Here is a 40,445-nt window from a genome sequence, read left to right as displayed (position 1 = left end):
AGCCGAAGAGTTAGAAGAAGCCGAAGAGTTAGAAGAAGCCGAAGAGTTAGAATCAGATTGGCTATTCAAGGGTAGGATAAGGGGCGAATATATGCTGGAAGAACTGGATCCTGTGGAAGATGAAGGGGAAGAACTAGAGGCAGTGGGAGAGAGCGATCCAGAGATAGAAGCCATATCTATTCAAGAATTAAGAAATTTTATTAATCCGGTATTTATTGAACAAGACGGGGTTGTCCAGATTAATGAGCAGGTGTTCTCAAAGGCTATTAAAGAGGATGATGGTAGGGGTATTGAGCTTGAATCAAGTGAACCGAAGGAAGCAAAAAAAGGCTCCATTGATGAGCTGTTTGATTTACCCGAGATAGATTTAAGCTACAATGATGCGTCGGAAGGTCCCCAAGAGTACGCGAGTCACCAGTGGAATCCAAAAACTGTGACACGCGAGGACTTGGAGTTTAACAATCAGGGTTTAGACTATGACAAGTTTGCTACGTATTTTAAATCTGATACTCCTGGAATTGTAAAGTCATTGGTAACAGTCAGCAGACTGTTAAATAGCCGGTTTGCCTCTGTTCTTACCCTAGAAAATGGATTTCTAGAGTTCTTATACGGTGTAGGATACTCAGAGGGAGTACCACCGCTCTCGGGGGAACACTGGCTGGTTGAACAATACTTATCAAAGCAAAAAATTGTGTTGATACATAATATTGGGAGCTTGATGTTTTTCCTGCCCCCCCATGAACGGCAGTTGGGTTCATTAAATCAACTGTTATTTATACCCATACAGTTCGGCGGAAAGGCAATGTACCTGCTGTTATCGCCTAGGGAAACCACCACCATCATCGACTATATGAGTGAGATATTCTCTGATCGATTGTAAGGGGTCTCTTGTACGTAAAAAGCATGGAAAGAACGCCGCACATAGGGGCTGCATCCAAGGAGCACATTACGGTGAGGGCTACAATACTATCAGTATTATGAGCTGTAACCTTTTATGAACTAATAAAGGGACGGCTGGTTGCGGTTAGCTGGGTTCTGAATCCGTCAATCGTTCCTTGAGGTATTCGTTAAGTGTTTGGTTTTCCTGAAGGGTAATCTCTGGAATGTCTATGTATTCCCGCATCTCTGTGAGTAGCTGCTCAAAATTCGAGTATTGATCGGGGATTGAAAGCAGTTGATCGGTTGATTCTGCATAGACAAAGATAACGGGCTTTTTAATTCGTGTGCTGAAGAACCTGCCTGCGTGGGTAACCAGTGACCAGGGGATGGAGATGTTTTCTCCCATGGATGTTTTTGCGGAAACCCCATCGTCGTGAGTTATGATTGTGGAACGCATCTGGCCTTTGATAAAACCATACAATTTGACCGCCAGGTATCCGAGCAGAAATCCAAGAATTAGATTGAACGGGAAGTTTAAAGCCAAGAGCAGAAATACTCCTAGTAAACCTATTCCGAGGATTATTAGAAACAGAACTATTGAACGGGGGTTTTTTTTAAGCTCGAATCTGTATACCATGGGCTAATAGTATCGTAGGCAATTAGCTTTTGTCAAAAGGAGTCGGGGGTGATAGAGGTATTTTCTGATGGCGGTTGTATTGGGAATCCAGGTCCTGGTGGTTGGGCCTATATCGTTTCACTGAACAATGAAATCACTGAAAACTATGGTGCGGAGCCGCAAACCACAAACAATAAAATGGAATTAACTGCGGTGATCGAAGCATTGCGTTTTATTCGAGCTCAGGGAAAGGAAGATTCCGAGATTATTATTACAACGGATAGTCAATATGTTAAAAACGGTATTACGACCTGGATCCATTCATGGAAAAAAAATGGGTGGAGAACTGCCGCAAAACAACCGGTAAAAAACCGCGAACTCTGGGAAGCTTTGGACGCTCTGGCTGAGGGGATTACGATCTCGTGGCGATGGGTTAAGGGTCATAGTGGGAATCCAATGAATGAGCGGTGTGATGAATTGGTACATGTTGGGATAAACTCTTTGAAGTAATTTCACGAATAGCGACGGTATATGGGCAGGAGTTGTATATGCAAATATATGGTTTTTGTCCTGTGGGATACGAAGGTATTCTTGTTGCAATAGAGATTGAGGTCCGTAAGGGTATCCCGGGTATAGATCTTGTAGGGTTGCCGGATAGCTCGGTCCGGGAAGCGAGAGAACGGGTCCGGGCGGCGATTCGTAACTCGGGTTTTTCGATTCCCAGGGGAAGGATTCTTATCAATTTGCGCCCGGCGGGGATTCGTAAGGTGGGGGCTTCTTATGATATGGCCCTGGCGGTTGCGATTCTTTGTATAAGCAACCAAATCACCCTGGATTCCCATAAAAAATATCTCATACTCGGTGAACTGTCCCTCTCAGGGGAGGTTTGCGAGGTGAAGGGCTTGCCGGGTGCCCTGGATATGGCTGCCAAGCATAAGATTGATGCCTGTATAGGACCGGCGGATCAGTTGGGTGGCTATGCACCGGATGCCGGTTTGAGGGTGCATGGCCTACGACGGTTGACGGACCTTCTTGAGCCCTTACCCTCGTTGAAATCTGCCGAAGGTGAAGCCGGGCTTTCCTCTGACGCCCTGGGTATTGTTGAAGAGATAGGAAGCTTCTCGAATCTTTCCCGATTCAGCCGTTATGCCGGGACTGTCGCCTTGGCTGGTAGGCATCATGTGAATCTTCTTGGTCCCCCGGGGAGTGGGAAGACAAGTCTACTGGAGTACCTCCAGAGTTTCTCTTTGCCCTTACGGCCGGACTATGAGGGGGAGGTTCAACGAATTTCTGGACTGGTGGGTGATTTTGAGGGGGTAGAGAAGCACCGGAAGGCACGGGTTCGGACTCCTCACCATACTACAAGTTTTGAGGGAATGTTTGGGGGCGGCCGGATTCTCAGGCCAGGAGAGGTCTCCCTGGCGCATTGCGGTATGCTCATTCTTGATGAGCTTTCAGCGTTTCAGGCAAAAATTCTCTCGGGTCTTCGGCTTCCTATGGAACAATCTTGGATTTCTGTTGGGCGTGCTGATATGAGCACGTCCTTTCCCTGTGATTTCATGCTTGTTGCGGCAATGAATCTTTGTCCCTGTGGGGGGCTTGGCAGCGATGGGTACTGTTTATGCGATCCGAGACAACTCTCCCGATATTGGACGAAGATCGGTGCAGCCTTGATGGATAGATTTGACATTCGCATATTCACAAACCAGGATACCCAGGATGTGGATCTGCCTGGTTGGGTAGATCATGCTGATGAGCTATCCATGGTGCTGGTGGAAGCTGAGAACCGGCAATTTGATAGGAGAAATGCTACAGGATCTCGGTATAACGGACGGATTAGTGGATTGATTCTTAGGGATATGTACCCCGATTTATGGAGCAATAAGTCCAGCTACAGTGCTCGGGATAGGGCTGCCCTGATTCGTATAGCGGTAACCCTTGCTGATCTTGATGGGAGGGATTCTCCCAATGATGGTGATTTATCCATGGCTGGATGTTTACGGTTTCCGGCTCTGGGGCCCTTTGATATCTTCGGTATGATTGGCAAATAGGGATGTTGTCGGTATATTAACTACTATGGGACGTAGAAAGAAACCAATTACACACGTTATCTATGTGGTATCCGGCATAGGCATAGGCTTACTCTTGGCTATCGGGTTGGGGCTTATACCTCTTGGAGCTGCTGGGGGCTCTCGCGGGCCGGATTCTGCTGCGGTGGTATCCCAGGAGCCGGAAATAATCAAGGTTCTTCAAGAGCCCAAAGAGGATTCGGGAGGTACATCTGATTTCGGTTATAATCCGGTGAACCTTGCCACGGATCGGTTTACGGCTGATGAACGTAATAATATTCAGGTCTACGATGAGAGGAACCAGGGTGTGGTTAACATCACAACGGAAACGGTTTCCTATTACTGGTTTTTTGAAGCGGTTCCCCAGGAGGGCAGTTCCGGGAGCGGGGCGATTATCGATGATGAGGGGTATATCCTCACAAATAACCATGTGATTAAGAACGCAGTGAAGGTCTATGCTACCTTGGCAAGCGGAAAACGCTATGAGGCGGAGGTCGTGGGTATCGACCCGGAAAATGATCTTGCTGTTATAAAGATAGAAACAGATGAACCCCTTACCGTTATTCCTCTCGGCTCTTCGGAGGATCTGAGGGTTGGACAAAAGGTTCTCGCAATCGGTAATCCGTTTTCCTTTGAGCGTACTCTGACTACCGGTGTGATTTCCGGAATCGGCAGACCTATTCGTTCCCAAAGCGGAAGTATTATCCAGGATATGATCCAAACCGATGCGTCTATAAACCCGGGAAATTCCGGTGGACCGCTGTTGGATAGTTCCGGGCGTATCATTGGGGTAAACACAATGATTTATTCCCCGAGCGGCGGAAGTATTGGTGTGGGTTTTGCTGTTCCTATTGAGACGGCCAAGCGGGTTATTCCTGACCTGATCCGATATGGGCGTGTACAGCGAGGCTGGATCGACATTACTCCCATTCAACTATTCCCTCAATTAGTGAGTTTTGCCAATCTCCCCGTTACGCAAGGGATATTGATTTCCGAGGTAGAACCCGGTGGAAAGGCGGAGGCGGCGGGTCTTCGGGGTGGGAATCCCAGGAATGCCGTTCGGTCCGGAAATACCATCATTTACCTGGGCGGGGACATTATTGTCCGGATAGAGGATACACCTATCACTAATATGGCTTCAGTATTTGAGGCGCTGCAAAATACAAAACCTGGGGACCGGGTTGAGGTAGAGTACATACGGAATGGCCGAAGTAACACTACTGAGGTTGAGTTGGTTCTTCGCCCCGATCGATATTTGGAATAGTGTGCTGTGAATAAATTTACTGTAGCATCCGATTATAGCCCATCGGGCGATCAACCAAAGGCAATTGATTCAATCAGCGGCGGTATTTCCCAGGGACATCCCTTTCAAACGATTCGGGGGGTCACAGGTTCGGGCAAGACATTCACTATGGCGAAGATTATTGAACGTATTCAGTTGCCTACCTTGGTACTGAGCCACAATAAGACCTTGGCAGCCCAGTTGTACCGTGAGTTTAAAGAGTACTTTCCCAATAACGCGGTGGAGTATTTTGTATCCTATTATGATTACTACCAGCCTGAGGCATACGTTGCTTCCAAAGATCTCTATATCGAGAAGGATTCCTCCATCAATGATGAGATTGACCGCCTTAGGCTTTCAGCAACGGCCAACCTGCTGGAGCGACCGGACGTTATTGTAGTTGCCACCGTTTCGTGTATCTATGGACTTGGAAGCCCGAGAGATTACCGGGACATGAAAATCCGCATTGATCGAGGTAGTCACCTGCAGATCAGTGATTTGCGAGCGCGGCTGGTAAGCCTTCAGTATGAGCGCAACGATGCGGTGATGCAACGCGGGGTCTTCAGAATTCGGGGTGATGTAATTGAAATCTATCCTGCCTACACCCAGGAAGCATATCGGATAGAGTTAGCCTGGGATGAGGTGGAGCGGATATCTGAGATCCATCCAGTGACGGGGAATGTTCTCCATGAGCTGGAGACGCTTATTGTATACCCAGCAAAACACTTTGTTATGCCCGAGGATAGTGTTCATAAGGCGATTCATTTGATAGAGGAGGAGCTAGATGAACAGCTCCAAAGGCTAGAGTCCCAGAACAAGCTTGTGGAGGCGCAACGGCTACGGAGTCGTACTAAATATGATATCGAGATGCTCTATGAGATGGGCTATTGCTCGGGGATTGAAAATTACAGCCGCCATTTGAGTTTTAGGAATGCGGGGGAGAGACCTGCAGTCCTCCTTGATTATTTTCCGGATCAATTTTTAACCTTTGTTGATGAATCCCATGTTACCTTGCCCCAGGTGCGGGCGATGTATGCCGGAGACCGGTCACGTAAACAGAATTTAGTGGACTTCGGCTTTCGTCTACCCTCCGCCTTGGATAATAGGCCCTTGATGTATCCGGAGTTTGAGAATCTTCTCGATAAGACTGTTTTTGTTTCTGCTACTCCTGGGGATGAGGAGCTTGCTAAGTCTAAGCAGGTTAGTGAGTTGATTATCCGGCCCACAGGGCTTCTCGATCCGGTTATTGAGGTTCGTCCCACAGCGGGCCAGATTGAGGATCTGTACAGTGAAATTGTAAAGCGGACGGAGCAGGGCGACAGGACCCTGATAACAACCCTCACAAAGAAAATGGCGGAGGATCTTACCGATTACCTTCTGGGAATGGGGCTGAAGGTTCGGTATTTACATTCGGAGATTGAAACCATTGAACGCGTGGAGATTCTCACCGATTTGAGGAGCGGGGCGTTTGACGTGCTGGTTGGAATTAACCTTCTCAGGGAGGGGCTAGATCTTCCGGAGGTAAGTTTGATTGCTATCCTTGATGCGGACAAGATCGGTTTTCTCCGTTCAGCCACCAGTCTGATCCAGACCATAGGCAGAGCCGCACGGAATGAGAATGGTACAGTGATTATGTATGCGGACAGAATGTCCCCTGCGATGGAAGAAGCCATACAGGAAACCGACCGTCGGCGTGCAAAGCAGATAGAGTATAATACAGAACACGGAATAACCCCCCAGACTATCAGAAAGAACATTCGTAGTATCCTTCAGCGGGAAAAGGAAGATAAACGCAAGGATGAAGAGCAGAATCTTGAAATCATTAAGAAGGATCATAATCTCCTGGTACCGGCTCAACGGAAGAAGCTGATTAAGGCGCTGGAGGCTCAGATGTTGGAGCATGCAAAGAACCTCGAGTTTGAGCAGGCCGCGGTGTTACGGGATGAGATTGAGAAAATAAAAGAGATGAATTGACAACGGGGCTTAATTTTCTTGGATCAGGATGAGATCGTAGGGATTCCCCGTTCGGTGGGGTAAGAAGGCGTAGTCCGCCCCGGTTGTCGCTCCGTATTGGGAATTCCATGTATTCTGGATTGTATTAAAGGTATGAATGTAGATCTCATCGAGGGTTATTCGGTTGTCTCTGTTAACGTCTGCCCTTCCAGATTCAATGCCATCCACGAAGGCTGTGGTGAAAACTCCCCGGCTGGCAAACTCCCAACTTTCTTCGGACGGTCCTGCGGCGGTTATACCGTGGATTTCCGGGGGGGGCGGGTCATCCCGGGTTGGTGAATCAGCTTTAAAGAACTCTGCGACGGCAGAGAAGAAGGGGACCGAATATCCGCTTCCTTCCTGGATGTATGGCAGGGGGCTGTAGTTTCGGGGTAGGGTATTGATGACCTCGTTGGTCTGTTCAACGAATCCCCCGGTATTACATGCATCAAAGATGAGGACAATCTCCACCCCGGAGAGGCCGCTGAGAATTGTTTTAAGGTCCCGGGAGTTTATAACCTGATCCCGGATCTCTGAAAGTCCGGCGTTTTGTGTGAGGGCGGGAATGATGAACTCGTCGTATTCGTCGCCAATGGTTCCCTGTATTCCGTGACCGGCATAGTAGAGCAGGAGCATGTCTCCGGGTGAGAGTTGGGATTCGAGGGCTGATATCTCTTCCTCCATAGCCTGGCGGGTGGCGTTCTGGTTGGTGAATACCTGGGAATTAAATCCCCGTGATTCCAAAACACGATGGATGGACTCGGCGTCATTCACGGCTCCGGACAGATCATTGTAATCAGCCGGGTAATCGTTTACCCCGAACACTAGGGCATACCGTTCCGGCTCGGTGGTCGGCTGGAGCGTACAGGACGAAAGCAGCATTATAATCCCCAGAACTATGAACTGAGTAGATTGTGTTCTCATGACGTTTCTCATATTTGTTCTCTAGTATAGCGAAATGCCGCCGGTTAAACCAATGCGGAGGCCGGGACCGTTTGTTTTCTGCCATTGTAAACCGGTAAAAAGGCCTGAGCTGATGCGAAAGCTGCCCAAGGGGCTAGAAACCGTAGAATCACCCTGAATATACATACGGATTCCTGGGTAGAAAAAGAGGAGGTGGGTCTGACTAAATCGGGCCCAGTTGGCGGAGGGGCGTATTCCGAGACGGATGTTGTTGAAGGAATACCCGAGGTCCACGGTCCATGCGGTAATGGAGGTGCTTCGGGGCATTTGAAGGCCTTCGGAGCTCAGAGGGATGGTGCGTGCTAAACTCAGTCCTGAAGCGAGGCTGAGGCCTCGGACACCATCCCGGGGTGTTATGAGGGGAAGTTGGATGTGAACGGCCGTGAAATTTTGCAGGCCCGAGGAGTCGACTATGATGCCGGATTCTAGGTCTGATTGAATCAGGGGGGAGGCCGCCCTGATCTGGGACTCGGGTAGGGCGGATTCGGTGTAGGTCTGGAACGGTATGAAATGAAGCCAGACAATGACAAAGAGGACGAAAGGTCCTATACTTTTGACCATATGTCTAAGGTAGCTGATGGGGATAAAAAAGAAAAGTGATTGCTGCAAAGTCAGAACCAAAGTCGTATTCTCGAAGCGGAGCGATGCTCGGTGTTGCGTTGATGATGGCGGGGAGTTTGATTATGAGTGCCTGTTCCGACTCGGAGACCCGGGCACTGGATTTGCCGGTGGAAGAGCTCATTGTTACCCGGGGCCGGTTTGGGGTCATTCAGCCCCATTATGCTCGGATCCATGAGGAGGCTGACTCATCTTCCAGGGTTGTGGATCTGGTGCGCCGGGGAGGAGTGGTGGAACTGATTGAGGCGGCTCCCTTTGAGACCCTTGAACGGGGCTCAGTTGATTATTGGTATTCCGTTGCGTACTCTATTGTCTTGCCGAATGGCAGTCCTCAGAGCAGGGAGGGCTGGATTTTTGGCCAGGACCTTGTGTTATTCACAACCCGTGCCAGGGCGCAAAATGCTTCAGCACAACTGGGGGACGGGGTGTATGGACATGAGTAGCATAGTAGTTTGGCTCCAGGGGGTGCTACCCCAGGTACTACCCGTAGTGCTGGGGGCGGGTATTGGGTTTGTTACCAATGCTATTGCGATCCGGATGTTATTCCGTCCCTTGCGTGAGATCAGGGTGTTGGGTATCCGTCTGCCCTTTACCCCCGGAATCATTCCCCGGCAGAGGGGCCAGTTGGCGGAAAGTATCGGGCAGATGGTTTCGGGCCAACTGCTGTCGCGGGAGGCAGTGCTTAGTCATATCCATGGGGAGGGATTTCAGGAACGGATTCATCAGGGACTGGAGGAGTTGTTGCACTCGGATGCAGGGGGACAGTCGGATGGATCGAGCCTTTCCCTGTATCTGGCCGGAGTTATCCGGCGGATTGCTACCCGGCAGCGGTTGCAGGCCGGATTGCTTCGGAGTGTGGAAGCGGTTCAGGGGATTCAAATTGGGGAGGTTGTTGCCAGGTTACGGGTTCCCCACTGGGTTATGAATCTTATTAACCATCAGCTGAGCGAAGGGTTAGGGCCCGGGATCGTACAAGAGGTGCAGAGAATCGTAGACCGCTGGGTTCGGGATGGAGACCGGGTGGAGATGGTAGTAACCAAGGAGCTGCGTCAAGCCCTGGTACAGGCGGGAAGGGGATACTATGAACCTGGGGTTGATTATCTCATGGAGTGGCTGCGGAGACCTGAGTTCCGGCCTGAATTGATCCGCCGGGGCAAAACAATTCTCAGCGGAATTTTGGCCCAGCTTACGGCTGTTCAGCGCTTTCTTCTATCCGCAGGTCAATATGATAAAACCTTAAATGAGAGGATGCCCGGGATCATCGATTCCTTGTTAGAGACCTTGGATGAGTTTCTACACCATGAGGATAACCGCGAGCGGATTATCCGCTGGATGGAAGGCGGGCTCGATCGGGTTGCGGATAAGACCTTTGAGGAGACACAGAGGATCCTCGGGGTCGATCTGTCTTCGTTAGCCGGGCATGGGATTGAGCAGATTCTTGTGTTTCTACGGAAGGAACGGATCGGGGTTAGGGCAAGGGTCGGCCTCAACAGGTTTTTTGCACGTCACCAAAATCATAGTCTGGCGGCGATTGTGCTCTGGGCTAGCGGGTCCTACCCCTCGGTTTGGGCTGCCCGAGGTGCCGATGCGTTGTACAGCTGGCTTCAACGCCCCCTGGCTTTGGAGGGGCTGATTCGTACGGTCCTCAGCCTGATTCCCACAGCGCCAAAACCGGGAGCCGGTGTGCAGCCAGATCAGAGTGTAGATTCCCTGCAGTCAGGAATTACCCGGATTTTAGAGAAAACCGTTCCTCCCCTGGTTCAACGCTTTGATATCCGAAGTATGGTGGTCAACCGAATAAACGGACTTGATGTGAAGGATGTAGAAAATTTGCTCCTAGGAATTATGGCCCGTCAATTCAAGTGGATTAATGTATTTGGAGCTGTTCTTGGGGCGATTATCGGAGCGCTGCAACTCGTATTACCCTAGTCTGGCATGGAGCCCCGAGGGATTTTCAATGAAAACGTACTTCCCTGACCCATGGTACTTGTGACAGACGCCTCGCCATGGTGGCACAGGGCTATGTGTTTTACGATAGATAGCCCCAGGCCAGTACCGCCCTGTTGTCTGCTCCTTGTTTTGTCGATGCGATAGAATCGTTGAAAAACTCTATCCTTTTCACGCGCGGGAATGCCGGGACCGTTATCTTGGACTGAGAATATACAGTAGGTATCATCCAATCGGGCTTCAACCCGCACCCATCCCCCCTCGGTACCGTATTTGATCCCGTTTTCTATGAGATTAATGAGGGCTTGTTCAAGGAGGGCCTCATTGGCCATGATGGGAACGGAATCGGAGCTGGGAGAAAGGGTTAGTTTGATGCCCTTCTGAGCAGCTTGGTGTCCTGTGGTGTCTATGGCGGATCTCATAATTTGCTGGGGGTCGCAGGGCGCAAGACTGATGTGCTTCCCAGATTGCTCTAACCGGGAGAGGGATAGCAGATCCTCTACGATATTCTTCAAACGGTTTGATTGACGGTGGACAATCTGCAAGAAGTTCATCCGGGAATCGGAATCGATCCCAGGATCTGAGAGAAGAGTTTCCACAAATCCAAGAATTGAGGTGATGGGGGTTTTGAGTTCGTGGCTTACATTAGCAACAAAATCGCTTCTGACGGACTCCAGATACTGGAGTTTGGTAACCTCATGGAGAAGGATAATGATCCGTTTTGAAGAGATCTCATGACTATTGAGTTCCACAGCCTGCCCGGCAGCCTCGAAGGTATGCTCTGAATCCGAATGGTATGTGATGATTTGGGTTTTTATTAGTTCCTGGGCCCGTAATGATTCCTCAAAAAGGGTGATGAGACCCGTGCTTCCAAGGAGCTGAATAGTGGTGGGCTTGGTATCTGGTGTCCGGGAGAGAAGGCAGTCTCTTGCAGCCTGGTTCATGATGAGGATTTCACCCCGAGAATCAAGCACCAGTACCCCATCGGACATATGCTGGAGGATGTTCCAGAGTTCTTGGTTCCGGTACTCAAGCTGGGTCAGGCGTTGATGGATTTTACTGAACACCCGGGTGAATAGGGTATGGATGTCTTCCTGTTCCGTGGGAGGCTTGCGGGAGGTGGATGGATTGTCTTCCCGCTGTTCTATCCGCTTGAGGGATTCTGAGAGACGGCTGATGGGGAGGGTATAGGTCCGGAGGATCTGCTTCAGGAACAAGGCTAGGCAGATCATATGGCCGAGGGTAATAATCACACTGACTAGGATCCAGGAGGGGAGGGGGGCTGTCACCTTGTATTCACTAGTGAGTACATAGGCTCTTGGCTCTTGGAGGGTTTGAGGGATTGTGAGGACCGCAGTGTACCGATGGTGGGAAGAGGAAAAAATTTGCAGGTCCTCCGACTCCGGGACAGGTTTCGCTTCTGGGGATGGGATTAGGGTGAGGGTATAGTTCTTCAGAGCCTCATCCAGAATCCGGATAGCCTCCTGGGGATCCTGGATGTCCGGAGAAACCAGGAGTGAGGCTGCTAGGGTCCGTTGTGCCCGAAACTCGTTTATACCCGGTGCCGGGGGGGTAGAGAGAAGGATAGAAGCAATGCTGAGGGGTAGTAGCAGGAGAATCACCTCAAGAGTTATGACAGAAATCAGCTCCCGTCTAGGGAAGAGCCTAGGGATGGTCATGAAACCTATTCCTCCGGACGTAGCCTGTATCCAACGCCCCTTACCGTTTCAATGATATCACCCTGCTCGCCCAGTTTTTTTCTGAGGCCCAGGATCTGTACATCTACGGAGCGTTCAGTGACCGGATAGTCCTTTCCCTTAACAGCGTCAATTATCTTGTTCCGGCTAAAGACCCAGCCCGGATTCTGGGCAAGGAATTCAAGGATTGCAAACTCGGTGGCTGAGAGGGGGATGTTCCGGTTATGCAAGGTCACTTCGTGGCGGTTCGTGTCAATTACGACTCCGTGGATGGAGAGGGTCTGGGCGTGGTCGGTTGGTTCTGCGGTGGAGCGCCGCAGTTGATTGCGAATCCGGGCTATGAGCACCTTGGGGCTGAATGGTTTTGTTACATAATCGTCAGCACCCACTTCGAGTCCGGAGACTACGTCGATATCTTCGCCCTTTGCGGTGGCCATGATAATGGGAATGTGCTTAGTATCGTCCTCGGCCTTTAGTTTTCGGCATGCTGCTATCCCATCAATACCCGGTAGCATGAGATCCAGCACGATGAGATCCGGTTTTTGCTCCCGAGCCTGGGAGAGTCCTGCTTCCCCGGTAGCGGCGGTAAGGACCTGGTAGCCTTCCTTTAGGAGGTTGTATTCAATGAGGGTGAGAATATCTTCTTCATCATCCACGACAAGGATTTTTTCCCGGGACACGCGTACCTCCTAAAAGTTTAATTCGATGTGAGTTCCCCGTTTGGCATACACGATCCATTCGCAGATATTTGTAACATGGTCGCCCAGGCGCTCGAGGAATCGATTGAGGAACAGGAGGGTTGTCCCTTCTTCGATGTACCGGGGATCCTCCTGCATGATGGTGATGATTTGTTCGTAGAGCTGGGTATGTAATTCATCTATTTGATCATCCATGGCAGCTATGGTGGTGGCGAGGTCCGCATCATGGGTAGAGAGGGCGGTTAGGGCATCATGCACCATAGAAATCCCCTTTTCCGTCATGACTTTGATTTTAGGGAGCACCTGTTCGAGAATCGGCTCGCTGATACTGGAGATGGATTTGGCAAGATGTCTTGCGTGATCACCGATGCGTTCGAGATCAGAGACTACCTTTATGAGCGTGACTAGTTCTCGAAGATCGCTGGCAACCGGTTGTTCCGTTGCAATTATCTTGGTGCACATATCCTCTATGGCATTCTGATAACTATCAATGTGAATATCATGTTCGATAACCTGTTGTGCCAGGTTCATATTCCGATTTGATACTGCATTGAGGGCCTTTCTCAGGGCTTCCTCGACGAAGGTGCCCATTTTTAAAACGGTCTGATACACCTCCGCCATCTGTTCGTTCAGTCGAATTCGTGTTTCCACAAGCATCCCCTTCTATGATCGGTACCGTTCAAAACAACTGGTACAGGTCTGTGTTTTTCTGCAGGTTCCCGTGGACCATTTGCTGTTCCTGGGAATCTCCTGTATTACAGACTATTGTAGGTGCGCCCCGGAGCAATCCTGGGGTCATCCACACCGTGTTCCCCATCTAGTCCTCAACAGGTTGTAACCCGGCTCGCCGGCAGAACCGGATTGGTTCCTTCGGCCTCTAATACAATTTCAAGTTGTACCCCGGCATGCCGGCGGCACCGTCCCGGGGTTGTCTCCCGGTCCGGACCCGTCGGGTGTATAGTGCAACCTTATACCCACCAGGTATCCCTCACAATACCCCGGGGGTACTACAGAATTGTATGAGGATACGGTTAATTTTCGGTTAAAAGCCCTGTATACCAATTATATAACGCGATAAGACGGTTGAAAAAGCTGTCTTCTGCCCGATCTCGGATTCCGAAAATTCCAGGTGCCTGAAGTCTGGTAGAGCCGAAAAAGAGGAGGTACGAGTCTTTGATGGATAGGCAGAGATCCATACGTACCCCCTGGGGTTCAGCTATGGGCAGTATTTTATACCACATGGTGGTCAGGTTTTCGATCCGTGCGTGAATTCCCTCGGGGTAGTTGTTGATGGTCAATCGATAGCGATTATCGCCAAAGGAAGCATCCCGTTGTCTGAGGGTGACATATTCCTTGGGAGGAACCTGTTGGTAGGTTGCATCAGGCAAGGGACGATCCGGGAAGTCGGGGTTAATACGGTAGGAATCAATATAAAAGGTACGCATCCGCTGACGGCTCTCGGACCAGTACTCTATGCCGGCCATGGTGGAGTACCGGCTGAAGGTATTGTAGAGCCGTAACCGGATTTCTTCTTCGGTAAGGGTGGCAAACCGCTTAGGCAGCGGGTAGGCGATAAGGGTTTGTATAGTGATATTCCCGGGGTTGCTCTCCCAGGCCTGCCGGATGTCCGCTGTGGCCTGGGGCAGGGGGTTTAGATCGGGATGTGCATTCTCAGAATCAAGCCTGATCAACATGCCGGTGGTCATGAATTCTTCGATCTGCGAGTCTGTGACGGGAATGCCCGACAGCAAGACTTGGGCAGTCTCCCTCGTGAGGGGAAGAAAAAAATCCGGCCGGGGCTGCCCCTGAGATTCTTGGGACACTACCACGCTGGGGAGAAGCCATAGGATGAGGCAGATGAATAGCAGAGAGGGTCTGATTGCTTTGGAAAATACGATCATGGTAGTATGAGTATAGGAGACCGGAGATTCTTCGGCAAGCCGTATGACTGGAGGAAGGTTGTGGAGCAACGGATAGTGTTTACCGGAGGGGGCACCGGAGGTCATGTATACCCGGGTCTTGCTGTCGCCTGGGCCTTACGGAGGTCGTGGTCGGGAAGAATCACCTGGGTAGGGAGCCGAAGGGGTATTGAGGCGGAAATTGTCGGTTCCAGCGGGATTGATGGGTTGGAATTCCGGCACATACCTTCAGGAAAACTGCGCAGGTATCTTTCATTTCAGAATTTCATAGATATCTTTAAAATTCTGGGGGGATTTGTACATTGTATGATCGATTTCTTGAAGGATCCTCCGGCAGCGATTTTTTCCAAGGGGGGGTATGTCACGGTGCCCCCGGTTTGGGCTGCGGGGTTGTTAAAAATCCCCGTTATATCCCATGAATCTGATCTGGATCCAGGATTGGCAACCCGTCTTAATATGAAAAAATCAAGTGCCATATTTGTGGCCTACAAAGATAGTATCCAGTACTTTCCTGACTCAATTAAACCCCGGGTTCACGTGAGCGGGAATCCCATTCGTGAGGACCTTTTTAGGGGTGATCCGCGAGAAGGGAGGAGCTTATTCCCCGGAATCCGAGAAGGGGTGCCGGTTGTGGTAGTCCTTGGGGGCAGTCTCGGGGCGGTACAGGTCAACAATTTGGTGCAAGAGAATCTTCCTCGGCTTCGGGGAAAAGCGGTGATTATTCATCAATACGGGAAACAGTGGCAGCCACCCGGGGAAGAGCCGGGGTTCTATTATCCCCGGGATTTCATAGGTCCGGAGATGAAGCATGTATTGGCGATGGCCGATTTGGCTGTGGCCCGGGCTGGTGCCGGGACCTTGTGGGAGCTGGGGGTTTTGACGATCCCAGGAATACTCATTCCCTTGACTGCTGGATCCCGGGGTGATCAAATTCGCAACGCCCGGATCTTTGAACAAACCGGAGCGTATCAGGTAATGATGGATCCCGAAGCGGAAGAGTTTGGAACGGCTCTGGAGTCTCTGATTGCAAATAGGCAGAAAAGAGAGGAAATGGCATCTCACGCGGATGCATTACCCCGGGACGCGGCAGGGATCATTGCAGACAGGATTATGACTATAATACAACAGTCGGGGTGAGAATTTTGTAGTGCGCAACAGGCTGTAAACAACACCGATATAGCGGACCAGCCTATAAGGCCAGCCATGGGTAGTGTCGCCGGAGTGCAATATTACAACCTATTGCGTACTATATATAAAAAATGGAGCCTCCCCGGGAAATGTGTTATCCATGGATGTGTTTAGATGCCGGGAGAATAGGTTATACTGTCCGCTGGAGGAATTGAATGAATTTTAATATAACTACCCTTGATGTTGTGCTCCTAATTATTACGGGGTTAGCAGGTATTCGAGCCGTCTTTCGGGGGTTCGTAAAGGAACTCATGAGTGTTGGGGCGGTGATCCTGGGTATTCTGCTTGCCATGATATTCAGTGGAGTCGCGGCTGTGTTTTTAGAGCAATGGCTTGGGCAGTCCGTTTGGACCCAGGTTGCATCGTTCCTCGGTATTTTTGTATTAGTGTACCTTGTGCTTAAACTCTTTGAGGCAGGATTGAACGGTCTCATTGAGCGGGTGAATCTGCAAAATCTGGACAAGGCCTTGGGATTATTTCTCGGTTTAATTGAGGGCATATTGCTTTGCTTTATCCTGCTTTTTATCATGCAGATTCAGCCTTTTTTTGAAGTTCAGCAAATTCTTGAGGAAAGTGTTATTTACGGATTGCTCTCTCCCTTTTTCCCCTATGCAGCCGCGGTGCTGAATGGAGGACTCACCGGAGAATCGGGGGGAGTGGATGTTTGAAAACATCCTCGGCCAGGAGGCGGTGGTTACCCGGATCATGGAAGATGTTGGAACCCAGGCATTACCCGGTGCGGTGCTGTTCAACGGCCCCGAGTATGCCGGGAAATTAAGCACAGCCCTGGAGCTTGCCAGAAGCCTCTCGTGCACACAAAAAAACGCTCCGTGGAATTGTTCCTGCCTCTCCTGCAGGCAACACAGGGTGCTTATGAGCCCCTACACCCTCATGCTCGGTCACCGGTATTTTGCGGATGAAATACGACTGTGCGGAAAATCCCTGTCCGGAGACGATCGAGAAGGTAACCGGTATCTCTTCCTACGGGCGGTACGGAAGCTCACGAACCGGTTTGAACCCCTTCTATGGGAAGGTGAAGATCAGAAGCTGGGTAAGGCATCCCGGATTATCGACGAGATCGAAGAATCCTTGGATCCCCTACAGCCGGGAAGACCCGGGACGGGGGAGAAGGAGCGAGCGGGGATTTTGGAGAAGCTGTACGGTGAAACCGATAAACTGCTCCAACTATTACCCGCAGATGGTGCAACGGTGAATATGATCCGCCGGTTGACGGCATGGACCCACATTTCCGGAGGAGATTCACGCAAAACAATCATTATCGAGAACGCCGAACGGCTAAATGATGCAGCGTCCAATAGCCTATTGAAGATTTTGGAAGAGCCCCCGACAAAAACCAACTTCATTTTAACCACAACCCGTCTGACGGGACTAATGCCAACTCTACGATCGCGATTGCGGGTATATACCTTTCCCCAACGAAGTCAGAAGACCGAGCAGGAGGTTCTGAACCGAATTTTCCGAATACAAGGGTCGGAGTACGCTGGTCTCCGGGATGTCTTCTTGGGGATACGTACCGGGGATGAGCTCTCTGTTACGGAAGCCGCGCAAACCCTGTTTGATCTGGTACAAAATGGCGGGGAGGGAGCCTACCTGCGCCTTCGTTCCTTCGTGACTGCATTTACAGCCCTGCCGCCCCAGAGCCGGCGCGAGGCGGTACGTCATGTGCTGCAGGAAACCGGCGGGTTATTCCGCAACTGTCTGGCATCACCCCAGGGAGAGCAACCCCATTCACCGGAATGGTACCAGGCAATGCTTCAGCGTATCGATCTACAGTACCAGCGCCTGGAGGGTTATAACATTGGTCCGGAGACGGTGTTTGAGCAGATATTTTTTGGGGGGATTCTAAAGGATGCGTAAGTTCATTCAGCGGGCGCTCCATAAGCTGCCGAAGCTCGATTCGCAGCAGATCTACAGCCTTATCCGTGATCTGGCCCGGGAAAACGAGAGTCTTGAGATTGTTCTAGATAGTATGACCGATGGTGTGATTGCTGCCGATCAGAATAACCGGGTCATGGTCTGTAATAAGTCAGCCGAACGGCTGCTTCCTCTTACCGGAACAGAGGTGTATGAGAAGATCATTTGGGACATAATCGATGATGCGGATATCAGTAGGTTTATACAGATCAATCTTGAGGATCAGGAGACCGTCAGCGACCGGGAGTTTACCCTGTCGAGTGGCGGAGCAACAAAAATCCTCAGTCTTAGCATTTTACCCCTGGTTCATGCCGGGCGTGTTCAAGGAAGTATCTTGCACATCGAAGATATCTCAGAGAAACGCTGGAGGGAGGCAAAATTACGCCGGGCTGAAAGTCTGGCAAGCTTAACCACCCTCACGGCCGGGGTGGCCCATGAGATTAAAAATCCCCTGGGATCCATAGGAATACATATCCAGCTTATTCAGCGGTTGATTCGTGAGAAAGGGCGGGTGGAAAGCGAGGATATATCCTCCTATTTGGATGTCATTAACGAGGAAGTCGAACGGCTCAACAAGATTGTAGTGGATTTTCTGTTTGCGGTGCGGCCCATGGATATGTCGTTATCCGAGGGCTGCTTGAACTGTCTCATTCAAGATTTGCTCAAGTTTATGCAGTATGAACTCGAGCAGACCGGTATTCAGGTGAAGGCCGAGTTAGAGGATGGGTTGAGCCATATCCTCATGGATGAGAAGTTTATGAAACAGGCAATCCTCAATATGGTGAAGAATGCCATGAACGCCATGCCGGATGGTGGGACCCTGGTATTAAGCACCCAGAAAAAGGGGGATGAGGTAATTCTCCGGATCAGTGATGATGGGATCGGCATGTCCCAGGAGGTTATGGAAAAGATCTTTGAGCCGTACTTTACGACCAAGGATTTCGGCTCGGGTATCGGTCTTACCCTCGTCTATAAGATAATAAAGGAACACCATGGGGAGATTACGGTGATGAGTAAGGAAGGTAGGGGCACAACCTTTACCATCAGCTTTCCCGTACCCCAGAAAGAACCCCATCTGCTGGGGAATGAGACCGATGAGCCTGAGTGGGAGGTAGCTGATGAAGTTTAATATCTTGCTCGCTGAGGACGAGAAAAATATCCGCGAGGGGCTTGCGAAGAACCTGGAACTAGACGGCTATCAGGTATATCAGGCGGTGGACGGGCAACAGGCCCTTGAAATCATGAGGCAAGAGGAGATTGATCTGGTGGTTACCGATCTGCGGATGCCCCGTCTTTCCGGGGAACAGCTCCTCAATGAGGTGGTACAGCATTGGCCTTCGGTAGCCGTCATCGTTTTAACCGGCCATGGCACCATTGAGACAGCGGTGCAGGCGATGCGAGACGGAGCCTTCGATTTTCTGACCAAACCCCTGGATCTTGAAAGACTTAGTCTGCTGGTGCGCCGTGCCCTTTCAACCCGTGAACTTGTGTTGCAGCACCGCCAGCTTCAGGCTGAGCTGGAGGGACGTCGCCTCTCAAACCACATCATCGGAAAAAGTCCGGCAATGCAGAAAGTCTTTGAAATGATTAACCAGGTTGCCCCTACGAAGGCATCGGTTCTGATAACCGGCGAGAGCGGTGTAGGTAAAGAATTGGTAGCCGATGCAATCCACCGGTTGAGTCCCAGGAGGGAGAAGGCATTCATTAAGGTACACTGTGCCGCCCTTTCAGAAAGTCTCCTAGAGAGTGAATTGTTCGGTCATGAGAAGGGAGCTTTTACCGGTGCGGTGAACCGGAAGAGGGGACGGTTTGAACTCGCCCATCTCGGTTCTATATTTCTTGATGAGATTGGGGAGATCAACCAATCAGTTCAGATAAAGATTCTCCGGGTTCTTCAGGAGAAGAGCTTTGAACGGGTAGGGGGTGAACAGACCGTGGAGGTCGATGTCCGTCTTATTGCTGCTACCAACAGGGATCTGAAGGCTGAGATTGAGCAGGGAACCTTTCGAGAAGACTTATACTACCGATTGAATGTGGTCAATATTCACATTCCACCCCTCCGGGAACGGAAGGATGATATTCCCCTGTTGGTATCATCCTTCTTGAAGGAATTTTCAGAGGAGAACGGCAAGATCATCCATGGCATCGACCAGAAAGCCAGGGCCGCTATCCATCGGTATCAGTGGCCCGGCAATATCAGGGAGCTGAGGAACACCATCGAGAGCGCAGTAGTGCTTGCCAAGGGGGATATCATCACCCTTGACGACCTTCCCCCCCACATTGGACAGGATAATGAGGGGGATTATATTAAACTGTCCATTGGAGCGTCCATGGCGGATGCCGAACGGGAATTAATCCGGGCTACTCTTGCTGCAGAGAAGGGCAATAAAAGCAAGGCCTCCGAGGTCTTGGGTATCGGGCGGAAAACCCTGCACCGAAAAATTCATGAGTACGGTTTGGAGTGACCTCCGAACGGCCGATGAGTCCGCTAAGTCCGGGGCGGTACCCTGAGGCCTGCCTACCCAGGGGTGTGATTATTTCTCCCCCAGATGCTGCATGATCCGGTTATAGGATTCGTTGAGTTTTGCTGTAATCTCTGTGGCAATCTTTTGTTTGCCCGCATCAGCGGCATGGCGGTCGGGGTGATATTTTACCAACAACTTCCGGTAGGCCTGGCGAACCTGAGCAGCATCGGCACCGGGAGCCAATTCGAGGTTTCTGTAATCCTTTACTAACCCGTCTACCGGGCGGGGATTGAACTGACCAGGCTTGGATGACTGGTTTGATCCATGGGAGGTTTGAGAACCGGTATTTTCATCTAGGTAATCGTTGAGTTCATCCCAGGCATGTCTGAAATCTGAATCCTGGTAGGAGGTATCCTCATCAAAGAGTTCACGTATGGTGTCTCCCAAGCGTTCAAAAAAGTCCATGGTTTATTCTATCCTTTTTCACCCTGGGGAAACAACTCCTGGTGCAGAAGGGTTATGGCCTGTTCAAGGTTTTCCTGGGGTACCACTACCGAGAGATTAATATCCGAAGATCCGAGGCTGATCATTCGTACAGGAATGTCCCGAAGTGCGGCAAATACCCTGGCGGTAAAACTGGCCTCTTTCCAAAGGTCGGTTCCTACCAGACTAACTATCCCGTGGTCCGGCTCGACGTTTACCCGGGAAAAACTCTGAAGTTCTTGTATGACTTGTTCAAGGCTGGGCTCGAAACGGTTTACCGTCATGGAGACCGATACCTCGGAGGTTGATACAAGATCAACACTAATTCTATGTTTCTCGAACACGGAAAAGATGGCTTTCAGAAATCCATGGGCGTTGAGCATTCTGCTGGATTGAACGGTGACAACGGTGATACCGTTCTTTCCGGTGATGGCCTGGATACCCCGGTTTTTCACCGTTCGACAAATACGTGTTCCGGGTTGCTCGGGTGCGTTGGTGTTTTTAACCAAAACAGGGATTTCTTTTTCTACTGCCGGCTGGATTGTGGAGGGATGAATTACCTTTGCGCCGAAGAAGGAGAGTTCCGCGGCTTCCTCATAACTGATTTCGCTGATGGTTTTTGCCGAAGCGATGAGCCTCGGATCGGTGGTCATGATTCCGGTTACATCAGTCCAGATTTGAACCTCCTGAGCCTGGAGAGCGGCACCAATGATGGTGGCGCTGTAATCCGATCCACCGCGCCCCAGGGTGGTTGTGACCCCGGACATGGTAGAGGCAATAAACCCCTGGCAAATAATGAGGTGGTTGTTTCGGGGCTTGACCCGGGCCGTTATGGCTTCTTGGGTCGCCTGGGGGAGAATGGATGCTTCGGTGAATTTCTCATCGGTTTTTATGAATTCCCGGCTGTCCAACAGTTCAGCGCTAATCCCCCGTTCGACACATGCCAGCCAGATAAGGGTCGTTGAAAGCCTCTCACCGAAACTCAGAAGGGCGTCCTTACTCCGGGGGCTGACCTCCTGAATCAACAGGAGGCCTCGGGCTAAGCTGGAGAGTTCATCCAGGAGATTCTGGATGAGATCTTGTCCGGTGCTCCGGGTTTCCCCGGAGGTAAGGCCCGCGAGGGCGTCGAGATGGAGGGTGGAAAGAAGGTCCAGCTCTCGGCGAACCTGATCCTCCCGCCCGTCCAAGGCGGCCTGAGCGAGGCGAACGAGGGTGTCGGTGGTCTTTGCCATGGCGGAACAAACGACCACCGGTGCATGGTCGGCCTGACTCCAGGCTATGGTTATGGCGTTTTGAATGACCTCAGCTGAACCGACGCTGGTTCCTCCGAACTTGAGAACAATCATTGGAGATACCCCAATTCTACCAGGGCTTCACCGTTTAAAATTGCAGCACCTGCAGCTCCTCGGACAGTATTATGGCCCATTATTACCATTTTAATGTCGAAAACCGGGCAGGACCTGATCCGTCCCACCATGGTTGCCATGCCGCCCTGCAGCCAGATATCCCGGGCAGGTTGTGGCCGGTTTTCATCGCTCATTACGATGATAGGGTGCTCGGGAGCGGTGGGCAGCTTATGTTCCTGGGGCATTCCCGAAAAGGATGCCAAAACCTCGGCGACTTGCTGGGGGCTGGCCTTCTTTTTGAGTTTGATGGAAAGGGTTTCTGTATGGCCGTCGATGACCGGGACCCGGTTACATTGGGCGCTGACGTGGAAATCTGCAGGAATGATGGTTCCGTTGGTATAGGTCCCAAGAATCTTTTGGGGCTCAGTCTCGAGCTTGTCTTCCTCGCCTCCGATGAAGGGTACGACGTTTCCGAGAATATCCAGACTAGGTACCCCGGGGTAGCCGGCCCCAGAAATTGCCTGCATGGTAGTCACTTGTACAGCCTCGATTCCGAACTCTCGGTGGATGGGGGCTAACACCATGGAAAGAAACATGGTCGAACAGTTGGAGTTGGTAATAATAGCACCCTGATAGGGTTGGGTTTTAATAATTTCAAAATGTTCAGGGTTTATTTCTGGGATGATTAGGGGCACATCCGGGTCCATGCGGTGGTTTTTAGAGTTGGAAATTACAAAGTGGCCTTGCTTTGCGAACCGGGTCTCTGCCTCCCCTGCAACCGAACTATCCAGGCCTGAGAACAGAATGGTGCTTTCTAGACTGTCCTCTAGGCTTTTAACCACCATGGGTGCCACATCCTGGGGAATGGGAATATCCTGTTTCCAGCTTGCTGCCTCTGCGTAGGGTTTCCCCGCGGAGCGTGGACTGGCCACCACCTCATGAATACGGAAGTAGGGATGTCCCTGGAGCAGGGTAATAAATTTTTGGCCTACTGTGCCGGTGGCTCCTAGAATTGCAACGTTTATGGGGTTCATGCCCGTACCTCCTCTTGGTGTATTGGTGTGTGAAATTGTCGTCAATCTACATGGCCTGATGGGGACCTGTCAATTGTACCACCCCCCAATAGCCATGGATTGTTTTGCACCACGGGCAGAACATGTGTATACTGAAAAGTCTTGTAGATGTATCGTCAATATAATACCGGGGCAGATTTGAGCCTGGTATCCGGGATCCCACTTCGGTGCATACACTGCTCGGAGGATTCCGGGGATCTTACGGAGGGTGGCATGATTAAGAATAGACAAGAAATGGTACAGGTGGCATTGGAATCCATCCGGAAAAAGAACGAATACAGCCCTAAAGTGGGGCTGGTGCTGGGGTCCGGGTTATCGAGTTTGGCTGAGGAATTTGAGGGCGATACCATTCCTTTTTCTGAGATTGACGGATATCCGGTGCCCACCGTAACCGGTCATTCAGGCATGCTCCGCCTGGGGCCGGAAACAGCTGTTATGGCTGGACGGTTTCATTATTATGAGGGACATCCCATGGATACGGTGGTGCTTCCCATTTTTTTGCTGAAGAGTCTTGGGGTTCAGACCATAATTCTGACCAATGCTGCTGGGGGAATCCGTCATGACCTGGCGCCCGGTGATCTGGTATTGCTTTCGGATCATATTAATCTGTTGGGAGCAAATCCCTTAATGGGACCCAATGATGATTCTCTGGGGCCCCGTTTCCCGGATATGTCAGAGGTGTACACTCCGGACCTGCGTCGGTTAGCGAAGGAGATTGATCCGCATCTCGCTGAAGGGGTGTACGGTGCGGTAACCGGTCCGAGCTACGAAACCCCTGCGGAGATTCGTGCGTATAGAACCTTGGGTATTGATGTAGTGGGGATGTCCACCGTGCCTGAGGCTATTGCCGCCCGGTACCTGGGGATGCGGGTTTGTGGTATTTCGGTGGTAACCAACAAGGCTGCCGGTCTTGGGCAGGGGGAGCTTGATCATAGCGAGGTAGTGGATACGGGTAAAAAAGCCGAACACCGCCTACGACGGTTACTCACTGAACTGGTTTCCGCTGTCCGGCAACACTATTGAGGTAGGGATGGAGCAACGAGACAATACAAAGGCCTCTTCGCGGATACCTGAGGAAATTCGCAACCGCATGCGGTGGGAAATTCAGGCTACCCAGGGCAGGGAGGTGCTCTTTGTCTGCCAGGTCGGGGATGATGTATGTATTTCAGATTTTGTAGTCGCTGCCCGGGGGGGAACTTCCATGGTTCCGGCCCCCATGCCCCACATGAACCGCGGTGATGTGATCATCCATAATCATCCCTCAAATACGCTCTACCCGAGTAACGCTGATCTTTCCGTAGCCAGCGAGCTTGCCCAGCGGGGTATCGGCAGTTGGATAGTGGATTCCGCTCTCGAGGGGTTATATGTCATAACCGAGCCCTACCGTGAGCCTGAACCCACCCTGTTGAATGAGCAGTCCCTGGCCGGAATATTGGAGCCGGGGGGAGCCCTGGAACGGGAAGCCGGGCAGGACTACGAACCCAGGGAGAGCCAGGTCGCTCTATTATCCATGATCTGCCGAGGATTCAATGAGGACCGCATTGTGGTGGGGGAGGCTGGTACCGGGGTGGGGAAAAGTTTCGCCTATCTTATTCCAGCCATGGCCTGGGCTCAGCAGAACAATCAACGGGTGGTCATTAGTACGGCTACCATAAACCTTCAACACCAGCTCATCGAAAAAGACATCCCCACGGTGGAGCGGCTTCTGGGTACCAAGGTTAAAACCGTGCTTGCCAAAGGCCGTAACAACTACCTCTGTCTGAACCGCCTGGAAGAGGTTCAGGAAGAAGATTCCCTGTTCCGGGAGGAAGATGACGAGCTCAACAGGGTGGTCGAATGGGCTCGGGTTACCGCCACCGGAATGAGGACCGACCTCGGTTTCTATGTTCCCGATGCCTTGTGGAGCCGGATTAACTCAGATCCGGATTCCTGTTCCGGGGCACGGTGCCGTAACCGGGACCATTGCTTCCTGCTCAAGGCCCGGCGTGAGGCTGCTCAGGCACAGATCATCATTACCAATCACCATTTGTTCTTCGCCGATGCCAGTATGCGCTCCGGGGGAATGGGATTTGAATCTACGGTGATTCTGCCGCCTTTTTCCAGGGTAATTTTCGACGAGGCCCACACCATTGAGGGTTCTGCTACCAGCTACTTCTCCCGGACTTTGAGCAGGTTTACCCTGCATAAGTACCTTACCATGCTTCTCCGCCGGAAACAGGGCAGATCCTTCGGGCTCATTCAGGCCCTGCGTAGTTTTCTGGGATTGGAGGTGAACCAGGCTGAGGCGTTGATTGAGGGCGTCCGGGAGGCATTGGGGAGTACTGAGGCTGCAATCCTCCAGTTTCTCGGGGAGCAATCCAGTCTTCGTCTCCATCCTGCCCTTGCCCAGGGGGAGGGGCGCTTCAGTCAGGAATACCGGGATCTTTCCCAGGGAATATTCGGCCCGCTTCGGGGCTTACAGAAGGCCATCCTGGAATTGGCTGACCATGTTGTTCAGGAACTGAAACAACTCAGTGAAGAGGATCTTGAGCTGCCCCAGGTTCATGATGTAAAGATCATTCTCCGCCGCTTGGAGGATGCTGCAGCCGTCTGTCAGGATTTTCAGCAGTACGAACAGGAGCCGGATCGGGTGTTCTGGATTGATAAAAACCGAGTGCCTACTACGGGGGAACGCTTCATACGGCTGACAATCACGCCCCTGGATATCCGGACTATGATGAGGGAAACCGTCTTTGAACCCTATCCCACGGTAATCATGACCAGCGCGACCCTCTCGATTAAGGGAAGTTTTCAGTATTTCGATAACCAGGTAGGGTTACAGGGGCTGGAGCCATTGCAGGCAGTGTTCCCCAGCCCCTTTGACTATCGGCAGCAGGTTATGCTGGGGATTCCCGCAGATGCTCCGCCACCCCAGAGCCCGGCCTACAATCCCTTCCTGGTAAATCTGATACGAGAGGCGGTGCTCATCAGCGAGGGGAAGGCGTTGATTCTGTTTACCAGTTACGCCATGCTAAATGAGGTGTTTGCCGCAGTAAAACCAGCCTTGGATGAGGCGGGCATTCCTGTATTCCGCCAAGGGGATGATGATAAGACCCGGCTGCTGCGAACCTTCCGGGATGATGTCTCCAGCGTGCTCTTTGCTACCGATAGCTTCTGGGAAGGGGTGGATACTCCCGGGAGTTCTCTGGAATTGCTCATTCTCTGCAGGTTGCCCTTCCGGGTGCCTACGGATCCCGTAGTAATTGCCCGGGCAGAGGCTATTGAAGCCCGGGGTGGGAATGCGTTTATTGAATTGAGTATTCCTGAGGCGGTGATGAAGTTCAAACAGGGGTTTGGGAGACTTATGCGCCGGGCAAGTGACCGGGGGATTGTTCTCGTAACCGATCCGAGAATCATTCAAAAATCTTACGGAAGTATGTTTACCGGCAGCCTCCCTGAAACCAGGAGGAGTATCAAAGAATCCCGGTTGCTGCTCAAGGACATCGAATCCTTTCTCTATTCCTGAATGGATGCCCAAGGCCGGGTTTTTGGTGCAATGATCTTATACTGCGCAAAAGGGTGAACCTTTTCACCTTGGCGACCCCACCCAAGGGTAGAGTTACCGGTTGCTCCGCTATATCTGGTGTAGTTTACAACCTCTTGCGCACTAAGCAATGATTTGCGCGGTTTCTAATCCGGGCCAAAAAAAAACCGCTCAGAGCAGCCTGAGCGGTTTTTGGAGTGACCCGGTAGGGATTACTCTACGATAGCAATGACATCGCCCATGGTTACGATGAGGTGGTCCTCGCCGTCGATCTTTACCTGGGTTCCGGCATACTTATCATACATAACCCGGTCGCCGACCTTCACCTTGATTGCATCGGTATCATCGCCGACAGCGCGAACGATGGCAATCTGGGTTTTTTCCTGGGCGGTTTGGGGTATGTACAGTCCGCTGGCTGTTTTTTCCTCGGCCTGTTCAGCCTGGAGAAGTACACGGTCACCTAGGGGTTTTATGTTCATTCTAATCCTCCTGAATCAATTTTGAGTCTTATTTAGTGCTCTTTTCGTGTGTCTGAAATATACGTGTTCCCTAGGGAAGGGTCAAGAATATTTTTTATGGTGATGGGGTTTGAAGTAAGAAACCCGTTGGACGGTGGAGATTCCGAGGCCCAGGGAGGTCTCCTACCACGTGTCGTGTATTAAGAAATCACTATATGTGATAAAAAGCGGAGCAAAATGGCGCAGGCTTTTTTATAAATCACAGTGTGTGTTTACTTTTGACCCACAATTTCTAGTCTGAAGGCAAGATGGGTCAAAAGTACCCGCTGTCTGTCTGGAGGTGTGGTTCCGTTTTTGTTGACCGGGCGTTTAAATCCCTTTAAAGAAAGAAGATAGGAGATTAATGAAAAAAATACAATTTTGGCACGCCTATTGCAAATATGTACCCAGGAGGATACAACCATGGCAGTAGCAGAAAAGAACCGTGCAACCGATGCAGAAAATATTTTGAGTGTGTACCTGAAGGAAATCAATAAGATTCCATTGCTGACCCGGGAACAAGAGAATGAGTATGCCAGGGCGGCACGAGATGGTGATAAGCACGCCAAGGATATGTTGGTTCAAAGCAACCTCCGGTTTGTGGTAAATGTAGCTAAAAAGTATCAGAATCAGGGTCTGCCCCTGGATGATTTGATCAGCGAGGGGAATATCGGGCTCATGAACGCCATTGAACGGTTTGATGTAGATAAGGGATATCATTTCATCAGTTATGCCGTATGGTGGATCCGGCAGGCAATTTTGAAGGCTATCTGTGAAAAGAGCCGGATGATCCGCCTTCCCCTGAATAGAGCGAATGAGCTGGTTCAGATTGAAAAGGTCCGTAAGGAGATTACCGGTACCAAGGGTGAGACGGCGGAGATTCAGGAGATTGCTCAAATGCTGAATATGAATCCTGAGCATGTTCATGACCTGGTAAGCATTGCCAGGGACCATGTGAGCCTAGAGACGCCGGTGTATAACGAGAAAGACTCCTCGGTTTTAAGTGATTTTGTTGAGGATACGGTGTACAAGAGCCCAGATGAGGTGTTGATTCACGATGCATTGAAGAACGATATTAATATGATTCTTGGAACCCTCTCAGAGAAAGAGGCGGAGATTATTCAGTACCGTTTCGGCCTGAACGGGCGAAGCCCCCTGAGTCTCAAAGAAATCGGGGACCGGTACAACCTTACGAAGGAACGGATTCGGCAGATTGAGAAAAAAGCCCTGAAGCGTCTTCAGCACCCCACAAGGTCTAAGTTTTTAGAGAGTTACATCGCCTAAGAAGCCCCGGCTGGTTCTATGGATCACGGCCAGGATGCCCTTCCAACGTACCCTTCCCAAGAGAGCTCCGAATAATTCGGAGCTCTTTTTTTAGTTTGACAGCCTTCATAAGTGGTCGTACCCTTGTAGATGACGAAGGCCTTGCAAGGCCTGTTGTTTATCATCACCTATGCCGCCCCGGTTTCCGGAGCAAGGATGAAAACGAGAGGCTTTGCAGTGTCTCGGAGACATAAACCATGATAGTGGAGGTATGGGTATGGCTGAAAAACGCGTGTACTTTTTCGGCGGCGGCAGTGCGGAAGGCTCTGCCGGGATGAAGGACCTCTTGGGAGGAAAGGGTGCCAACCTGGCAGAGATGACAAATCTAGGCATCCCTGTTCCACCGGGATTCACCATCACCACCAAGATGTGCGCTGCCTACTATGAGCACGGCAGAAAACATCCTGATGATCTGGTTGAAGAGGTTGAGGAGCATTTGCACCGCTTGGAAACCATCGAGGGTAAAAAGCTGGGTGACGCGAAGGATCCGTTGCTGGTTTCGGTTCGGAGCGGCGCTGCCGTTTCGATGCCCGGTATGATGGATACCATTCTGAACCTTGGTCTCAACGATGTAGCCGTTGAAGGTCTGCATACTATTACGAAGAACGAACGATTTGCCTGGGACAGCTACCGGCGTTTTATCAATATGTACGGAAACGTTGTGAAGGGCATACCCCATGAGGCATTTGAAAAGGAACTTGAGAAGGTCAAATATAAAAAGGGTGTTGAAGAGGATACCCACCTTGATGCTGCCGACCTGAAAGAGGTTGTGAAGTTCTACAAGCAGGTCTACAAGAAGCATACCCATGAGGATTTTCCCCAGGACCCCAAAACTCAACTATGGGAAGCCATCGATGCTGTATTCGGTTCCTGGATGAATGATAAGGCCATAAAATACCGGAAATTTAACGATATTGACGGATTGTTGGGCACTGCGGTCAACGTGGTGGCCATGGTATTCGGTAACTTCGGGGATGATTCAGGAACCGGGGTATGCTTTAGCCGCGACCCATCCACCGGTGAGAAGCAATTTTACGGTGAGTATCTTATCAATGCCCAGGGTGAGGATGTTGTGGCGGGGATTCGAACGCCCCTGAAAATTTCAACCCTGGAGGATACCAATCCTGTCATTTATAAACAGCTCGTTGATGTAAAGGACCGCCTCGAGGGCCATTACCGGGATATGCAAGACATGGAGTTTACCATTCAGCAGGGGAAACTCTATCTATTGCAAACCAGGAACGGGAAGCGAACCGGTGCCGCGGCTATAAAGGTAGCAGTGGATATGGTGGGTGAGGGAATTATCACCAAGGAAGAGGCTATCGGCCGGGTAACTCCGGGACAATTAGAACAGGTCTTCCATCCCGCTATCAATCCCGCGGTAAAAAAACAGTATAAACCCATCGCCAAGGGCTTGAATGCCAGTCCTGGGGCCGCCACCGGACAGATCGTCTTCAGCGCAGATGAGGCGGAAGTATGGGTCGAAAAGGGTAAAAAGGTACTGCTCGTCCGCCCGGAAACAAGTCCTGAAGACATCGGCGGAATGAATGCCGCAGAGGGAATTCTTACCAGCACCGGAGGAATGACCAGTCACGCGGCGGTTGTAGCTCGGGGTATGGGAACCCCCTGTGTTGCCGGCTGTAAGGAAGTGCAGATCGTCGGCAAAAAAATGGTAGCCAAGGGTAAGGAATACAAAGAGGGCGATTGGATTACCCTGGACGGTGCTACCGGGGAGGTCTTTGAAGGCCAGATGGAACTGGTAGAGCCTGAGGTTACCGGAGAATTGACAACCTTCTTATCCTGGGCTGACGAGATCCGAAACCATAGCTTCCGCGCCCAACGGGGCCTTAAGGGATTCGGAATCAGAACCAATGCAGATACTCCCCAGGACGCCAAGCGTGCCAGAGACTTCGGCGCGGAGGGAATCGGTCTGTGCCGTACCGAGCATATGTTCTTTGAGGAAGATAAAATCCGGATTTTCCGGGAGATGATTGTTGCCGCCGATTTAGAGGCCCGGCAGAAGGCATTAAAGAAACTGCTTCCCCTACAACAGAAGGATTTTGAAGGAATCTTCCAGGCGATGAACGGGCTTCCGGTAACCATCCGGCTTTTAGATCCTCCCCTCCATGAGTTTGTACCTAAGACGGATGAGGCCATAAAAGAACTAGCCAAGGTTGCTGGTATTTCGACGGGCCAGTTGAAGAATAAAATCAAGAGTTTACACGAGGAAAATCCCATGCTCGGACACCGGGGTGTCCGGTTGGGAATAACCTTCCCGGAGGTGTACCGGATGCAGGTGGAGGCTATCATGCGTGCCGCCTCAGCCGTGAGCAAGAAGGGGGTCGCGGTCATTCCGGAAATAATGATTCCCCTGGTCGGCCACATCCGCGAGCTGGAGATCATGCGGGGGCATGCTGAGGAGGTTATTAAGCAGGTACTCCAGGAAACCAAGGCGGAGGTTGACTATAAGATCGGTACCATGATCGAGGTTCCTCGGGCCACCCTGGTAGCTGACCAGCTGGCTCAGTATGCAGACTTCTTCAGCTTTGGAACCAATGACCTGACCCAGATGACCTATGGTTTCAGCCGGGATGATGTGGGTAGTTTTGTGCCCCAGTACATCCAGGAGGGCATTCTCCAGGATGATCCCTTCGCGAAGCTTGATCAGGACGGAATTGGTCAGTTGGTAGAACTCGGGATATCCAAGGGACGAAGCACTAATAAGAATTTGAAGATCGGGATCTGCGGCGAGCATGGAGGCGAGCCAAGCTCAATTGAATTCTGCTATCGTGCAGGGATGAACTACGTAAGTTGTTCTCCCTTCCGGGTTCCTGTTGCCCGGCTGGCAGCAGCCCAGTCAGTGTTAGCCCATCAAAAGGATTGATGGCTGTGTTAACCAAGCCCCCCGGAACCCCGGGGGGCTTTTATGTATGGATGCACCGAGGAGCGTCTGAGGGGAAGGGGCTTTTTTCCACCGGGCCCATTGGGATGGGAGAAACCTGTGTATGGTGCGCAAAAGAATGTAAGGAACGTCCGATATGGTCGCTCCGGATTGGGACCACACCCCAGGTAGGGGCCTCAGCACCGGAGGTTACAAGCCTCGCGCACTAATAAAAACTATCCTCTCCACAGGGAATGTACCTCCTTGAATTAGAGATAATGGTAGGCAAATCGCCCTGACTTGGCTTTTTCTACGTAGCCGAGGTGGTGTTTCCATGGTAGGGTTTGGGAACCAGTAAGACGGTAGTATGCTGTTGCAGGTGAGGAGTTGAAATGCTTGAGAAGTCTGATATTGCTCTTAAAATGTATAACTACATGTTTCTTTCCCGGAAGAGCGAGTACCGCCTTTGGGAATTGTATCGCGAGCAACTGGTAAAAGGTACGGTTACCAGCGGCGAAGGCAATGAGGCGGCCATTGTAGGAACCACCATGGCTCTGGATCCCCAGCGGGATATCTGTAATTTTATGCAGCGGGATTTCGGCGGATATCTGGTCTGGGGCTTATCCGTATTCCATATGTTTAACCACTATCTGGCCAATGAGGAAAGTCCAACAGGGGGGAAGGATGGAAACGTTCACCATGGCGCACCTCAACGGGGTTTGCTACCCATGGTAAGCCATCTAGGCACCATGCTTCCTAATGTGGTTGGTGCAGTTCATGCTCGGCGCCAGCAGGGAATAGAATCCCTGGGATTAGCGATCATTGGAGACGGCGGGACCAGTACCGGGGATGTTCATGAGGCTATGAATATTGCTGCAGTATTAGGAACGCCGGTGATCTTCATGATAGAGAATAACCAATGGGCTTACTCTACCCCTATAAAACACCAGTATGCCTGCGAGTCCCTATCTTCCCGAGCCGCTGGTTATGGGATTCGGGGAAAGACCATTCGAGCTACCAATGCCATGGAGGTCTACACCCAGGTAGCCGAGATTGCCGAAGAACTCCGGAACCATCCGGAACCCTACATTCTGGAAACAATTACCTACCGGCTAGCCGGACATGCTGCCTATGACACTGCGGAGTATGTTCCCCGGGAAGACCTGGAAGCCTGGAGGAAAGAGGATCCTCTTGAGGTTATGCGCCGGTACATTATAGAGCAGGAGCTGTCCACCCCTGAGGAATTGGAATCCCTGGAGCGTCAGTGGGAGGAACATATTTCAACGGAGTCCAACCGTGCAATCGGCCTTGCTAAGGTGAGCCCTGAGAAAACGAATTGGTCGGCCTACGCACCGTCCCGGGGAGAGGATACCCCCCGACTGCCGCCCCTCTCTCTCCAGGGAGTAACCCCTGTCCAGGCTGTGAATGCGGCCTTGGACCACGCCATGGAGCATGATCCGGCGGTTATTCTCATGGGGGAGGATGTGGGGACCTACGGGGGGCCCTTCAAGGCGACCAAGGGGCTTTTTGAGAAGTACGGTCGGCCCCGGGTATTGGACATGCCCCTGGCAGAGTCGGGTTTCACAGGGTTCGCCGTGGGCGCCGCTCAAATGGGCCTGCGTCCGGTGGTCGAGATGCAGTTTTCCGATTTTGCGACGGATGCGGTGACCCAGATAGGCGTAAATGCCGGGAGTTACTATTTCCGGAATGAACTGGGACTGCCCGTAACCATTCGGATGCCCACGGGCGGGGGGCTGAGTTACGGGCCCTTCCACAGCGCGGATTTGGAGGGAATGTTCGGAAGTTTTCCCGGGTTGAAGATTGTGTATCCCTCCTTTGCCGAGGATTTCTTTTCCCTGCTAATAGGCGCCTTGTACGATCCGAATCCGGTGATGTTTTTTGAGAGCAAGTACCTGTACCGCCGGTTGAAAGGGGACATTGAATTCTCCGGAGGAGTGGATCCCCTGGAGAAGGCCCGGATCTATAAAGAGGGCGGGGATCTGACCCTGGTTGCCTACGGTGCCGCCATGCATGAATGCCTTGCTGCGGTAGCAGCCATCGAGGCTGAGGGTGATTATACTATTGAGGTTGTAGATCCGCGGATTCTCAAACCCTTCGATTTTGATACCCTCAGTGCATCCGTGGAGAAGACCCACAAGCTGCTGGTGGTGCATGAGTCGTGGAAGACCGGTAGCATAGGAGCCGGCATCGTTGCCGAAATCGCTCAGCGGAATTTCTTTGATCTGGAGGCTCCGCCCCGCCTGATTTCTGCACCGGATACACCGGTACCCTTTGCTCCCGAGCTTGAGTCGGTGTACAGACCCAGTAGGGCAGGGATTGAGACAGCCCTGCGCGAGCTTCTGGCGTACTGAGTAACTATGCTTAAAAAGGTTTAAGGAAGGTTTTTATGAGTGAGCAGACGTTTATTGCATCTATTCCCATGCCCTTTGTCGGTGAATCTATCGTAGATGGAATTCTTGTAGCCTGGCTAGTGAAACCGGGTGATACCATCACCAAGGGTCAGCATATTGCAGATATCGAAACCGAGAAATCCACCTGGGACTTTGAAGCCCCCTGTGCCGGTACTGTTGAATCCTTAGCCTGTGATGAGGGTGATGTGGTGGATGTGGGGGCGACTCTCTTGACCGTGGAAACCTCGGACCATGATGTGAAGCATCTTTCCGGGGCTGGTGCAGAGGATCATTTGGGCAGCGCAGGTGCCGGTAGTACCGCGGTGCCAGGCCAAGCCGGTCCGGGGGATGCTTCGGCTCCCGAGGGTGGCGGCCCCGGTGCCGGTTCCGGAAGCAGCACCGCTGCATCCGGACCTTCCCGAGGAAATGCCGCCGGTGCCTCGAGAACCCAGCTCAGTCCCCGGTTAAAGAAGATGGTTCGGGATAACAACATTACTGAGGCTGAACTCGCAACGATACCCGGCACCGGCCCTGAGGGTCGGCTGACTGCGGCGGATATCGGGGGGTATTTGGATGCGAAGGAGGCGGCCTCAAATGGTGCAGGGGGACTCTTGCCATGTTTTGTCCGCGGAATTGGGAGCTACGTCCCGGGCAAGGTCGTGGCGAACTCTGCCTTCCTACAGGATTTTGATGATATTACAGAGGACTATATAGAGAAGGTGACGGGCATTAAGGAACGTCGGTGGGTCGATCAGGAAAGTACCAGCGACCTGGCCTTCCAGGCGAGTAAACAGGCTCTTAAAAAGGCTGGAATCACCCCCGGAGACTTGGACCTGATTATTCTGGCAACCACAACCCCGGATATGCCCCTGCCGGCCACTGCCTGCGCTCTCCAACAAAAACTTGGGTGCACCACCATTCCGGCCTTCGATATTGCTGCGGCATGCAGCGGATGGCTCTATGCCCTGTCGGTAGGCCGGCAGTTCATCCAGACCGGAGGATACACCAATGTGTTGGTGGTAGCCGGAGAGGTGATGAGCCGATTTACCGATAAAACGGATCGCGCCACGGCCTTCCTTTTCGGAGACGGGGCCGGAGCAGCGGTGCTGTCCTCTAATCCTGGGGGGCAGCCCTCCGCCAGCCATAGGCTCGGGGATCTCATACTGCAGGCCGATTCCGAGGGCTATGATATTATTTACCGAAAAGCGGGTGGCAGCGCCTACCCCCCTGGGACGGACCTAGAACCCGGGGATGAATACTGGTTTATGGATGGCGGACGGATGTTCCGCGGGGCCGTGACGGCCTTCACCCAGATCATTGAGGCGGCAGCCCAGGCCCAGGGCTTAACCCTGGATCAGATTGATTGGGTTGTACCCCATCAGGCAAACCGGCGGATTCTCAAGGCGGTAGCAAAGAAACTCGGCATCCCCATGGAGCGGGTATTTTTCAACATCGAGAAGTACGGCAATACCTCCGGTGCGACCATTCCCCTGTGTTTGAGCGATATGGAGGAGCAGGGGTTGTTAAAACCGGGACAGCGGGTGCTGCTCTGCTCGGTAGGGGCCGGATTGACGGTGGCAGGTGGAATTATTGAGTGGTGATGGGCCCGGCTAGGGAGTACGGGACCGAGGGCGTTTCAACGCCGGTGGAGCTACCCCTTGGACGGGCCCCCGATGGTTACCCTTCCAGGGGTAGCCCCATGGATCTTGTTTTTAGGAGGATGAGCTCGGCGAGTAACTCATCCATGCGTCGGGAATCATCGATTAATCTCGTCAAGGTTTGATCCCAGGTATCCCGGGCAAAGGTCAGGTCTTCGCTGCTGGTTGAGCCATAAAGCAGGCTTAGTATTCCCATGTAGCTGTAACCCGCCTGGCGGAGCATGCGAATGATCCGCAGCTGATCCAGGTGGTGGGGATGGTAGAGCCGCCAGTGATGCTTACCGTAGTCCGGGGTTACCAGAGCATTTCGTTCCCAATCCCGGATGGTATGGGGGGAAATTCCCAGCTCTGCGGCGGCTGCCTTTCGGGAAAGGCCGGGTGTTTCGGTATTCGGTTGGGTACACCCCGGAGAACAGGCTCCCCGGGACGTTACAATCTCCTTTACCTCCAGAGCATGGGTTAGCCGTTCCTCCAGGTCCCGGCGGTGATGGTCCAAGAGGATGGAAGCCTCGGAATATGATCCTTCTACAATGAGGGAAATCATGGATTTTACCCGTCTCCGGCCCTGCCAGTCCTGGAAGCCTGCCCGTAGGGCCGTGACCGCAAACAGGGCTTGAATGATTTGTCTGGGAGTGTATATACGGTATCCGTTGGGCTGCCGGCGAACAGGTTCAATGAAGCCCCATTCTTCATATCGTCGGAGGGTATTGGGGTGGCGTCCCATGAGTTTGGCAAGCCTGGGGCAGGAGAGCCCCTGGGGGAACCGGATGTGAATCGCTTCATGCTCCCCAGCCGAGCTCACCGTGGAATATCCATATTCGGTCATGTTGAAAGCCTCCACCTTGTCCCCACCCCTGACGATTTCTGTATTGTGCTGGGCAGGAGGTCGTTATGATTGAATCATGTATCGTTGTCCGGGGTGCAAGAACCCACAATCTCAAGAATATCATGGTTGAGATACCCAAGCATAGGTTTGTGGTGTTCACCGGGGTATCCGGTTCGGGGAAATCATCCTTGGTTTTTGATACCCTGTACACCGAGGCCCAGCGGCAGCTGGTGGAGACCTTTTCTACCTTTGCCCGCTCACGCCTGCCGAAGCTGTCCAGACCGGATATGGATGAGGTAACCAACCTTTCTACCGCCATTCTTATCGACCAAAAACCCATGGGATCGAATCTGCGCAGCACCCTCGGGACCGCCACGGAGATACTGACGTATCTCCGACTATTGTTCTCCCGCCTGGCCCAGCCCCAGATCGGACCGAGTTTTCTCTACTCCTTCAACCATCCCGAGGGGATGTGTCCCGCCTGCCACGGATTGGGTACGGTCATAGAGGTGAACCGCGAACGGTTGTTGCGTTGGGACCGGAGTTTGAGGGACGGCGCGCTGGATCATCCGGAATGCAGGCCCGGGGGATTTTTATGGCGGGAACTTGTAAGCATCGGTCTTTTTGACCCGGATAAACCCCTATCCGAATTCACCCCCCAGGAGCTGCACCTGCTTCTCGATACCGAAGCCGTTCCGGTTACAAAACCCCACGGGGTGGAAACCTATATCAAAAACTGGGAAGGATTTGCCCGGAGACTTGTCCGCTTAAAAACCGCCAAGGGAGAGGCCGAGGGGGGGGAACCTGTGGAATCCAGCCGAGGGGGGAAAAAGACCTCTGTGTACGAGGAGTATTTTTCCTATGGGACCTGTCCCGACTGCGGCGGCCATCGTATTAATGCCCGGGCCCGGGAGTCGCGTATCCGGGACCGGCATATTGGTCAGCTCTGTGCCATGGAGCTGGCTGATCTGCTTCCGTGGTTGGAAGGGATTTCTGATCCCCTGGGACAATCCATTCTCCCCAAAGCTCGCATACTGCTCCAGGGGCTCATACGGCTCGGCTTGGGGTATCTGACCCTGGAGCGTCCGGTGTCGACCCTATCTGGGGGGGAGAGTCAGAGGGTTAAAACGGCTCGTCAGCTGGATTGTGACCTGACCGATCTGCTCTACATCCTGGACGAGCCCTCCGCCGGCCTTCATCCCCGGGATACCGAGGCTGTTTTGGCGTTATTGCGGAATCTCCGGGACAGGGGAAATACCGTCCTGGTGGTGGAGCATGATCCGACCATCATCCGGGGAGCTGATTGGGTTGTCGATCTGGGCCCCAGTGGAGGTGCCCAGGGTGGGGAGGTGGTGTATGTGGGTTCTCCGGGGGATTTACACGGGGGTTCCTCCATTACCGGGAGGCTTCTCCAAGACGAGGCCGTCATCCCTTCCCGGAAGGAGTTCAGCCGGTTTTACGAAATACACCACGCCCGCACCAACAATCTCCAGGATATTTCTGTAAAGATTCCCCAGGGAGCCTTTACCTGTATTACGGGTGTGTCAGGAAGCGGAAAAAGCACTTTGATGCACCAGGAGTTTATCGCCGCCTACCCCGAGGCAGTGGTGGTGGACCAGGGTGGAATCGGACGTACAAGCCGGGGCAATCTGATTACCTATACGGGCATGTTCGATGCGGTACGGAGGCTGTTTTCCAAGGCTACCGGTCAGGCTGCGTCCTTATTCAGTTTTAACTCCCAGGGCGCCTGTCAAAAATGCGGCGGTCAGGGGGTCATTTCCACCGAGTTGTTTTTTCTGGATGCAGTTCAGACCCCCTGTGACGAGTGCCAGGGTAAGCGTTACCGTCCTGAGGTGTTAACCTACCGCTATGCCGGGGTGAGTATTGATGAGGTCTTGGAGATGACCGCCCATCAGGCCCTGGAGCTTTTCAGCCAGTCGAAGATAAAAGCCCAGCTTGAACTGCTGCTCCGGGTCGGGTTGGGGTATCTCAAACTGGGTCAGGCCTTATCGACCCTCTCGGGCGGAGAGGCCCAACGTCTGAAACTGGCCGCCCGGCTGAGCACCCGAGGACAGGTGTATATTTTGGACGAACCAACCAGGGGGCTGCATCGGGGGGATATCCAAACCCTTCATGTTCTCATCCAGGATCTGGTGGGGGCGGGGAATACCGTGGTGGTGATAGAGCACAATATGGATATAGTTAAGTATGCCCAGTGGATTGTGGACCTCGGGCCCGGGGCCGGAAAGGAAGGGGGCCGGGTACTGTACCAGGGGCCGGCAGCGGGGCTCCCCGGATGTCGGGATAGCCGGACGGCCAAGTACCTCTCGTCCTTTTATCGTACGTCTTGAGGCGAAGAGGACGGGAGGACTGTAGAGAGGCTGTGAATAGCTGTATTCTTTTTACCGTTATGTAGCGCGCCAAGGGTTGTAAACGGCACCGGATATAGCGGAGAGACCTATGAGTCCACCCATGGGTGGTATCGCCGAGGGGCATTCATAGAACCTTTTGCGCACTAGGGTAGCGTTACACCTGGGTGAGAAGGATTGCCCTGTCTCGGGGCTCTAGTGCCATGGTGCCCGGTGGATTGATGAGGGGCCGGCCGTTTCGATAGAGTCCCACGAAGCACCCACCCTGAAGGTAGAGCTGTTTGGAAAGGTTTGAAACCCGGCCGAGGGTGCTGACTTCCTGGGTTCCCAGCTCCCAGAGCATCAGATCGATTCCTCCGGACTGAATGATCTGTCGAGAAATGGTTTCGCTGGCGGGCTCAAGCAGATAGGCTGCCAGGAGCTTGCCCATGATTTGGGTGCCTATGACGAACTGAACGTTGCGGATATTGCGGACCGAATCTTCGGATGTTGGTGTACAATTCTTTCTGTAAATTAGGTTGAAGAAAGCAGGCCGATCAGGCTCAAATGGTAAGTGACGAAACAAACCATAAGGAGAGCCCGATGGCCTACCAATCAGAGTATACACTTTTAGAGCAAGTGATCCAAATGTTAGCCACCAAGGAAGACAGTAAATTTTCTAAGGTGATAGAAAAGGTAGTGAACGAAGCAATGAAACTTGAGCGAGCCAAAACCCTTCAGGCCGAACCCTATGAGCGGACCGAAGATCGAATGGGCTACGCCAACGGGTTTAAGAACAAAACCTTGGCTTTGGCTACCGGGAAGGTATTACTCAAGATACCTCAAGTCCGCGGACTGGAATTCTATCCCAGCTGTATCGAAAAGGGTATTCGGAGTGAACGAGCCTTAAAACTTGCGATAGCCGAGATGTACGTAAAAGGGGTCAGTACTAGACGGGTTTCAGATATCGTAGAAATCCTATGCGGCACCGAGGTGAGCTCCTCACAGGTAAGTCGATTGGCGAAGGAGCTGGATGAAGAGGCAACATCCTGGCGATCCTCGCCGGTAGGACAAATACAGTATCTCGTGCTCGACGCTACATATGAATCAGTGCGTGTAGGCTCGAAAGTGGTCAAACAGTCCCTACTGATGGCCATAGGCGTCGATTATGAAGGCAAACGTCAGATTTTGGGCACAGAAGTAGCCAATAGCGAAGCGGAGGTAAATTGGCGATCGTTTCTAGAAGGCCTGGTTCGTAGAGGGCTCCATGGTCTGACCATGATTACCAGTGATGACCATGCGGGTCTTCGAGCAGCTATCGATGCTGTGTTTCCTGGAATCTTGTGGCAACGGTGTCAATTTCACTTGCAGCAAAATGCTCGTGGTTACGTGACAAGGAAAGACGATGTCCCGGCGGTAGCGGCGGAAATCCGCAAGGTTTTCAATGCCCCAGATGAACAGAACGCCGAAAGGTACTTGCAGAGCCTGGTAGAAAAGTATGAGAAGACCCAGCCCCGTCTTGCCCAGTGGGCTGATGAAAATCTCCGGGAGGGATTAAGCGTATTTCATATCCCGGAAAACCACAGGAGGAAGTTACGAACCTCAAATTTGGCTGAACGTCAAATGAAAGAAATAAAAAGGCGAACAAAGGTCGTAGGCGTATTCCCTAATGCCGATAGTTTGCTTCGCCTTGCGGCGGCCATGCTGATCGAACAGAACGATCAATGGCAGAATGAAAAACGGTACTTACCCGAGTCTAATGATCGCCCTGCTTTTAAAGAAATTTACAGAAAAAAGGTTGCTTAATC

General features: G+C 52.0%; 33 protein-coding genes. 20 read left to right on the top strand and 13 right to left on the bottom strand.

Annotated features, from left to right (window positions below):
- On the top strand, positions 1 to 880 hold an 880-nt coding region (locus DC28_RS13805; RefSeq protein WP_162180248.1), incomplete at its 5' end, for a hypothetical protein.
- Between the two features lie 144 nt (positions 881 to 1,024).
- Here DC28_RS13805 and DC28_RS13800 read toward each other — a convergent pair.
- Complete coding sequence (locus tag DC28_RS13800; protein ID WP_156104701.1) at positions 1,025 to 1,516, bottom strand: hypothetical protein; 492 nt, start codon at positions 1,514 to 1,516, stop codon at positions 1,025 to 1,027.
- 48 nt (positions 1,517 to 1,564) lie between these two features.
- Between DC28_RS13800 and rnhA the strand changes: the two genes are divergently transcribed.
- Genes rnhA through uvrB form a run of 4 tightly spaced genes read left to right on the top strand, consistent with a single transcriptional unit; the run spans position 1,565 to position 6,820 of the window.
- Positions 1,565 to 2,005, top strand: a complete 441-nt coding sequence (gene rnhA, locus DC28_RS13795) for a ribonuclease HI (RefSeq protein ID WP_037549961.1) — start codon at positions 1,565 to 1,567, stop codon at positions 2,003 to 2,005.
- 38 nt (positions 2,006 to 2,043) lie between these two features.
- Entirely contained in the window at positions 2,044 to 3,546 is a 1,503-nt protein-coding gene (locus tag DC28_RS13790; protein ID WP_052078930.1) for an ATP-binding protein, read from the top strand.
- Positions 3,547 to 3,571: 25 nt separating this feature from the next.
- Entirely contained in the window at positions 3,572 to 4,828 is a 1,257-nt protein-coding gene (locus DC28_RS13785) for a S1C family serine protease (protein WP_037549958.1), read from the top strand.
- A 6-nt stretch (positions 4,829 to 4,834) separates the two neighbouring features.
- Positions 4,835 to 6,820 (top strand): excinuclease ABC subunit UvrB, encoded by a 1,986-nt coding sequence (gene uvrB, locus DC28_RS13780; protein ID WP_037549955.1) that lies wholly within the window; start codon positions 4,835 to 4,837, stop codon positions 6,818 to 6,820.
- A 9-nt stretch (positions 6,821 to 6,829) separates the two neighbouring features.
- On the opposite strand, the gene DC28_RS13775 is transcribed toward uvrB, so the two are convergent.
- Both DC28_RS13775 and DC28_RS13770 read right to left on the bottom strand, forming a co-directional pair.
- The gene (locus DC28_RS13775; protein WP_162180247.1) at positions 6,830 to 7,762 is read right to left on the bottom strand and encodes a caspase family protein; all 933 of its coding nucleotides are present in this window, start codon (positions 7,760 to 7,762) and stop codon (positions 6,830 to 6,832) included.
- 21 nt (positions 7,763 to 7,783) lie between these two features.
- Entirely contained in the window at positions 7,784 to 8,362 is a 579-nt protein-coding gene (locus DC28_RS13770; protein ID WP_156104700.1) for a hypothetical protein, read from the bottom strand.
- A 122-nt stretch (positions 8,363 to 8,484) separates the two neighbouring features.
- Between DC28_RS13770 and DC28_RS16570 the strand changes: the two genes are divergently transcribed.
- Both DC28_RS16570 and DC28_RS15930 read left to right on the top strand, forming a co-directional pair.
- Positions 8,485 to 8,862: a hypothetical protein gene (locus tag DC28_RS16570; RefSeq protein WP_162180246.1), complete on the top strand. Its 378-nt coding sequence runs from the start codon at positions 8,485 to 8,487 to the stop codon at positions 8,860 to 8,862.
- Complete coding sequence (locus tag DC28_RS15930; RefSeq protein WP_052078929.1) at positions 8,855 to 10,348, top strand: DUF445 family protein; 1,494 nt, start codon at positions 8,855 to 8,857, stop codon at positions 10,346 to 10,348. Before DC28_RS16570 ends, DC28_RS15930 begins: the two co-directional genes overlap by 8 nt.
- Here the strand turns inward: DC28_RS15930 and DC28_RS15925 are convergent.
- The 4 genes from DC28_RS15925 to DC28_RS13740 form a co-directional block, all read right to left on the bottom strand.
- Positions 10,345 to 12,045, bottom strand: coding sequence for a sensor histidine kinase (locus tag DC28_RS15925; RefSeq protein WP_052078928.1), 1,701 nt, complete (start codon positions 12,043 to 12,045; stop codon positions 10,345 to 10,347). The two genes, DC28_RS15930 and DC28_RS15925, sit on opposite strands and share 4 nt — an antisense overlap.
- Positions 12,046 to 12,050: 5 nt before the next feature.
- Complete coding sequence (locus DC28_RS13750) at positions 12,051 to 12,743, bottom strand: response regulator (RefSeq protein WP_037549943.1); 693 nt, start codon at positions 12,741 to 12,743, stop codon at positions 12,051 to 12,053.
- A 9-nt stretch (positions 12,744 to 12,752) separates the two neighbouring features.
- Complete coding sequence (gene phoU, locus DC28_RS13745; RefSeq protein ID WP_052078927.1) at positions 12,753 to 13,412, bottom strand: phosphate signaling complex protein PhoU; 660 nt, start codon at positions 13,410 to 13,412, stop codon at positions 12,753 to 12,755.
- A gap of 380 nt (positions 13,413 to 13,792) precedes the next feature.
- Positions 13,793 to 14,662: a DUF6675 family protein gene (locus DC28_RS13740; protein WP_081942225.1), complete on the bottom strand. Its 870-nt coding sequence runs from the start codon at positions 14,660 to 14,662 to the stop codon at positions 13,793 to 13,795.
- A gap of 6 nt (positions 14,663 to 14,668) precedes the next feature.
- Here DC28_RS13740 and DC28_RS13735 point away from each other — a divergent pair, with 6 nt between their 5' ends.
- The 5 genes from DC28_RS13735 to DC28_RS13715 all read left to right on the top strand — a co-directional run bounded on the left by DC28_RS13735 (position 14,669) and on the right by DC28_RS13715 (position 20,268).
- Complete coding sequence (locus tag DC28_RS13735) at positions 14,669 to 15,817, top strand: UDP-N-acetylglucosamine--N-acetylmuramyl-(pentapeptide) pyrophosphoryl-undecaprenol N-acetylglucosamine transferase (RefSeq protein ID WP_081942224.1); 1,149 nt, start codon at positions 14,669 to 14,671, stop codon at positions 15,815 to 15,817.
- Positions 15,818 to 16,023: 206 nt separating this feature from the next.
- Positions 16,024 to 16,536 (top strand): CvpA family protein, encoded by a 513-nt coding sequence (locus tag DC28_RS13730; RefSeq protein WP_052078925.1) that lies wholly within the window; start codon positions 16,024 to 16,026, stop codon positions 16,534 to 16,536.
- On the top strand, positions 16,529 to 17,746 hold the full coding sequence (locus tag DC28_RS13725; protein WP_052078924.1) for a hypothetical protein: 1,218 nt from the start codon (positions 16,529 to 16,531) through the stop codon (positions 17,744 to 17,746). Before DC28_RS13730 ends, DC28_RS13725 begins: the two co-directional genes overlap by 8 nt.
- The gene (locus DC28_RS13720; RefSeq protein ID WP_037549932.1) at positions 17,739 to 18,932 is read left to right on the top strand and encodes a two-component system sensor histidine kinase NtrB; all 1,194 of its coding nucleotides are present in this window, start codon (positions 17,739 to 17,741) and stop codon (positions 18,930 to 18,932) included. Before DC28_RS13725 ends, DC28_RS13720 begins: the two co-directional genes overlap by 8 nt.
- A complete protein-coding gene (locus tag DC28_RS13715) occupies positions 18,922 to 20,268 on the top strand; it encodes a sigma-54-dependent transcriptional regulator (protein WP_037549928.1) in 1,347 nt (448 codons plus the stop codon). Before DC28_RS13720 ends, DC28_RS13715 begins: the two co-directional genes overlap by 11 nt.
- Before the next feature lie 69 nt (positions 20,269 to 20,337).
- Here DC28_RS13715 and DC28_RS15920 read toward each other — a convergent pair whose 3' ends face one another.
- The 3 genes from DC28_RS15920 to asd are packed head-to-tail and all read right to left on the bottom strand — an operon-like array spanning position 20,338 to position 23,131.
- A complete protein-coding gene (locus tag DC28_RS15920; protein WP_052078923.1) occupies positions 20,338 to 20,733 on the bottom strand; it encodes a J domain-containing protein in 396 nt (131 codons plus the stop codon).
- 8 nt (positions 20,734 to 20,741) lie between these two features.
- Entirely contained in the window at positions 20,742 to 22,097 is a 1,356-nt protein-coding gene (gene lysC / locus DC28_RS13705) for a lysine-sensitive aspartokinase 3 (RefSeq protein ID WP_037549925.1), read from the bottom strand.
- Entirely contained in the window at positions 22,094 to 23,131 is a 1,038-nt protein-coding gene (asd, locus tag DC28_RS13700) for an aspartate-semialdehyde dehydrogenase (RefSeq protein ID WP_037549923.1), read from the bottom strand. Before asd ends, lysC begins: the two co-directional genes overlap by 4 nt.
- Positions 23,132 to 23,383: 252 nt before the next feature.
- On the opposite strand from asd, the gene DC28_RS13695 reads away from it, so the two are divergent.
- Both DC28_RS13695 and DC28_RS13690 read left to right on the top strand, forming a co-directional pair.
- On the top strand, positions 23,384 to 24,193 hold the full coding sequence (locus DC28_RS13695; protein ID WP_037549921.1) for a purine-nucleoside phosphorylase: 810 nt from the start codon (positions 23,384 to 23,386) through the stop codon (positions 24,191 to 24,193).
- Positions 24,194 to 24,200: 7 nt separating this feature from the next.
- Entirely contained in the window at positions 24,201 to 26,675 is a 2,475-nt protein-coding gene (locus DC28_RS13690; protein WP_037549918.1) for an ATP-dependent DNA helicase, read from the top strand.
- Positions 26,676 to 26,905: 230 nt separating this feature from the next.
- Here the strand turns inward: DC28_RS13690 and DC28_RS13685 are convergent, their stop codons facing one another.
- Positions 26,906 to 27,172: a co-chaperone GroES gene (locus DC28_RS13685; protein WP_037549915.1), complete on the bottom strand. Its 267-nt coding sequence runs from the start codon at positions 27,170 to 27,172 to the stop codon at positions 26,906 to 26,908.
- Between the two features lie 441 nt (positions 27,173 to 27,613).
- On the opposite strand from DC28_RS13685, the gene DC28_RS13680 reads away from it, so the two are divergent.
- The 4 genes from DC28_RS13680 (at position 27,614) to DC28_RS16030 (ending at position 35,406) form a co-directional block, all read left to right on the top strand.
- On the top strand, positions 27,614 to 28,474 hold the full coding sequence (locus DC28_RS13680) for a sigma-70 family RNA polymerase sigma factor (protein WP_037549912.1): 861 nt from the start codon (positions 27,614 to 27,616) through the stop codon (positions 28,472 to 28,474).
- 256 nt (positions 28,475 to 28,730) lie between these two features.
- Positions 28,731 to 31,397 carry a pyruvate, phosphate dikinase gene (gene ppdK, locus DC28_RS13675; RefSeq protein WP_037549909.1) on the top strand — a complete coding sequence of 889 codons (2,667 nt, stop codon included), beginning with the start codon at positions 28,731 to 28,733 and terminating at the stop codon, positions 31,395 to 31,397.
- A gap of 389 nt (positions 31,398 to 31,786) precedes the next feature.
- Positions 31,787 to 33,766: an alpha-ketoacid dehydrogenase subunit alpha/beta gene (locus DC28_RS13665; protein WP_052078921.1), complete on the top strand. Its 1,980-nt coding sequence runs from the start codon at positions 31,787 to 31,789 to the stop codon at positions 33,764 to 33,766.
- Positions 33,767 to 33,801: 35 nt separating this feature from the next.
- A complete protein-coding gene (locus tag DC28_RS16030; RefSeq protein WP_063135622.1) occupies positions 33,802 to 35,406 on the top strand; it encodes a beta-ketoacyl-ACP synthase 3 in 1,605 nt (534 codons plus the stop codon).
- Between the two features lie 76 nt (positions 35,407 to 35,482).
- Here DC28_RS16030 and DC28_RS13655 read toward each other — a convergent pair whose 3' ends face one another.
- The gene (locus tag DC28_RS13655; protein ID WP_037549904.1) at positions 35,483 to 36,289 is read right to left on the bottom strand and encodes a MerR family transcriptional regulator; all 807 of its coding nucleotides are present in this window, start codon (positions 36,287 to 36,289) and stop codon (positions 35,483 to 35,485) included.
- A 65-nt stretch (positions 36,290 to 36,354) separates the two neighbouring features.
- Here DC28_RS13655 and DC28_RS13650 point away from each other — a divergent pair, with 65 nt between their 5' ends.
- Positions 36,355 to 38,640 carry an ATP-binding cassette domain-containing protein gene (locus DC28_RS13650; RefSeq protein ID WP_037549900.1) on the top strand — a complete coding sequence of 762 codons (2,286 nt, stop codon included), beginning with the start codon at positions 36,355 to 36,357 and terminating at the stop codon, positions 38,638 to 38,640.
- Between the two features lie 175 nt (positions 38,641 to 38,815).
- On the opposite strand, the gene DC28_RS13645 is transcribed toward DC28_RS13650, so the two are convergent.
- Positions 38,816 to 39,088 (bottom strand): hypothetical protein, encoded by a 273-nt coding sequence (locus DC28_RS13645; protein ID WP_037549898.1) that lies wholly within the window; start codon positions 39,086 to 39,088, stop codon positions 38,816 to 38,818.
- Positions 39,089 to 39,240: 152 nt separating this feature from the next.
- Here DC28_RS13645 and DC28_RS13640 point away from each other — a divergent pair, with 152 nt between their 5' ends.
- A complete protein-coding gene (locus tag DC28_RS13640; protein ID WP_037545877.1) occupies positions 39,241 to 40,443 on the top strand; it encodes an IS256 family transposase in 1,203 nt (400 codons plus the stop codon).
- Positions 40,444 to 40,445: the final 2 nt, after the last annotated feature.

The sequence above is a fragment of the Spirochaeta lutea genome (assembly GCF_000758165.1).
Lineage (GTDB): Bacteria > Spirochaetota > Spirochaetia > DSM-27196 > Salinispiraceae > Spirochaeta_D > Spirochaeta_D lutea.
Note: the sequence above shows the minus strand (reverse complement) of the source record. Positions and strands in the feature narration are given on the sequence as shown.

What these genes read in the sequence shown, in the direction of transcription:
- DC28_RS13720 (WP_037549932.1), top strand. Translation starts at nt 17,739, where the DNA reads ATGCGTAAGTTCATTCAGCGGGCGCTCCATAAGCTGCCGAAGCTCGAT.
- DC28_RS13790 (WP_052078930.1), top strand. Translation starts at nt 2,044, where the DNA reads ATGCAAATATATGGTTTTTGTCCTGTGGGATACGAAGGTATTCTTGTT.
- DC28_RS13785 (WP_037549958.1), top strand. Translation starts at nt 3,572, where the DNA reads ATGGGACGTAGAAAGAAACCAATTACACACGTTATCTATGTGGTATCC.
- lysC (WP_037549925.1), bottom strand. Translation starts at nt 22,097, where the DNA reads ATGATTGTTCTCAAGTTCGGAGGAACCAGCGTCGGTTCAGCTGAGGTC.
- DC28_RS13730 (WP_052078925.1), top strand. Translation starts at nt 16,024, where the DNA reads ATGAATTTTAATATAACTACCCTTGATGTTGTGCTCCTAATTATTACG.
- DC28_RS15930 (WP_052078929.1), top strand. Translation starts at nt 8,855, where the DNA reads ATGAGTAGCATAGTAGTTTGGCTCCAGGGGGTGCTACCCCAGGTACTA.
- DC28_RS13665 (WP_052078921.1), top strand. Translation starts at nt 31,787, where the DNA reads ATGCTTGAGAAGTCTGATATTGCTCTTAAAATGTATAACTACATGTTT.
- DC28_RS13775 (WP_162180247.1), bottom strand. Translation starts at nt 7,762, where the DNA reads ATGAGAACACAATCTACTCAGTTCATAGTTCTGGGGATTATAATGCTG.
- DC28_RS13655 (WP_037549904.1), bottom strand. Translation starts at nt 36,289, where the DNA reads ATGACCGAATATGGATATTCCACGGTGAGCTCGGCTGGGGAGCATGAA.
- DC28_RS13645 (WP_037549898.1), bottom strand. Translation starts at nt 39,088, where the DNA reads ATGGGCAAGCTCCTGGCAGCCTATCTGCTTGAGCCCGCCAGCGAAACC.
- DC28_RS13740 (WP_081942225.1), bottom strand. Translation starts at nt 14,662, where the DNA reads ATGATCGTATTTTCCAAAGCAATCAGACCCTCTCTGCTATTCATCTGC.
- DC28_RS13800 (WP_156104701.1), bottom strand. Translation starts at nt 1,516, where the DNA reads ATGGTATACAGATTCGAGCTTAAAAAAAACCCCCGTTCAATAGTTCTG.
- DC28_RS13650 (WP_037549900.1), top strand. Translation starts at nt 36,355, where the DNA reads ATGATTGAATCATGTATCGTTGTCCGGGGTGCAAGAACCCACAATCTC.
- ppdK (WP_037549909.1), top strand. Translation starts at nt 28,731, where the DNA reads ATGGCTGAAAAACGCGTGTACTTTTTCGGCGGCGGCAGTGCGGAAGGC.
- DC28_RS15925 (WP_052078928.1), bottom strand. Translation starts at nt 12,045, where the DNA reads ATGACCATCCCTAGGCTCTTCCCTAGACGGGAGCTGATTTCTGTCATA.
- DC28_RS13770 (WP_156104700.1), bottom strand. Translation starts at nt 8,362, where the DNA reads ATGGTCAAAAGTATAGGACCTTTCGTCCTCTTTGTCATTGTCTGGCTT.
- asd (WP_037549923.1), bottom strand. Translation starts at nt 23,131, where the DNA reads ATGAACCCCATAAACGTTGCAATTCTAGGAGCCACCGGCACAGTAGGC.
- DC28_RS13685 (WP_037549915.1), bottom strand. Translation starts at nt 27,172, where the DNA reads ATGAACATAAAACCCCTAGGTGACCGTGTACTTCTCCAGGCTGAACAG.
- DC28_RS16030 (WP_063135622.1), top strand. Translation starts at nt 33,802, where the DNA reads ATGAGTGAGCAGACGTTTATTGCATCTATTCCCATGCCCTTTGTCGGT.
- DC28_RS13725 (WP_052078924.1), top strand. Translation starts at nt 16,529, where the DNA reads ATGTTTGAAAACATCCTCGGCCAGGAGGCGGTGGTTACCCGGATCATG.
- DC28_RS13715 (WP_037549928.1), top strand. Translation starts at nt 18,922, where the DNA reads ATGAAGTTTAATATCTTGCTCGCTGAGGACGAGAAAAATATCCGCGAG.
- DC28_RS13695 (WP_037549921.1), top strand. Translation starts at nt 23,384, where the DNA reads ATGATTAAGAATAGACAAGAAATGGTACAGGTGGCATTGGAATCCATC.
- DC28_RS15920 (WP_052078923.1), bottom strand. Translation starts at nt 20,733, where the DNA reads ATGGACTTTTTTGAACGCTTGGGAGACACCATACGTGAACTCTTTGAT.
- DC28_RS13690 (WP_037549918.1), top strand. Translation starts at nt 24,201, where the DNA reads ATGGAGCAACGAGACAATACAAAGGCCTCTTCGCGGATACCTGAGGAA.
- DC28_RS13735 (WP_081942224.1), top strand. Translation starts at nt 14,669, where the DNA reads ATGAGTATAGGAGACCGGAGATTCTTCGGCAAGCCGTATGACTGGAGG.
- DC28_RS16570 (WP_162180246.1), top strand. Translation starts at nt 8,485, where the DNA reads ATGAGTGCCTGTTCCGACTCGGAGACCCGGGCACTGGATTTGCCGGTG.
- DC28_RS13680 (WP_037549912.1), top strand. Translation starts at nt 27,614, where the DNA reads ATGGCAGTAGCAGAAAAGAACCGTGCAACCGATGCAGAAAATATTTTG.
- DC28_RS13640 (WP_037545877.1), top strand. Translation starts at nt 39,241, where the DNA reads ATGGCCTACCAATCAGAGTATACACTTTTAGAGCAAGTGATCCAAATG.